The sequence below is a fragment of the Streptomyces sp. NPDC052109 genome, from assembly GCF_040680195.1.
Taxonomy (GTDB): domain Bacteria; phylum Actinomycetota; class Actinomycetes; order Streptomycetales; family Streptomycetaceae; genus Streptomyces.
In genome coordinates this window covers 1-55395 of record NZ_JBFAWF010000002.1, presented here as the reverse complement: position 1 = coordinate 55395, position 55395 = coordinate 1, and the positions used below count along the sequence as shown (strand labels likewise).

Genomic DNA, 55395 nt, shown 5'->3' with positions numbered 1-55395 from the left:
ACTCTGACGGACGGCCGCCCGCCGACGCTGGCGGGCCTCACCAGCCTAGAACCTGCCGCTGACGGCGAACCTGTGAGGTAAGGCTCAGTTCGGCACGCCGAGGTTGTCCACACCCCTAGTCGCGATCTATCGCGTTTCGGTACGCTGCTGTCGTGGACCTTCAGAAGCAGCACACCGAAGCACCTGTCGCCGAGCTGCGTGCCTCGGACGCCGACCGTGACCGCATCGCCGAGATCCTCCGCGAGGCCCTGGCCGAGGGGCGCCTGACGGCCGACGAGCACGCCGAGCGGATCGAGGGCGTTCTCGCCGCCAAGACGGTGGGGGAGCTGGAGGTCTTCATCCGGGACCTGCCCGCCGCCCACCGGCGCCCCGCCGGCCACCCGCCCGTCCCGCCCCGCCCCACCCCGGGCGAGGTCCCGCACGAGGCCGACGCCCACGTGGTCGCCGTCTTCAGCAGTGCGGTGCGCCGGGGCCGCTGGCGCGCCGGCCGCCGTATCCACGCCTACTCGGTCTTCGGCAGTGTCGAGATCGATCTCAGCGAGGCGCTCTTCGAGTACCAGCAGGTCGTGATCAAGGCCGTCTCCGTCTTCGGCGACGTCCAGATCCGCGTCCCGGAGAACGTGTCGCTGCGCGGCACCGGAGGCGGCGTCCTCGGGAACTTCGAGGTGGACACCCTGGACTCGGTCGAGTCCGACGCGCCGGTCGTCTACGTGGACGGCTGGGCCGTACTCGGCAACGTGGAGGCGCGCCCCCAGCGCGGCAGGCGTGTGGCGGACATCCTGGAGCGGGTGCAGAGCAAGGTCGACCGGAAACTGGAGCGGGTCCAGGACAAGGTCGACCGGAAGATGCGCAAACACCTCGGGCGTTGACGGTCGCGAATCCGCCGGTGAGCGGAGGGTTCCGCTCCGCCCGTGCCGCCCCGGTGGGGGCGCGAACGAGACGCACGCGCGCCCCCGGCTGGGAACGCTGTGCATAGGCGCGCGCACAGCGGGTAGGCCTTGCTGCATCGTCTCTCGCTCGCGAAGCCGTCGTCAGGAGTAGACCGTGCTGCAACCGCCGCATTCGTCCCTGCAGGTAGCTGCCGTTCCGGCCCAGCGGGTGCCAGTGCGAGACAGGGACCAAGACGCTCCCTGGCACACCGAGGCGGTGTGCCGGCGCGACGAGGCCGGCCTGTTCTTCGCCCCGTCGAAGGAACCGACCGCCGCCCGGCTGTCGCGCGAGGAGGCGGCCAAGCGCGTCTGCGCCCGCTGCCCCGTGATGGTCGAGTGCCGCGAACACGCCCTCCTCCAGCCCGAGCCGTACGGCGTCTGGGGAGGCCTCACGGCGGCCGAACGCCGGGTGGTGCTGGCGAGGCGCCGCCGCCGCGAGATGGAACTGAAGAAGGCGGCGACGACGAACCGCATGGCCGGTTAGGAGACCGCATCGGGGGCGCCCCCTCCGCACCGGGGGCGTCTCCCACCTCGAGGAGCGCGGGGAACCGCGCGACCGGCGACGGAGGACCCGCAGTCGCCGACGGACGCGCAGGCCCTCTTCGAAGAGTCGCCCCCCGGACCTACTTGGCGCGGTCGAAGTCGATCGCGCTGTAGGCCCGCAGCTTCCTCAGCCTGTGCTCGGAGTCGATCTTCCGTACCGTCCCCGACTTCGACCGCATCACGATCGACTCGGTCAGCGCCGTCTCCGAGCGGTACCGCACACCCCGCAGCAGCTCGCCGTCGGTGATACCGGTCGCGACGAAGAAGACGTTCTCCCCGGACACCAGGTCGTCCGTCGTCAGCACGCGGTCCAGATCGTGCCCGGCGTCGACGGCCCGCGCACGCTCCTCGTCGTCCTTGGGCCACAGCTTGCCCTGGATGGTCCCGCCCAGGCACTTCACGGCACAGGCCGAGATGATGCCCTCCGGCGTGCCGCCGACACCGAGCAGCAGGTCGACCCCGGTGCCCTCGCGCAGGGCGTAGACGGAGCCGGCCACATCGCCGTCGGAGATCAGCTTGATGCGTGCTCCGGCCTCCCGGACCTCCCTGATCAGGCCCTCGTGCCGGGGCCGGTCGAGGATGACGACGGTGACGTCCTCCGGGGTGGCCTTCTTCGCCTTGGCGATCCGCTTGATGTTGACGGCGACCGGCGCGTCGATGTCGACGAAGTCGGCGGCCTCGGGGCCGGTGACCAGCTTGTCCATGTAGAACACGGCCGACGGGTCGAACATGGCGCCCCGCTCGGCGGCGGCGAGCACGGCGATCGCGTTGGGCATGCCCTTGGCCGTCAGCGTGGTGCCGTCGATCGGGTCGACCGCGATGTCGACCTCGGGACCGGTGCCGTCGCCCACGTGCTCCCCGTTGAAGAGCATCGGGGCCTCGTCCTTCTCGCCCTCGCCGATGACGACGACGCCGTTCATCGACACGGTGGAGACGAGGGTCCGCATGGCGCGCACCGCGGCACCGTCGGCGCCGTTCTTGTCGCCGCGCCCCACCCAGCGGCCCGCGGCCATGGCGGCGGCTTCGGTCACCCGGACGAGTTCCAGGGCGAGGTTGCGGTCGGGAGCCTCGGAGGGAACATCGAGCTCGGACGGCAGGTGATGATTTTCGGTCATCGGAGCGCACCTTTCTGATACGACGACGGCCGGATGAGGGTGTTGGTCCCGACTCTATCGTTAGGCAGACAAAATGAGCAGGGGACCCCACGGATGAGCGCTTGGGGTACCTGCGACGATAGGGGACGTGGCAGGTTCGAACGGCAGGCAGAAGACGGCCCGGGACATGATTCTCTCCCTGGCCCTGATCGGCATCGTGGCGGTGGGCGTCTGGTTCTTCGGCATCCCGCACGACGATCACGCTCCCGACCTCAAGCGGGTCGACTACCAGGTCGAGCTGCTCACGGCCCGCCGCTCGGTGAGCTACCCGGTGGCCGCCCCCGAGGGCCTGCCGAGTACCTGGAAGGCGACTTCCGTACGCTTCCAGGGCGAGGACGGCGACCGCTGGCACCTGGGCTTCCAGACCCCGGACAGCCAGTACGTGCAGATCGAGCAGTCCACGCAGAAGCCGGCCGCCTTCATCGACGAGGCCAGCCAGGGCGGGACGGCCACGAAGCGGACCGAGACCATCGGCGGCCGCACCTGGACCCGCTACACCGGCGGCCGCTACGACGCCCTCGTCCTGAACGGCACGCCCGGTTCCACGACCGTGGTGGCCGGCACGGCGTCCTTCGCGGAGCTGACGAAGATGGCGGCGGCGCTGAAGATGCAGTGAGGCGCGCCGAGCCCCGTACGACACGCGAAAGAGGCCCCCGGCACCGGGGGCCTCTTCGTGTCCGCAGGCGTCCGCCGCGGCGCGGGTGTGGCTCAGACGGTCGTGACGACGTCGTCGTACCCAAGGCGCGGCGAGCGCGGGAACCAGGAGTCCGGGCCCGGACGGCCGATGTTGACGACCATCAGCGGGGTGTGGTCGTCGTCCAGGAACTCCTTGCGGACGCCCTCGAAGTCGAGGCCGGTCATCGGGCCGGCGGCGAGGCCCGCGGCGCGGACACCGATGATGAAGTACGCGGCCTGCAGGGCGGCGTTCAGCGCGGCGGCGCCCTCACGGGCCGAACGCTCGCCGAAGAACACGTCCTTGGCCTGCGGGAAGTGCGGGAAGAGGGTCGGCAGCTCCTCGTGGAACTCGTTGTCCGCGGAGAGGATCGCGACCAGCGGGGCGGTGGCCGTCTTCGGCTGGTTGCCCTCGGCCATGTGCTGCACCAGGCGCTCACGGGCCTCGGCGGAGCGGACCAGGGTGATGCGCAGCGGCGACTGGTTGAAGGCGGTGGGGCCGTACTTGACCAGGTCGTAGATCGCCTGGACCTGCTCGTCGGTCACCGGCTCGTCGGTGAAGGTGTTCGCGGTGCGGGCCTCGCGGAACAGCAGGTCCTGGGCGGCGGGGTCAAGAACGAGAGACATACGTGGACTTCCTAGGGGGGTGCCTTGATCCGACGTACCGGACCGTGGTCCGGATCGGCTGATGGCACGACTCTACGACAGTGAAGTTCAACCTTCAACAAAGGTCGGGGGGTGGTGATCCGCTTCACAGCCCTCGGGGGCCGGCGCCTACTCGGCGTCCTCCTCCTCGGCCTCCTCGGCCAGCGCCGCGTCCAGCCGGGCCCGCGCCCCCTCAAGCCAGCGCCGGCACACCTTGGCCAGCTCCTCACCGCGCTCCCACAGCGCCAGGGACTCCTCCAGCGTCGTACCGCCCGCCTCCAGGCGCCGTACGACCTCGATCAACTCGTCCCGCGCCTGCTCGTAGGAGAGCGCCTCGTCCACCTTGCTGGTCATTCGCCTACCTTCACTGTGAATTCGCCGTCGGCGACGCGGGCCCGGAGCGCCTCGCCCACCGTCACCTCGTCCGGACCGCGCACCACGTGCCCGTCCGTCTTCTGCAGCACCGCGTAGCCCCGCCTGAGCGTGGCCGCGGGGGAGAGGGCCACCACGCGCGCGTGCGTGTGCGTCAGCTCCGAGTCCGCGCGGTCCAGGAGATGGCCGAGGGTCCGCCGGCTCCGCTCGACGAGAGAGGACACGTGGTCGGCGCGCTCGTCGATCATCCGGTGCGGATCCTCTATCGAGGGCCGGGCCAGGGCGTGCGCCAGCCCGCGCTCCTCCCGCTCCACGAACGCCGCCATGCACCGCCGTGCCCGGTCCCGCAGCATCCGCACCCGCTCGAACTCCTCGCCCACGTCCGGCACGACCTTCTTGGCCGCGTCGGTGGGGGTGGAGGCGCGCAGGTCGGCCACGTGGTCCAGCAGCGGGTTGTCCGGCTCGTGCCCGATCGCGGACACGACGGGCGTACGGCACTCGGCCACGGCCCGCACCAGCTGCTCGTCGGAGAACGGCAGCAGGTCCTCCACGCTGCCGCCGCCCCGCGCGACGATGATGACGTCCACGTCCGCCATCCCGTCCAGCTCCTTGACGGCCTGCACGACCTGCGGAACGGCGTGCACACCCTGCACCGGGACGTTGCGCACCTCGAAGCGGACGGCGGGCCAGCGGTGCCGGGCGTTCTCCAGCACGTCGCGCTCCGCGGCGGAGGCACGGCCGCAGACCAGCCCGATCAGCTGCGGCAGGAACGGCAGCGGCTTCTTGCGCTCCGGCGCGAACAGCCCCTCGGCCGCGAGCGCCTTCTTCAGCCGCTCCAGCCGGGCCAGCAGTTCCCCGACACCGACGGGCCTTATCTCGGCGGCGCGCAACGACAGCTGCCCCCTGGGCGCATACCACTCCGGCTTCGCCAGTACGACGACGCGGGCACCCTCGCCGACGACGTCCGCGACGGCGTCGAACACCTGGCGGTAGCAGGTCACGCTCACGGAGACGTCGTACGACGGATCACGCAGCGTCAGGAACACGACACCGGCGCCGGGCCGCCGCGACAACTGCGTGATCTGCCCCTCGACCCACACCGCACCGAGCCGGTCGATCCACCCGCCGATCAGCCGGGAGACCTCGCCCACGGGAAGGGGGGCTTCGGGGGTGCTGTTCACAGGCATGTGGTCGAGCGTAACGGGGCGTGCTGACAGTCCGGCCCAGCGCGTTCGCCCCGAGGCCGTGCGCCGGGTGCGGTGCGCCGTGGCTGATCGCGCAGTGCGCCGCGCTCCTTCAGGGTGCTCGGCTGCTCGTGCGCTCGCGCCACCCCGCTCGCCGCCACCGTGACCGCCGCGCCCAGCACCGGCACCGGCACATGCCGCCACCAGCTCGGCCCGTCCCGTGGCCGCACTCCGAAATACCCCCAGCACGCTCGCGTGCAGCAGCGTGAACGCCGTCGGCGCGCCGATGTCGACCACCACAGCGACCCGCGGCACACCGGCGTCCGCGCGGGACCGGGCCCGCGGCAGCCGGCGGATCCGTCGCCGCGGCACCAGAAAACCGGCGAGCGCCGCCGCCCGTACGCCCCAGAGGTCCAGCAGGGCCGTGACGACGAGGGCCAGCGCCGTCCACACCGTCCGGAAGCCGAGACCGCGCCGCAGCCGTGGTGCTCGTCGGTCGGGGAGGCCGTCGTCCCGGTGCCGGGCATGGCAACGGGTCCTCCCCGCACGGCACCGGCACGCGATCCCTGCGCCGCCGAACGCACCCTTACGATGGGACGCATGACCGCTTCGTCTGGCCGCCGTGTCCTGCTCGCCGCCCCCCGTGGCTACTGCGCCGGTGTGGACCGCGCCGTGATCGCCGTCGAGAAGGCCCTGGAACAGTACGGGGCCCCGATCTACGTCCGGCACGAGATCGTCCACAACAAGTACGTCGTGCAGACCCTGGAGAAGAAGGGCGCCGTCTTCGTCGAGCGGACGGAGGAGGTGCCGCCCGGCAACATCGTGATGTTCTCCGCGCACGGCGTCGCCCCGGTCGTGCACGAGGAGGCCGAGCGGGGCCGCCTCGCCACCATCGACGCCACCTGCCCCCTGGTCACCAAGGTCCACAAGGAAGCCGTCCGCTACGCCAAGGAGGACTACGACATCCTCCTGATCGGCCACGAGGGCCACGAGGAGGTCATCGGCACCTCCGGCGAGGCCCCCGACCACATCCAGCTCGTCGACGGCCCCGAGGACGTCGCCAAGGTCGAGGTCCGCGACCCGTCGAAGGTCGTCTGGCTGTCGCAGACCACCCTGTCCGTCGACGAGACCATGGAGACCGTCGACGCCCTGAAGACGAAGTTCCCCGGTCTCGTCTCCCCGCCCAGCGACGACATCTGCTATGCCACGCAGAACCGCCAGCTCGCCGTGAAGCAGATGGGCGCCGAGGCCGAGCTGGTCATCGTCGTCGGCTCGCGCAACTCCTCCAACTCCAAGCGGCTGGTCGAGGTCGCCAAGCTCGCCGGCGCCCGTGAGGCCTACCTGGTGGACTTCGCCGACGAGATCGACGCGGCCTGGCTGGAGGGCGTGACCACCGTCGGCGTCACGTCCGGCGCCTCCGTCCCGGAGGTCCTGGTCGAGCAGGTGCTGGAGTGGCTCGCGGAGCGCGGCTACGGCGACGTGGAGATCGTCAAGGCCGCCGAGGAGTCGATCACCTTCTCGCTGCCCAAGGAACTGCGCCGCGACCTGCGCGACGAGGCCGCCGCCCTGGCCGCCGGACGCGGTGGCACCGGCGCCTCCGAGGAGTGACGGTCAGTCGTCCGTCGTAACGTGGTGCCATGCAGATCTTCGGCGTGGACATCGGCGGATCCGGCATCAAGGGTGCCCCTGTGGACCTCGACAGGGGCGCCCTGGCCCAGGAGCGCTGCAAGGTGCTCACCCCGCACCCGGCGACACCGGACGGCGTGGCCGAGGGGGTCAAACAGGTCGTGGACCACTTCGGCTGGACCGGCCCGGTCGGTCTGACCTTCCCCGGGGTGGTCACGGGCGGCTCCATGATCCGGACGGCGGCGAACGTCGACAGGAGCTGGATCGACACGGACGCACGCGCGCTGTTCGGCGGCAAGCTCGGCGGCCTGCCGGTGACGGTGGTCAATGACGCGGACGCGGCGGGCGTCGCCGAGATGCAGTTCGGCGCGGGCCGGGACCGCAAGGGCACCGTCATCCTGCTCACCTTCGGCACCGGCATCGGCAGCGCCGTCTTCGTGGACGGCACCCTCGTCGCGAACACGGAACTGGGCCACCTGGAGCTGCACGGCCACGACGCCGAGAAGCGGGCCTCCAGCAAGGCCAAGGAGGACCACGAGCTCACCTGGGAACAGTGGGCGCACCGTGTCCAGAAGTACCTGGCGCACGTGGAGATGCTGTTCTCGCCGGAGCTGTTCGTCATCGGCGGCGGGGTCAGCCGCAAGGCAGACAAGTTCCTGCACTTCATCGAGGGCATCAAGGCCGAGATGGTCCCGGCCCAGCTGCAGAACGACGCGGGGATCGTGGGAGCGGCGATGAGAGCGGCCCAGCTGCTGTAGGGCCGGCGGTGCTGTGGCGCCCGGGCGGCCGCCCGCGCCGGATCAGCTCCGGCGCCGCCCCCGTACCCACCGCACTCGGCGCACGAGGACGATCACCCCGGCGGCGAGCGTTCCCCCGTACAGCCAGCCGGCCTGCGTGGCGAGCCCGGTGAACAGGCCCATCAGCCGGCCGAGCAGCCCCCCGCCACCGTCGGCGACGGGGACCAGTCCCACGGCGAACGCGATCGGCACGACCACCGGGGCGGTCAGTACGTCCCCCGCCCGCACCCACAGCGCGGTCAGCACGCACACCGGCAGGAACAGCATGCCGTACATGGGCAGGGACCTGCCGAAGAGCAGGGTGTCCAGGCAGCCGAGCAGGAACATCAGGAGGGCGCAGAGCAGCCCGCTGCCGAGCCCGGTGAGCCGCGGACCCGGCGACAGCGGCCGGGGGACCCGCACCCCCCGCCCGGCCCGCTCCGGCCGCTGGGCCCCCTGCCTCGGCCTGCGCTCGCCCCCGGGCCGGCGCCGGGCCTGCGGGGGCAGCTGCGCGGACGGTGGGGTGCCGCGTCGCGGTCCGTCGTTCGGGGGTCCCGTTCTGCGTTGCTCCACTGGACCAACTTAGGTCTGTTTATGTGCCGAATCGGCCATCAGACACGCCGGGGAGAAGAGCTTGCCCAGGCGTTCGAAGCTCCCGCGAGCCGCCGGTCCCGGACGCCGTAAACTGGGGGATCGGCCAGTGTCGGTCTCTGGCCCCCGCACCCCCTGGCCCACTCATCTACGGGAAGTCGCAACGTGTCGCTCACGATCGGAATCGTCGGCCTGCCCAATGTCGGCAAGTCGACCCTGTTCAACGCCCTGACCAAGAACGACGTGCTGGCGGCCAACTACCCGTTCGCCACGATCGAGCCGAACGTCGGCGTGGTCGGCGTCCCCGACGCCCGCCTCGCCAAGCTGGCCTCGATCTTCAAGTCGGAGCGTATCCTGCCGGCCACGGTCGACTTCGTGGACATCGCGGGCATCGTGCGCGGCGCCTCCGAGGGCGAGGGCCTCGGCAACAAGTTCCTCGCGAACATCCGTGAGTCCGACGCGATCTGCCAGGTCATCCGGGCCTTCAAGGACGAGAACGTCGTGCACGTCGACGGCAAGGTCTCGCCGAAGGACGACATCGAGACGATCAACACCGAGCTGATCCTCGCCGACCTGCAGACGATCGAGAAGGTCCTCCCCCGTCTCCAGAAGGAGTCGCGGATCAAGAAGGACGTGGCCCCGAAGGTCAAGGCGGTCGAGGAGGCCAAGGAGATCCTGGAGAAGGGCGACACGCTCTTCGCGCACGGCATCGTCCAGGGCACCGAGCGCAACGAGCTCCTGCACGACCTGCACCTGCTGACCACCAAGCCCTTCCTCTACGTCTTCAACGTCGACGAGGACGAACTGGTCGACGAGGAGTTCAAGGACGAGCAGCGCGCCCTGGTCGCCCCCGCCGAGGCGATCTTCCTCAACGCCAAGCTGGAGGCCGACCTCGCGGAGCTGGACGAGGAGGAGGCCCTGGAACTCCTCCAGTCCGTCGGCCAGGACGAGCCCGGCCTCGCCACCCTCGCCCGCGTCGGCTTCGACACCCTCGGCCTGCAGACCTACCTCACGGCCGGCCCGAAGGAGTCCCGCGCCTGGACGATCAAGAAGGGCGCCACGGCCCCCGAGGCGGCCGGCGTGATCCACACCGACTTCCAGAAGGGCTTCATCAAGGCCGAGGTCATCTCCTTCGACGACCTCGTCGAAACGGGCTCGGTCGCCGACGCCCGCGCCAAGGGCAAGGCCCGCATGGAGGGCAAGGACTACGTCATGCAGGACGGGGATGTGGTGGAGTTCCGCTTCAACGTGTAGGGCGATTTCCCTTGATCGCCAAGAGGGCAGGCCAAGGGGCATAACCGCAGGTGAGAGGCCAGATCTTCGGATCTGGCCTCTCCTCGTTCATCCCCGTTGAAACCCGCTGTTACGCGTTCCCGTGGTGACTTGGTGGTGACTCCAGGATGGAGGCTGCATCGCTCTGACCTGGGCTTTCTCTCGGAGGCGGTTCAGGCGTTCATGCGGTGCCCTCTGTAGTGCCGAGGCCGCCTTCGAGGCGCCCAAGCAATGTCACGGAGAGTCACGATGTTGGGCGTTTGTCATAACGTGCTGTAAGTTCACCGCGCAAAACAAGACCCCCCAGGGACGGCAATCCCAGAGGGGCAACAGCAGGCCCGGGTGCAACCGGGCACTACCACACACCTGAAGGAATCAGCTTCAGATGCGAATTCATCGTACGCGTTTGGCGCGTGAGTACGTGCAGGTCGGGAACGTCATAGCGAGACACGGGAACCTCTCCCTTGAGGCCGTGGGCCTCCTGGTGCGTCTCCTCTCCCTCCCCGATGGTTCGGGGGCAACGGTCGAGAGGATTGCCCAGCTCGTTCCCAACGGACGCCGTTCCGTTCAGAAGGCCATGGCCGAGCTGATCGAGGCCGGTTACGTCCACACGGCCAAGCTTCAGGACCCCGAGACGGGCCGATGGGTCACCATCACCACCGTCACGGACACCCCGGAAGGCCAGGTCAAGCCGACTGACCGGTTCCCGACGGTCGGTGCCCCGAAGGCCCGTACGTCGGCGGCTATCCCTAACGGGATAAAGACAGAGAGCAAGAACACCACCCCACCCCAGGAGCTTGCCGAGGAAGAGGCCCAGGAGCCGTCTGGAGACTCCGAGAAGGGGCGGGAGGGAGAGACCGCCTTCCTCGCCAAGATCACCCAGCAGATGACCCGTGAGGCCCGCAGCATCCTTGAGTGACTGCCCGAGCGTCTGTTCCTCACCGATAGGGAGATCTCCCGCCTCGCCCCGAGCGTGGTGCCGTGGCTGCGTGAGGACTACTCCCGCAACGAGATCCTGAAGTGCCTCACTGCGGCGACTCCCAAGCAGGTCGATTCGGTGGCCGGCCTGATCTCGTGGCGGCTGAAGAACTTCACCCCGGAACGCACGCCCTCTGCTGCGGTTCCGACGCCTCGCCCTGCGGCCCCTGGGCTGGTCGAGTGCTGCGCGTGCCAGCGGCCGATCAAGAACGGCACCCCTGGCGACATCTGCTCTGACTGCCGGGCCGAGATGACCCGTGCCGCCGATCACCTCGGCGTTGAGCTTCAGCCCTCCCTCTGAGCTGAGAACCCCTTCGACTTCCCGCGATCGAGAGGACTCCCATGCCTACTTCAGCCATGCCCTGGTACATCAAGGCCGTTCTTCGGGTGGCCCTCCCCGCGGCCTGCCTCGCGGCCCTGTACCTGTCCATTCCTGGTGAGATCTCCCTGGCTTCCACTGCGGGGTGGTCGGCCAGGTACGCCCCTGCCATGCCGGTGTGCCTGAGCGTCTATGCGCTCTCGGCCGGTGCGATCGCTACGTACCGGAGGAAGGCCAAGCTCCCGGGGCAGGCAACGGCTCTCGTCGGCGCCCTGATGGCTCTCCTGCTGGCCATGTCGGCTCAGTCGATCTCTCACCTGATCGAGCAGACGTATATGGCAGGCTCGGCGCTTCTCACCGTGGCTGTCTCCCGTATCCCGCCTCTCGTCATCGGTCACCTGATCCACATGGCTGAGACGCCCTCTCAGGCCGTCTCCGCTTCCGAGGAGATAGACGAGCTGAGAGAGGCCAACTCTCACCTGCTCACGGCCTTGATCGCGCACGAGGGGAAGGCTCTCCTCTCTCGCACCGTCGCCGTTCTCGGCGTGATCAGGCACCTGGAATTGAAGGCCGGCGCGGCTGTTGAGAAGGCCGCGGTGACGATCGACAGCATCGAGCTGGACATGGCCCCGAGGAAGCGTGGGGGCACCAGGGTGACGGGCCAGGACATCGAGGAGGCCCGCGAGAGGCTGGCCCGGGACAGCGGTGAGAAGGCGACCGTGGCCCGTGTCTGTGAGTTCCTGGGCATCTCTCAGGCCACCTACTACCGTCACAAGCCCGCGGAACAGCATGCGGCCGGCGTCCTGTTCGCCACTGCCTGACAGCCCACTGACTGAGGTAGAGGGGACTACCTCGGGTTGAGAGAGCATGTAATGAATTGCCCCCGTCGCTCTCGCGGCCGGGGGCTTTTCTTCGTTTAGTGGGGTGCGTCAGGATCACCAAAGTGCCTGGGGTATGCGCACTGCACCACGATCCCATCCTTGTGCGTCACAGTGACCGCCTCACCGCTCTTCTTGACCAGATGCCAAACCAGCTTCATCGCCTCGAAGTCTTCGTTCGGCCCGAAGTTGCAGGTCACCATGACCGTGCCATCCTCGCGGGTCTCTGACTCGTACGTCGGGAGCTTGCTCACACCAGCATGCGCGTACGAAATCAGCACCCACCAACTCAAGTTGGTTTCCCGAGTCATCGCTTCTCCCCCTCAGCCCCCGGCCGCACCACGCGGGGCGTGGTTGATCCAGTTCGGATCGTACTCGCCAGTCTCATAAACGCTGATGGAGCAGTAGGAATCGTTCGGGTGCTGCTTCTGGCACCAGTTGTCGATCTTGTCGTCGCACAGTGCCAGGTCGCTCCTCGTCATCGGGGCAGACGGGTCGGCCAGCGAGCTTGCGCAGGACGGGAGACCGCTGTCATCGGTGGTGGACTTGACCACTCCGACAAGGATGATCACGGCCCAGGCGCAGCCGATGACCGTCCATACCCGCTTCTTGCCGTATCTCTGGGTGAGCGTTTGCATGTAGATGTACCCCCCACATGGTTCGTGTGATCGGTGATCATAAGTGGTTGATCAGTGAACGAGAAGAGGGGGGCCTGTGAAGGCAGCACCCCTTCCCTCGACGCGTCCCGGCCCGCTGGAGATCGCCAGAGGCTCCATGAGGCCCACGTACGGCCCTGTTCTATGCAAAGACGCGCATAGTCGCGAGAGTGCATAGGCGGCCCTGCGTGGGCCTCGTACCGTCGTACGCGACGGCCCAACCGGGGCAACCACTCAGGGGGTGCGTATGGCACGCGAGGAACTGACCCGTCTCACCGGCAATGGCAATGGGGAATGCGGAGAGAACGACTGCCCGAACGTCTATCTCACCAAAAGGGGGACTCTCGTCGTCCAGGGCGATGTCTCAGAAGCGTTCACCCCGCCTGAGGGTGAGGGCCTGGTGGAGATCCCCGAGAGTGTTCTTCGGGAGGCTATTCGTGCTCTTGGATGGTGAGGAGTGGCTGAAGACTCTCAGAGACTTTCAGGCAGAAGCATGGAGGCTTGAGACACTGCCTCAGTATCTCGTTCCCCAAGAGACCGACGAGATAGAAGCCTTTCGAGCCGGTAAACGGATTGACCCTGAGACTTACGCATCTCCGTATGTGGAAGACCTGAAGAGGCTCCGCGGAGAGAGGAAGTGCAAGGGGCGCGTTCACATCGTGCGTCGTGATCCAGAGTGCGCTTCGCCCCACTTCGCCGGTTTCCCTGGCTGTGGCTGCCTGAGTGGCAGTTCGCCAGACGGTGGTGATTCGGTGGTGACTTGGCAGCCTGAGAGAGGGCGGAACCCTTGGGATTACTGGGCTGTATGGCCCTCCTTGAAAGTTCCGGTTCAATGTGTGAGCGGTTCGTTACCCTGTGCTAAATAGTTCGTCAAACATGCAGGTCAGAGGGGGCCCGGCTCTGTGAGTCCGGCCCTCTCTGCGTTCCCGTGCTGAGTCGGTGCTGACTCCTACTTGCTCCTCGGCGGGGTGAGCTTGTCGAGATCCAGGCTGATCTCGAATGGCACAGGCCGCTTCAGGGAGCCCCGGAAGATGCCGGCGGGCGCGTAGGCGCCAGTCGGTTCGTCGAGTTCATAGACATGGACGACGGGGGCGCCGGCCTCGTCCTCGATGCACCAGTAGTGCGGGATGCCGGCCTCCGCGTACTTGCGGAGCTTGACCGTGCGGTCCCGGTGCGCGGACTCGGGTGAGACGACCTCGATGACGAGCCGCACCTCAGCGGGCGTGAACCAGGTGCGGTCGCCGTCGTAGGCGGCCGACGTCAAGAGTAGAGCGGGCTCGGGCCGGTTTCGCTCGTCGAGCTTTATGGTCATCTCGCGGCCGACGCTGACATCGCTGGGCGCCTGCTCCATGAGGGCGACAGTGAGCATGGTGACGAGGTGGCCACGCCACCACCGCTGGGGCGACATCATGAAGACGAGGGCTCCGTCGATCAGCTCGGTGTGGCGGGGTGCCTCGGGGAGGCGGTCCAGGTCCTCCGCGAACCATCCTTCCGCGCGCGGCGGGCGCATCCAGTCGGGCAGTGCGGTCATGGCTCAACCGTAGCGACTCGGCGAGGTCAGGGCCACGAGATCGTCAAGGGGCGACCGCCTTCCTGGGTCCTGAACCCCTCGGGCCTGCCGCCCCTGCTGATTTTGTGCTGACTTGGATCTCTCAGAAGCTCGTTTCCGCAGGTGAGAGCGTTGTGGTGGACGTTCCGCTGCAACGTCTGGCGGGTGACTTTCCACCACGTCGCCGATCTGGCAAAGATGCAGGTCAGAAGGGGCCCGACGCGGGAGCGTCGGGCCCCTGTGCGATGCCTTGGCGGAGCCCTCCGAGTGCGGCCCGGCGGCCTGCTGCGCCTGCGCCCGGAGTGTGCGGGTGAGCATGCGCCGGGAGACGGCGGGGATCGCCGTGTCGAGGTCCAACCGGCGGGCGTCGCCGGTCGCGAGGTCCGACCGGCGGGCGTCGCCGGCCGCCAGGGCGCCGATGACCAGCATGCTCCACTTGTCACCCACCAGGTCGGGGTCTCGCGGACGAAGTCCGCGTCCTGCCCGGCCCAGCGCGCACACACGGCCCCGACAGGGAGAGCACGTTCACCCTGCCCTCGCCGGTGGCGGCTGCCCGGCCCTCGTGCCGACGCGAGTGCCGTGGGGCCTGCGTGACCGACGCGAGTGCCGTGGGGCCTGCCCTCGTCGGTGCTACGAAGCGGTGAGCTGGACGGGCCGGCCGGCTCGCGCGGTGGCGTTGACCGAGGCCAGGACCGCGTTGGCTGTGGCCCGCCAGTCGCGTGCGGGCTGCCAGTCCGGCAGGGTCACCGATCCGTGGATGTGTCCCGGCATGGTCCGGCTGACCGCCTGGACACCGGCGTCGCGCAGCCTGACCGCGTAGGCCTCGCACTCGTCGCGGCGTGGGTCGAATTCCGCGTTCATGAAGTACGCGGGCGCGAGGCCCTCGAGGTCGGGGGCGAACAGCGGGGACGCGTACGGGTGGGTGCGCTCGGCGAGCGAGGAGAGGTAGAGGTCGACCATCGCGAGGTCCGTCTCGCGGGTGGTGTCGTGTTCGGGGCGGGGGTTGCGCCAGGCCGCCGAGGACTTGGTCAGGTCGGTCCCGGCGATCTCCAGCAGTTGCAGGGCGAGCGCGGGGCCGCCCAGGTCCCGGGTCATCAGGGCGATGGCCGCGGCGAAGTTCCCGCCGGAGGAGGAGCCGCCGACGGTGATGGCGTGGGGCGCGATGCCGTACCCCGCGGGGTCCGCGGCCAGGCCGGTGAGCGCGGTGTAGCAGTCGTCGACTCCGGCGGGGAACCGGTGTTCCGGTGCCAGCCGGTACTCGACGGACGCGACCAGGCACGCGGCGTCGAGGGCACGCCGGGAGAGCAGGCCGTCGAGGTCTCCGGACAGCGCCGAGCCGAGGACGAACCCGCCGCCGTGGAAGTAGACGTGCAGCGGCAGGCCGCCGCCGCCCGGCGGCCGGTACAGCCGGACCGGGACGTCGCCGATCACGACGTCGCTGATCTCGACGTCCTCGACCGGCCCGTCGGACAGGTCCGGCACCTGGAACATGCCGCGCATCGTCGGCAGGTCGTCGAGGCTGACGCCCCCGCCGGCCATGGACCGGTACTGGTCGAGCAGGGCACGAACGGGGGCGTCGAGCTCCATGGTCATCCATCCTCGCTATAGATGGGATGTTTGATGATGTTTGATTTATCGATGGGACCATAGGTTTGAGCCCGATGTGGCGTCAAGGGTTCGCGGGAAAGCTGTCCGCCTCCCGGGGTGACGCGGCCTCGTCGCGCCGGTTGCGCCGCTCGTTGCTCGACACGAGGTGGGCCCGCATGGCGGCGGCGGCCGACTCCGCGTCGCCGAGGAGCACGTGGTGGGCGATCAGGGCGTGCTCCTGGGCCGCCGCCTTGACGTCCGCGGGGGTGTGGTGGGCGGCGCGCATGAACCGTTCGAGCAGTTGGGCGGTGGTGTCGATGACGCTGAGGTACAGGCGGTTGTGCGCGCCCGCCGCGATCGCGCGGTGGAAGGCGACGTCTCGCGCGTAGAGGTCCTCGTTGCGGCGGACGGCGTCCTGGTAGGCGGCCAGCGTGGCGCGGATCTCCTGCAACTCGCTCTCTTCCGCACGTTCGGCCGCGCGGGCCGCCGCGTCGGCCTCGAGCAGGACGCGAAGTTCGAGGATCTCGCCCACGGCCGCGTCCTGCAGCATCGCGGCCGTGAAGCTCTGCGTGATGGCGGAGCTGCCGTCGATCATCTGAACCGTGGTCCCGGCGCCGGCGCGCACGTCCAGGACGCCCGTGGCGACCAGGCTCTGGACGGCTTCGCGCAGCGAGTTCCGGCCCACGCCGTAGCGCGTCATCAGCTCGCGTTCCGGGGGCAGCTTCGAGCCCTGCTCGAACACCCCCGAGGTGATGTCGTCGAGCAGTTGCTGGGCCACGGCCTGGCCCCGGGTCCGCGCAGCCACGGGAGACAGCCTCCTGTCAGATGGTTGACGACCAAACATCCTTCATTTTAGCTTGGCGGCCAGAAACGTCCTACCAAGAGGATGTTTCTCGGATCCGAGAGGCAAGTCAGTGAAGATCACATCCGCCGAAGTCGTCGTCACCTGCCCGGGCCGCAACTTCGTGAGTCTACGGCTGGAGACCGAGGACGGCGTGGTCGGCTGGGGCGATGCCACGCTCAACGGCCGCGAACTCGCTGTCGCCAGCTACCTGCGCGATCACGTGAACTCGGTGCTGATCGGCCGCGACGCCGGCGCGATCGAGGACACCTGGCAGTACCTGTACCGCGGTGGCTACTGGCGCCGTGGCCCCGTCACGATGGCCGCCATCGCCGCGGTGGACGTGGCGCTGTGGGACATCAAGGCCAGGTACGCCCGGATGCCGCTGTACGAGCTGCTCGGCGGTGCGAGCCGGAAGGGGCTCCTCGCCTACGGCCACGCGTCCGGAGGGGACCTGCCCCAGCTGTTCGACTCCATCGACCAGCACCTCGACGCCGGATACCGGGCCGTACGCATCCAGACGGGAGTCCCCGGTCTCGGCCAGGTCTACGGCGTGGCCGGCGGCGGCAGCGGAGAGCGCTACGACTACGAACCGGCGCGTGCCGCCGCCCGCCCGACCGAGGAGCAGTGGGACACCCGGGCCTATCTGCGCCATGTGCCGACCGTCTTCGAGGCCGTCCGGGCCAAGTACGGGCCGGAACTGCCGCTGCTGCACGACGGGCACCACCGCATGACGCCGGTCCAGGCGGCGCGGCTGGGCAGGAGCCTGGAGCCGTACGACCTGTTCTGGCTGGAGGACTGCACTCCGGCCGAGAACCCCGCCGGCCTGCGGCTGGTGCGGCAGCACACCACGACGCCGCTCGCCATCGGCGAGGTGTTCAACACGGTCTGGGACTACCAGACGCTGATCAGCGAGCAGCTCATCGACTACGTCCGTTCGGCGGTGACGCACACCGGCGGCATCACGGCCATGCGCAAGCTCCTCGACTTCGCCGCCCTGCACCAGATCAAGTCGGGCATGCACGGCCCCACCGACATCTCCCCCATCGGCATGGCCGCCGCTCTGCACCTGGGACTTGCGATCCACAACTTCGGGATCCAGGAGTACATGCACCACAGCGCGCGGACGCTGGCGGTCTTCCAGACCGGCTATCGGTTCGAGGACGGCCTCCTGCATCCCGGTGACCAGCCGGGCCTGGGTGTCGAGATGGACCTCGACGCCGCGGCGGCCTTCCCGTACCAGGGCGCGTACCTGCCGGTGAACCGGCTCGCCCTCGACGGAACGGTCCACGACTGGTGAGGGCGCGAACCCCCTACGACCGCGGCATCGTCGTGATGGGTGTCGCCGGAAGCGGCAAGACCACTCTCGCCTCCGCGCTCGGGCGCCACCTCGGACGTGGGTTCCGCGACGGTGACAGCTTCCACAGTGCCGCCAACGTGGCGAAGACGGCCCGCGGCGAACCCCTGACCAGCCAGGACCGCATCCCCTGGCTCGACGCCGTCGCGGCCTGGCTGGAGGCGACACCCCGCGGGATCGTCGCGTGCTCCGCTCTCGCCCATGGCTACCGCGACCGGCTGCGACGTTCCGGACCGCTGCTCATCCTCCACCTGGCCATCACGCCGCCGACAGCACGCCGGCGGGTGGCCGACCGCCCGGGGCACTTCATGCCCGCCTCCCTCGTCGACGATCAGTACGCCACCTTGGAGACGCCCTCCTCGGACGAACCCGACGTCGTCCGGCTCGACGGCGAACTCCCCGCCCCGGTCCTGACGGCGCACGCGCTGTCGGCCGTCGCGGGTCGGGCCGGACCCCGCACCGCCTGACCCGCCGGAAGAGCAGCGGACGAGCGGGTGCCGGCCCTGCGGGGCAGCCCGGCACCCCCACCGCCAAGCACGTTCAGGCCACCCCTACGCCCTGACCACCCCACATGAGTCGCATGGGCAAGCCGACGCATCACCCAGTCAGTTCGCACGAAGGAGTGCACATGACAGCCCAGCACGTCCCGCTGGCCCGGCGGGAAGACAGCAGCGCCCAGGTCACCCCCATACGCCGGTTCGTCCCGGCGATGCTGCTCACCCAGCTCGGCTTCTACGCCGCTCTGACGACCCCCCTGCAACTGCTGCTCGTCCTCCGTCTCGACTCCATCGCCGGCCCGGGCGCACGATCCGCGCTCGGAGTGGTCACCGGATTCGGCGCGCTCTGCGCGGTCGTGGCCACCCCGATCGGCGGTCGTCTCTCCGACCGCACCCGCGCACGCTTCGGAAGGCGCCGCACCTGGATCTTCACCGGGTCACTCGTCTTCGCCCTCGCGCTCGCGGCGATGACCGTGACGACCGCGGTCTGGCAGGTCGTCCTGCTGTGGTGCCTGGCGCAGGCGGCGGGGAACTTCCAGTTCGCCGCGAACGTCGCGATCATGGCCGACCAGGTCGCACCCGACAAGCGCGGTCTGGTGTCCGGGCTGGTCGGGCTCGTCGCGGCGATCGGCCCCATCGCGGGCATCGCCGCGGCCAACGCCTTCCCGGCGGGCGCGGCGGCCCAGTGGCTCGCCCTCGCGGTGGGCTCTTTCGGCACCACCCTCGTCGCGGTGCTGCTGTTCCGCGACCCGCCCGGCACCGAGCCGAAACCGCCGCTGAACCTGCGCACCCTGGCCGGCACCTTCTGGTTCAACCCGTACCGGTATCCCGCGTTCGGCTGGGCCTGGCTCGTGCGCTTCCTGATCATGTGCACGTACTCAGCCAGCGGCTACACCGCCTTCTTCCTCATGCAGCACCTGGACGTGAGCAAGGCCAGGGTCGGCACGGTCACCCTCGAGATCGGCCTGGTCGGCGTCGTCTGCCTGGGGATCTCCAGCGCGCTGGCCGGATACGCCTCCGACGCGCTCGGCAAGCAACGGCCCTTCGTCGTGTTCTCGGGCATCGCGGCCGCTGCCGCCCTCGTCCTGATGTCGACCGCCGCCAGCGTCACCACGGTCCTGGCCGCCTCCGGTCTGCTCGGCTTCGCCGTCGGCACCTTCCTCGCCGTCGACCTCGCCCTGTGCATGCGGGTGCTGCCCAGGGCCGAGGACACCGCGAAGGACCTGGCCATCATCAACATCGCCGTCGCGCTGCCCCAGTCGCTGGTCCCCTTCGCCGCCCCGGCGCTGATCGCCCTCGGCGGCTATCCCGCGCTGTACCTGACCCTGGCGGCGCTCGGTCTGCTCGGCGCCGCAGCGATCCTGCGCGTGCCGGAGGTGGGGCGGGAACACACACCCGGACGCGCGGCACCGATCACCCGTATCTGAGGAGGGCGTATGAACCCGGGTTCCCGGTCCGTGGGCCGGAAGCGGTGTGCCGTGGAGGAGTGCCGGGGCCGCGACGGCGGGAGCTTCCCGGCAACCGGCGCACGTCGAAGCGGCCCTCCGCCGGTGACCGAGGGGAGCGGCGGTGTCCGATGACGCGGTGCGGCGGGCCGCCGCGACCCGTGTGCTCACGGCGGCGGCCGAGCCGGGCGAGGTGGCCTGGTACGCCGCCCCGGCCGACGGCCGGCTGGTGCTCAAACAGGTGCACGGCGCGCGCACCCGGGCCCTGCCGGGGCTCGTGGTCGCGGCCGGGCGCGGACTGACGGGCATGGCCGCCGTGAACGCGCGGCCCGAGTTCGTCGACGACTACTTCGCGGCCGACACCATCACCCATGACTTCGACCGGATCGTCGCCGGTGAGTCGATCGCCCGGATGCTCGCGGTCCCGGTGCGCCGCGGGCGCCGGGTCCTCGGTGTGGTCACCGTGGGCGCGCGCTCGCCCGGACGGTTCAGCGACCGCCGGATCGACGCGGTCACCGCGCGGGCCCGGGAGTTCGAGCAGGCTCTGCGGCTGGCCGACGAGTACGACCAGGTGCTGGCGGCCGCGCTCGCCCGCCGGGACCTCGACACCACCACCTGGCTGCATGAGCAGGTGGCCTCCCGCGTCCACGGGGTCGGCGCGGCTCTGGGTGAACTGCGTGGCCTGGCCGGGGACGATCCGGCGGTGGCCGAGGTCCTGGCCCGGCTGGAACAGCGCACGGCGGACCTGGGCCGGGTGGTCGGCGGACCCGCCGGCGGCCGGCCCGCCGTACGGGATCAGGGCATGGCCGAACCGGCAAGCGGAGGACGGCAGCCGGCGTACTCACTGACGCGTCGCCAGCGGCAGATCCTGGAGCTGGTGGCCCGGGGGCGCACGAACCCGGAGATCGCCCGCGCCCTGGGCCTCGCGCGGAACACCGTGAAGACCTACTGGCAGCGGGCCCTGGCCGAGCTCGGTGCCCGCAACCGGGTCGAGGCCGTCAGCCGGGCGCGCGAGGCGGGCCTGATCTGAGCACGGGTCACCTGCCCGGCGGCGGTGCGAGGTCGCGGCGCCTGATCGTGCCGCCGGCCGTCGTGAGCAGGGCTGCCACGACATGGACCGCCTTGGGAATCTCGTAGGGGGCGAGCCGGATACCTCGCCGAGCCTCGCGTCGAGCACCCGGCCACCGGTGCTCGGCGTCCCATGGGTACCGCCAGGTGCCGGGCCTGCGGGACAGGTGCTTCCCCGGGGTGGGGCACCGGGCGTCCGGCGTCCTCCTGGGGGTAGGCGGTGTCGCCCGCGAGCAGGAGGCGGGTGCCGGACGCAGCCGACGGGGCCGCCGGGTCACCGCACGGCCGTCAGCGCGCTCTCGGCGGCTGCCACGACCGTGCGTGCCTGGTGTTCCACCTGGCGGCGCACCGGTACCCAGCGCAGCCGCAGGGCCTTCTCGAAGTCCGTGCACCAGGTGGTGAAGAGTTCGTCCAGTTCGCGGTGCAGCAGGGGGGCGGCGGTGTCGTCCGACGCCTTCAGCAGCCGTAGCAGCAGGCCTGCGGCGCGGAGGGGCTGGCGGCGGGCCACGATGTCCAGGGCACAGATCTGGGCCGTAGTCAGGCGCCGGGAACCGCCGGCCGTCTGCCGGGCGAGCGGTGCCCAGGAGTCGGCGACCAGGTCGTACAGGCCGTCGGCCATCCACTCCAGGACACGTCTGGGCGGGCTGTCCTGGGCCGGGGGCAGGAAGGGGCGCGCCCTGTCGAGCACGGCGGTCACCCGGCGTCCGCCGTCCCGTACGAGAGCGGCCAGATCGCGCAGTACGGCATCGGCTTCCGGGTGCGGCGACAGGTCGTCGGCCAGGTCGCTCGCCCACATGGGCACTTCCACGATCGCCGTGACGCCGCCGTACCGGGAAGGTGCGCACCAGGTGGACGACGCGATGTTCGCGGACCCGGCCGCCAGGCGGTGGGTGCTGTCCGGCGCAGGCAGGACGTAGATCCCGGGGCCGGGGTTCTCCCAGTACAGGGCGTCGAACGTGCCGCGCTGGACCGGGATGCCGAGCTCCGTGGCGGACGTCAGGAACGGTACGGCGAGTGCGGGGAGGTCGAGGGTCGACTGGACCCAGCTGCCGCCCGCCTCGACGCCGTGCAGGGAGCACTGGAGGAACGGCCGCAGTTCGTCGATGACATCGAACAACGCCTGGCTCTCGGGGAGTTGCCGCGACTCGATCGGTGCCCACTCCGGCTGTTCCGCCGCGACCGGCCGGTAGGCGGTGCGGTAGTAGTGGTCCAGGGTGTGGTCGGGGCCGGCCGTCGCCTCTTCGATTCCCCGGCTCAGCGCGGCGCCGTCCGGGTCCAGGCACAGAATGATGTCCCAGGTGGCGAGCGCGGGGTCGGTCGCCGGGGACAGCCGGTCGCCGCGTGCCACCTGCTCCGCCAGCGCCAGCGCCGTCGCGCCGCCGACCGGCTCGTCAGGGTGCGGTCGGGCCACCACCAGGACGTGACGCGGCCCGTGTCCGACGGACAGCATCAGGATCGGACGGCCCGCGCGGGACGCCCCGATCCGGCGCAGGCGGCCGGTCCCGGGGTATCGGGAGACCAACTGCCGCGCCGAGTCGGCGACTTCAGCGACCGTGAGGTAACGGCCCATCATCCGCGTCCGATCAGGCGCCGCCGTTGCCACCGCTGTCGCTGGTGGTCTCCTTCTTGTCCAGCGGACGGATTTCGATCTTGTTCGGCATGTCGCGTCCTCCCGGTGGTTGCCGTGGCGTGCAGTGGTTGATGTGCTCTTGCCAGCGTTCGCTCCGCCGGTGACCCTTGTCAATGTCCGTTCTGTTCGAGGGAGTTGGGGCTGACGAGATTGGCGCGAAGATGACGGTGCCCGCGATGAGGCGTCCTCGGATCAAGCCGGAGCACCGGGCCTACCGGACCGTGGACGGCCACGTGCGGATCGGCAGCGTCGTGCACGGCATCGGTGCCGAGGTCAGGGATCCCGACGGCTGGGTGTGGACGCTGGTCGAGGCCATGGACGGTACGCGGAGCGCCGCGGACATCGTCGCCGAGGTGTCCCGTCGCCACCCGGGACCGCGGCTGCCGGATGCGGACATCGTCCAGGCGATGACGGACCTGACCCTGGCCGGGTACGTGGAGGATGCCGGCGCCGCGCCACCGGCGGAGCTGTCCGAGCGGGAACGCGAGCGGTACAGCAGGGGCATGCCCCTGCTGCGCTGGATGGACCTCCGGCCGAGGGAGAGCGCCTGGGAGCCCCAGCTGCGGTTGCGCCGTGCCCGGATCCTGCTGGTCGGCGTCGGCGGTACCGGCGGCGCCGCCGCACGGGACCTGGTGGCCTCCGGCGTGGGGCGGTTGCACTGCGTCGAACCGGACGTCGTCGAACTGTCCAACCTCAACCGGCAGACCCTCTTCCGCGAGCAGGACCTCGGGACACCCAAGATCGACGCGGCGCTGACGGCGTTGCGCGCCCTGAACTCGGACGCGACGGTGACCGGCGAGCGCCGCGAGGTACGCGGGCCGGCGGACCTCGAAGAGCTGCTGACCCGCGCCCCCGGCGGCCCGGGCGGCGATCCCGGGTACGACGTACTGCTGCTGGCCGCGGACCGTCCGGCCGTGATCCGCCGCTGGGCCAACCAGGTCTGCCTGGCCCTGGGCACCTCGTGGGCCGAAGCCGGGTATCGCGGCCCCCTGGTGAGCGTCGGGGTCTTCACGCCCGGCCGGGGCGCGTGCTGGGAGTGCCTGCGCGACGCCGAGATCGAGCGACGCGATCTGCGGCTCCCGTCCGGCCAGGACGAGGAGGTCGCCTCGCCCCGCATGCCGTGGAACCCGGTCAACGCCGTGACCGCGGGCCTGTCCGGCAGTCTGCTGGCCCACGCCGCTCTCATGCTGCTGTGCGGGATCCCGCCGGTCGACCCCGGGTGCCGGTTCGGCCTCAACCTCATGACGCCCGGCGAACCGATCATGCAACGCACGGACCGGCGCCCGGACTGCCCCGCCTGCGGAGCCGAACACGCGGCGATCCCGGGACCGCGGGACCTCTCATGACGGATGCGGACACGCCCACGCACACCGCGGCGGAGGACCGTCCCCGGATCGAGCCGTCGACCCGCGTACTCCTGCACGACCTGGCGGTGCGGCGTGACGGGGACGAGTGGATCGTGGGCCGTATGGCCACCCGGACCTTCGTCGCCCTGCCGGCTGCCGGAGCACGTGCGGTGGAACTCCTGGGGCGGGGGCTGAGCGTGGCCGGCACGGCCCGGATGCTGCGTACCGAGACCGGTGAGGAGTTCGAGATCGCGGACTTCGTCGGGGATCTGACCGCTCTGGGGTTCGTGGCGCGGATCGGGGACCACCCGGTTCCGGACGCGGCACCGCCGCCCCCGTCACTGCCGTGGCTGCGTCCCCGCCATGTGCGGTTCGTCCTGCATCCGGCGCTCCCCGTGCTCGTCGGAGCGCTGCTGCTGGCCGCCGTCGTCGTCCTGATCCGCCGTCCCGACCTGCTGCCGGGCTATCGCGACCTGCTGTGGAGCCCGCACGGCAGCCTGATCCTGCTCAGCGGGGCGGCGGCGGGGTGGGCGCTGGTGCTGGCCCATGAGCTGGCGCACCTGGTCGTCGCCCGGGCCGTGGGCGTGCCGGGGAGGATGCGGCTGGGCACCCGGCTCCAGTTCCTCGTCATGCAGACCGACATCAGCGGCATCGAACTCGCGCCCCGCCGCCACCGGTTGACGGCCTACCTGGCCGGTATCGCCCTCAACCTGTCCGTCGCGTCGTCCCTGGTCCTGGCCCTCGCCCTGACGGACACCGGGACGACGGCGCACCGGCTGCTGGCCGCGGCCCTGCTGGTGGCCCTGATGCCGTTGCCCTTCCAGCTCATGGTGTTCACGCGCACGGACCTCTACTTCGTCCTCCAGGACGTCACCGGCTGCCGGAACCTGTACGGCGACGGACTCGCCTACGCCCGGTACGCGTTCCGGCGGGTGGTGCGTTCGCGGCGCCCCGGCGGGGCCACCGGGGCCGGTGACCCGAGCACCCGGTTGCCCCCGCACGAACGCCGGGCCGTGCGTCTCTACAGCGTCGTCCTCGTGGTCGGCACGGTGGCCTGTCTGACATTCGTGGCCGCCGTCACCCTTCCCGTCGACATCACCTTGCTGGTCGGCGCGGCGCGGGGCCTGGGGCCGGGGCACGGCCTCGCGGGCACCGCCGACTCGGCGGCCGTGCTGGTCACCCTGGGTGGCGTCAACCTCCTGTGGCTGCTCACCCGGTGGCGTGACCGCCGCTCGGGTGGGTCCGCCGGGTGACACGAGAGGCGACCGTTCCGCGGCGGAGGGAGATCACATCCCCGTCACCCGTGCCACGGTGAACGGCGGCGTCGGCGTCCCCGGCCCCATCGGCCCGCCCTTGTCGAACTGGGAGCGGACGACGAGGAGACCGTGGCGGGCGCGGGCCAGGGTGGTGGGGATCTGGAGGGCGGGGTCGGTCAGGGTGCGGCCCAGGCGGGCCTCGGTGCCGTCCGGGGAGAGGTGCCAGCGGGTCAGGGTGTTGGTCCGGTTGTGGGCGGCCCACAGGGTGCGCCGGGACAGCTCCAGCCCGTCACCGTTCACCAAGTCGCCGCCGTGCAGGGTGACGTGGCGTACCGAGCCGTCGGTCACGTCGACCCGGTAGAGGCCGCCGCCGGTCATGTCGACCACGAACAGCAGGCGTCCGGTGGGGTCGGCGACGATGCCGTTGAGGGCGTAGGCGTCCGGCGAGCGCGGCGGTACGGCACCGCTCAGGTCGTAGTGCGCGGTGAGGGAAGCGCGGCCACCGCGGGCCACCTCTGCCGGCGTGATCCGGTAGAGCACCGGACGCACGCTGTCGGTGACGTACGCCGTGCCGTCCGCGGCGATCACCAGGTCGTTCAGGAAGCGCGGGTCGCCCGCCGGCACCTCGAAGCGGGCCAGCAGGGAGCGGTCGCGCAGGTCGTAGACGTCGATCCCGGTGGTGTGGTCGATGACCCACAGGCGGCCGGCCCGGTCGGCCTTCAGGCCGTTGGCCGTGGTGCGGCCGTCCGCACCGGCCGGCAGGAAGACATCGGCGGTGCGGCTGCCGGTGGCGGCCCGGTAGATCGCGCCGGTCGTGAAGGAGCCGACGTACGCGTCGCCCGTACGCGGGTCCAGGGCGATGCCCTCGGGGTAGGCGCGGTCGTCGGGGAGGGTGAAGGCCGTGGTGACGCGGGGGCCGGCGGCGGCGGTCGCTCGGGGCGCGGCGAGGGCAACGGCCGCGGCGGCGGCGCCGGTCAGGACGGTACGGCGGTGGATCGAACGGGACACGCCAGTGCCTCTCGGTTCGGCTACTCACTGCGGGACGGGTGCAAACATATATTAGAGCTCTAATGTATGCCAGTGTATTAATGGTCGCTCAGGGGGCCCGTCCTCGCCCAGGCATTAATGTGGCCGCGTGACCTCCATGCCCGCGTCCGAGCGTCTCGGCTCCCACCTCAAGCAGGCCGAGCAGGCCCTCAACGCGACCAAGACGGCGGTGCTGAAGCCGGCGGGACTGACCGTCGCCCAGTACGCCGCGCTGCTCCACCTCGCCGAGCACCCCGGCATCTCCGCCGCCGCCCTGGCGCGGCTGTGCGGGGTCACCCCGCCCACCATGAACACGGTCCTGAAGAACCTCCAGGACCGCGACCTGATCACCCGCAGCCCGCACGAATGGCACCGGAACGTCCTGGAGACCCGGCTGACGGACGAGGGGCGTGCCGTCCTCGCCGGCGCCGACACCGCCGCCGTACGCGTCGAGCGGGCCCTCGCCGCGGAGTTCACCGAGGCGGAGCGGGACGCCCTGACCGGGCTGCTCGCCCGCTGTGTCAGAGTCCTCGAGGAGCAGCGCCCGGGAAGTGCGTGACGGGCTCCGGCGCCGGGTCCGTCACCCAGCCCGCCACCAGCACCAGCCGGGACTCGCGGTCGACGGCGAGGAAGCCGAAGGGGCGGTCGAAGACGGCCCGGACGACGGTGGACTCGTAGCGGTACTGGGGCGGTGCGCTGCCCGGCGCCGCCATCACGGCCGTCACCGCCGCCGCGCGGAAGCCCAGCGACCCGAACTGAGCCAGCGCAGACTGGCGGGCCTGGCCGATCGCGAGCGGAAAGTCGCTGATGCCGGGGAAGTGGGCGCGGTGGGCGTCCGCCGCCGCCGTCAGGCCGAACAGCCCTGCCAGGGCGAGCAGATCGTGATCGGCGCGCACCTCGTACGCCACCGTCCGCACGTCCAGCGTCAGCGGCACCGGCTCGACGGCGGGCTCCTGCGCCACGTGCAGGCCCGGTCCCACGTGTCCCTGCGGCAGCGAGCCGCCCCCGGTGAGCGGCAGCGCCCGCTCCACGATCCCCACGCCGGCCGTGAGCACCTGGCCCGGCGTCATCCGCTCCTCGCCGAGCACCAGATGGACGTCGATGCCGTTGTCGCCCGGCACCGTCAGCGCCGTGACGAAGCCGTCCGGGGTGCCCGCCACGCCCACCCGGTCCGGTCGTACGCTCCGCCGGTGCAGTCCGCGCAGCGTGCGGCCCTGCCACGGGCCGGCGTCCGGCCTCAGGGGCACTTCGGCGAAGGGCTGCCGCCAGGTCGTGCGCAGCGCGAGGGCGCCGGCCAGCACCATCCGCGCGTCCCGGGTCAGCGTCACCGGCATCCGCTCGACCAGCCCGCCGGTCCGCTCGGCCGCCCAGGCGTCCAGCCGCTCCTGCGCGGTGACGAGGTCGTCCCCGAACGTCCCGTAGGTGCCGGCCGGCAGCCCGGACCGCCACTCCTCCCGGAGGGCGAGCGCGTGATGCGTCCACAGCCCGAGCGCCGCGTCCAGCCCGGACACCGAGCCGAGCGCCGCCAGCAACTCCCGTGCGGCACCGGCCGCCTGGTCGGCGGGCACCCCGAGCGCCTCGGCCAGCTCCGCCCGCGCCGGGCCGGACGCGCCGTCGGCCAGGAAGGCCAGCAGGGGCCAGACCCCGGTCGCCGAGAGGACCGTGCCGCCCCGCACGGTCGCCGCCCACCGCCGCGTCTGCCCGTTCACCGCCCGGACGACCTCGCCGCCCACCCGGCCCCCGGTCAGGGTGCCCACGCTCATTCCGCCCCCGTTCGTGCCCCGTTCACCTTGCGCCCGGTCGTACGTCGGCCCGCCCACCGGCCGTTCGCCGGTCCCGCGCCGGCGCCGCCCGACCCAGGAGCACGGTACCCGTGTCCGTGCCCCCGCCTCCCGGCCCCCACCAGCCACAAGGGCCGTATCGGCCACCTCGGTCGTGTCCGGGGGGATGTACCTTCCGTCGTCCGGAGCCCAACCGCCGGGCGGGCCGCGGGGATTGCCGGCGTGCCGGACGGACGTGTGAAGGCGGCTCGGCGCGCGCATCTATAAGGGGAAAGTGCCTGGGTAAAGCCCCCGCGCACCCCATGTCATCACATCGAGTGATTCTCTGGCCTTTGCTTGCATGGCACAACCCACGGTTGCCAGGCTGTTGCTGTCTGTACAACCTGATGGGAGCGGCCAGTGACTTTCGGTGAGCAGCCGGCGTACCTGCGTGTCGCGGGTGATCTCCGCAAGAAGATCGTCAACGGTTCGCTGCCGCCCCACACCCGCCTGCCCTCCCAGGCCCGCATCCGCGAGGAGTACGGCGTCTCGGACACGGTCGCGCTGGAGGCCCGCAAGGTGCTGATGGCCGAGGGGCTGGTCGAGGGCCGCTCCGGGTCGGGGACGTATGTCCGCGAGCGTCCGGTGCCGCGCCTGGTGGCCCGCTCCGGATACCGCCCGGCCGCCGGTGCCACGCCCTTCCGGCAGGAGCAGGCCGACGCCTCGGTGCGCGGCACCTGGGAGTCGAGCAGCGAGCAGGCCGAGGCCGGGGCCGCCATCGCCGAGCGGCTCGGCCTCCAGACCGGCGACCGGGTCATGCGCACCAGGTACCTGTTCCGGGAGGCCGGTGAACCGATGATGCTCTCCACCTCCTGGGAGCCCCTCGCCGTCACCGGCCGCACGCCCGTGATGCTGCCGGAGGAGGGGCCGCTCGGCGGCATGGGCGTGGTCGAGCGCATGCGCGCCATCGACGTCGTCGTGGACAACGTCACCGAGGAGGTCGGCGCCCGCCCCGGCCTCGCCGAGGAACTGCACGTCCTCGGTGGCGTCCCCGGTCACGTGGTCCTCGTCATCCAGCGCACGTACTACGCCTCCGGCCGCCCGGTGGAAACCGCCGACGTGGTGATCCCGGCCGACCGGTACCGGGTGGCGTACCACCTGCCGGTGAAATGAGGGCGGTCCTGTGAGGGCGGAAAGGCCCTCGGGCGGCGGAGAGCGCGAACGAATGCGCGCCCCCCAGTGAGGTAGCGCACACCCTCGGCGTGGTCCGGTGGGGGAGGGCCCGTCGCGCGCCCCTTCGCCGGGGGTGGCCTGCCGCCGCAATTCGGCCGTTTTCGCAGGTGACCAGGGGCCACTCGGATATGCCCCCGACGCGGGACGGTGGCGCTCACGACGGCGCGTTCGCTTCCGTGCGCCCCCTGTGTTCTGGCTGGTTGCGTACCTCTTTGTGAAAAGACGTATTCGCTGCGTGAAGGTTGGGCGTACGCTCGGGCATATGCGGATTGCGGTTTCCTCAGGCGGGGCTCGGCGGGGGCCCGGGACGGGACGGGGGTGCCTCCGTGGCGGGGGCCCCTCTCGCGCGAGCGCAGACGAGCGTGGGGGAGCGGCCGAGCGTGGGGGAGGGTGGGGCGGTGCGAGAAGGAACGGCGGGGGCGGTGGGGGGTATGAGTGAGGGGACGGTCTCCCTGCCCTGGATCGTGATACGGCAGGACGACAACGGCAATCGCTACCGTGTCGGCCGGTACGCGACCCGCGCCGAGGCCCAGAAGATCGCCGACAGCCTCGACGACCGAGGCCACAAACAGCTCTACTGGGTCGAGCGCGTCGGGCAGAACGGCGACGGCGCCCGCAACTGACCTGCCGCGCCCTCCCGTAGGCTCCGCCCCATGACACCGATGACCGACCGGACCGTGGTGGTGGGGGCCGCCCTGCTCGACGGCGGCCGGCTGCTCGCCGCACGCCGCAGCGCCCCTGCCGACCTGGCGGGACGGTGGGAACTGCCCGGCGGCAAGGTCGAGTCGGGCGAGCGAGCCGAGGACGCCCTGGTGCGCGAACTGCGCGAGGAACTCGGCATCGAGGCCGAGCCGGTCGAACGCGTGCCCGGCCAGTGGCCGCTGCGGGCGCCGTATGTCCTGCAGGTGTGGACCGCCCGGCTGCGCCCCGGCTCACCCGCGCCGAGGCCTCTGCAGGACCATGACGAGCTGCGCTGGCTCACCGAGGCCGAGCTCTGGGACGTGCCCTGGCTGGACCAGGACGTCCCCGCCGTTCGCGAAGTCGCCCCCCGGCTCACGGCCGGCATCCGCTGAGCTCCCCGTACGCCGTTCGTGCCACAGTGCGCCCTCCTGCACGGTACTGCCCCCTGTATATCGGGTATGTGCCCATTAACCCCACGAAACCGGACATGGGTGGGCTTGCTGGCCTGGGAAGTGATCGGCGTGATCGACACCGATGGCGACTGCGCCGAGTGGACCTTTCCCGCGGAACCGGGCGCCGTGCGCACCGCCCGCGCCGCGGTCCGCGGCCAGTTGCACGGCTGGGAGCTCGACTGCGTCGCCGACCTGGCCGCGTTGCTGGTCAGCGAGCTGGTCACCAACTCGCTGCGGCATGCCACCGGCCCCATCGGCGTACGGCTCGTACGCCCCGTGGGACTGGGCGACGCGCTGCTGGTGGAGGTCTCCGACCCGCTCCCCGACCCGCCGCGCGAGCGCGTCGCCCGCGACGAGGACGAGAGCGGCCGCGGACTGCAACTGCTCGCCGGCTCCTCGCGCCGCTGGGGCACCCGGCCCGGCGTGAGCGGAAAGACCGTCTGGTTCGAACTGGCGGTGCCGGGGTGAGCCGGAAGCATCCGGGGGGCACGGGGGTGTACGGCGGGCGGTGATCCGTCGAGCGTGCGCTCCAGGCACGCGATCGGCCACGGGGTGCGTGATTCGCGGGCGTGTTCCCTGGTTAGAAGAGTGGGAGTGTTGTCGCGCACGGTCCGAAAAACATCTGGACCGAGCTGTGATCGTGAACACCGTGTCGTGCGGCGCCGTAGTGCTGGATACTGCGGGCAGCCGCCCCCGGTGACCGGTGCCGGACGCGGTGAGCTGGAGGGGACGGTTCGCGTGAGCGGGATACCAGCGAAGGCCACGGAGTCCGAGGACCCGTCGGACGGTGCGAGGGGCCGGGCCGCGGAAGCTGCCGCGGCACCCGGCGACGCCATGTGGCAGAGCAGTCCGCCCGGTTCCATCTACGACTACATCCGGGTCGCGTCCTTCTCCATCAGTGCCGGCGGGTTGGTCGACCAGTGGAGCCTGCGCGCCGAGCAGCTCTTCGGCGTCCCCGCCGCCCGCGCCGTCGGCATGGACCCCATAGAGGCCTTCGTCGACCCCGATCTGCGCGAGCGGGGCCAGCGCAAGATGGCCGAGATTCTCGACGGGCGGGAGTGGACCGGCGTCGTGCCCTTCCGCATGCCGGACAAGGAGGACGGCGCGCGCGGCGAGGAGGGCCTCGCCGAGGTCTATGTCATGCCCACCCGGACCACCGAGGGCGACCACGCCGCCGTGTGCATCGTCGTGGACGTCCGCACCCTGCGCAGCATCGAGACCGACCTGGCCGCCTCGCAGGCCATATTCGGCCAGTCCCCGTTCGGATTCCTGCTGATCGACACGGATCTGAGAGTCCGTCGGGCCAACGAGCGGTTCGCCTCCATCTTCGGCGGAACGCCGGACGACCACCGGGGCAAGGGAGTTCACGACTACCTGCCGCGCGGTGAGGCCGAGCGGGTTTCGGCCACCCTGCGCCGGGTGCTGGAAACCGGCCAGTCCATCACCGACATGCACGTCACGGGTCACGTCCCCGACTCCGAGGAACGCCGGCACTGGTCCGTCAACCTCTACCGCGTGCACGGCGGCAGCGGCCGGCCCATGGGCATCGCCTGGCTGGGCACCGACATCACCGCCCGCCGGGCCGCCGCCCGCGAGGCCGCCGCCGCCCGGCGCAACCTCGCCCTGCTCAACGAGGCCGGCGCCCGCATAGGGAACTCCCTCGACCTGGAGACCACGGCCCGGGAGCTCCTCGACGTGGTCGTCCCCGGTTTCTGCGACCTCGCCACCGTCGACCTCTACCAGGGCCTGCTCACCGGCGACGAGACCCCGCCCGGCCTCGCCGACGGCAGTGCCGAGCTGCGCCGCGTCGCCTTCGCCAGCGCCGTCGCCGGCGCCCCCTTCGCCGGCTCCGGCGAGCCCGTCGAGGTCGGCGCGGTCCACCACTTCCCCTTCAACTCACCCTGCGCGGACGCCCTGCGCACCGCCCGGCCGCGGGCCGTGCCCCCCGAGGAGGGGGGCCTCGTGCAGTCCACGCTGGCCGTGCCGATGGTCGCCCACGACACGGTGGTCGGGCTCGCCCAGTTCGCCCGTGCCAAGGGCAGCGAGCCGTTCGGCGACCGCGACCGCGACCTGGCGGTGGAGCTGGCCGCGCGCGCGGCGGTCTGCATCGACAACGCGCGTCTGTACCGCCGGGAGCACGAGCGGGCGCTGATACTGCAACGGTCCCTGCTCCCGCCCGGCGACCCCGAGGCCTCGGGGCTGGACATCGCCTGCCGCTATCTGCCGGGCAACGCGGCGACCGAGGTGGGCGGTGACTGGTTCGACGTGATCGAACTGCCGGGTCACCGTACGGCGTTGGTCGTGGGCGATGTAATGGGACGCGGCCTGCGGGCGGCCGTCGCCATGGGCGAACTCCGGACGGCGGTCAGGACGTTGGCGCTGCTGGATCTCGAACCGGCCGAGGTGCTCTCCGCACTCGACGAGATCGCGCGGGGGCTCGGCACGCCGGGGGGTGTCCAGCAGGCCACCCGAACGGCACGCCAGCCACGGGACGCCGACCTGTCCGAGGTCTACCTCGCGACCTGCGTGTACGCGGTGTACGACTCCGTCACCAGACGCTGTACGTTCGCCAACGCCGGCCATCTGCCGCCGGTTCTGGTCGAGCCGGGTGAGCCCGCCCTGATGCTGGACGTGCCGCCCGGCATGCCGCTCGGCGTCGGCGGTGAGCCCTTCGAGGAGGTCGAGGTCGAGCTGCCGGAAGGCGCGTTGCTGGCCCTCTACACGGACGGCCTGGTCGAGTCCCGCGACCATCCGCTGGACGAGGGGCTGCAGGCGTTCGTGGGCGCGCTCACCGATCCGTCCCGCCCGCTGGAGGACGTCTGCGACCACGTCCTCAACACGTTGGACACCCATCACGGTGAGGACGACATCGCGCTGCTGATGGCCCGGGTGCAGGGGCTGCCGGCCGAGTCCGTCGGCGACTGGACGCTGCCGCGCGAGCCACGGAGTGTGGGGCGGGCGCGGGAGTACGCGCGGGCGCAGCTGCTGAGCTGGGATCTGGAGCCCTTGGTCGACACCACGGAACTGCTCGTCAGCGAGCTGGTCACCAACGCGCTGCGGTACGGCGAGGGCGAGATACGGCTCCGGCTGCTGCTGGACCGCACGCTGGTGTGCGAGGTGTGGGACAGCGGGTTGGTGCAACCTCGCCGGCGGCGTGCCCGGGACACGGACGAGGGCGGCCGGGGGCTGCAGCTGGTGGGGTTGCTCAGCGCGGCGTGGGGTTCGCGGCGGACGCCTCGCGGCAAGACGGTGTGGTTCGAGTTGCCGTTGCCCGGCGGAGAGGCGGGGCTCACCGACCCGGCGGAGGCGCTGCTGAGCCTCTTCTGAGGCCGGCCCCGCCAGGAGGCGCGGACCGGGCGGAGCGGCTCGACGGCCTAGGCAGGTGCCGAGAAGCTGTGGCGGCCGCGCGTTTCCGGGCCGCCGTAGCTTGCCGGTGGGCCGCCGTCCGGGGTCTCTGCCAGGAGGATTCCGCCCTGGACCGCGCCGGCCAGGCCCGGGGCGTCTCCGTCGGCGCTCGTGTGCGGGTTGCCGTGGGTCCGTACGTCCCGTTCCGCCAGGTCCCGGGCCTGGCGGGCCGTGGTGTCGGCCCGGGCGGCGACGCCCGCGCCCAGTTCACGTGTCGCCTCCGCCAGGCGGACCCGGGCTTCCGGGCCCACCGCGCCCCGGTGCACCGTGACGAAGTCCTCCGCTCCGGCGACGGCGCTCCTCGCCACGAGCAGCGCGGCCGCGGCCGGCGCACCGGCGTGGCCCGTCTCCAGCCGTTCCACGGCGCGGGCGATCCGGCGCAGGGCGTCCAGCGGGTCGTACGGACCCGCCGTCAGCTCCTCCCGCACGGCCGCCAGCACACCGTCCGCATGGGCCAGCCGTGCGTGCAGTTCACCGCTGGTCAGGGGCTTGCCGACACCCCCTTGGCGGGCCGCCGCGATCTCCGCCTCCGCTCCGGTCAGCGCGGCCGGCACCAGTTCGGCCGCCTCCCGCAGCTGCGCCGCGAGCCGTTCCACCCCGGTCACCAGGACGCCGGCCTGGGCCACCGCGCCCTCGGCGGCGCGCAGGCGCCCGGCGGCTCGCTCGGCGTCGCCCGCGTCGGCTGTCTGCCGGGCCTCGTTGAGTCGTATGGTGGCGAACACCAGCCGGTCCTTGGCCTGTTCGAGGTGCCCGGTGACGGGCGCGAGGGCCGAGGGCGGGCAACGGCCGTGCAGGGCGGTCAGCGTCTCCTCGGCGGTCAGTGTGCGTCCCGTCAGTTCCCGGAACCGTCCCTCGGCGACCTCCAGCGCCCCGGCGAGCCCCGGGCCGGCCAAGTCCCGCAGCCGGTCCAGCGCGGGCGCCGCCGCGTCGAGCCGGCGTCCCGCCTCCGCGCACCGGCCGACCACGCCCACCAGCGCCTGCCGCCGTGCGGTGTGGTCCTCCGGCACCCCCTGCTCGTACCGCCACCGGATCGCGCACGCGGCCGCCAGCTCGGTCTCGGCGGCCCGCAGGGCGTGGACGAAGGGCTCGGTGTCCGCCTCCGTGAACCGCGCCTGGACGAAGGCGAGTTCCTCCCGGCTCGTGCGCACACAGTCGTCGGCCAGGACCAGCGCGGCGCGGGCCTGGCGCTCGGAGTCGGCCGTGGTGGGGGCCGGAGGGGCCACGGAGACGGTTCCGGGGGTCGTGCGGGTGCGGGCGCGGCGGGTGCGGCGCAGGTATCCGTATCCGGCCAGCACCACGGCCGCGACCCCCGCGACGAGGGGCAGCACGAGGTCGGCCGTGGACGTCCCGTCCTGCTGCGGTGCTGCGGCGCCGGCGACGGTGCCGTCGGACGCCGCGGGAACCGGAGCCCGCGCACCGACCGTCATCACCGGCAACACCAGCCACCCGGCCCCGACCACGGCACCCAGCACGGCATGCGCCAACCGCACCCATATGTGCGCCTTGGCGCGCCGGGGTCGGCCCCGGATCAGGGAGGACGTCACATTTTGGAGCGTATGGGCAGGTAGGCGCCTTCGCGAGCGGGATGGATACGGGTGGGGGACGGGGTGGGCAGGGGGTCAGGAATGGACGGCAGGGGCATGAACGGGGAAGCGGACGCTCCCGTTCTGCGACGCCTCGACGCGGCCGGCGAGCCCGTGCGGCGCCGGCCCGACGCGGCCGGCGAGCGCGCGCCGCAAGGGTCCGAGACCGCCGCCGACGGTGAGGACGCCCCGCAGGCACCGCCCGTGCCCGGTCCCGAGGGCCGCACCGGCGGTGCCCGCGGGAGACACGCCTGGCGTCGCCGACTGAGACGCACCGCCCTCGCCCTCGCACTCCTCCTGCTCCTCCCCACGCTCGCCGCGGAGAGCGCCCTCCGCCTCGACTACACCGGCACCCCCGGACCCGGCACGTACACCCGCGACCGCGACGCCGTCTGGCTCGGTCATGCCTGGATCGACGGCCGCAAGACCGACGCCGACGTCGACGCCCTGGTCAGCCGGCTGCGCGCCACCGGCATCCGCGACCTGTACGTGCACGCGGGCCCCCTGGAACACGACGGCACGCTCCCCGAGTCGGCGTACCCCAGGGCCCGTTGGCTCACGGAAACCCTGCGTCGCCGGGCACCGCACCTGCGCGTACAGGCCTGGCTCGGCGACGAGCTGGCCCCCGAGAAGCCGTACGCCATGCACCTGGAGCGGCCCGCGACCCGCTCCGCCGTGGTCGAGTCCGCCCGCCGCGTCCTGGCCGCCGGCTTCCAGGGCGCCCACTTCGACCTGGAGCCCCTGCACTCCGGCGACCGGAACTACCTGGCCCTGCTGGACGCCCTGCACCGCGTCACCCGCGCCCACCACGCCGTGCTCTCGGTCGCCGCCCACCAGATCGATCCCCTCCCGGCCCTCCACTCCGTCTGGGGTACCGTCACCGGCCACCCCAAGTGGTGGTCGCAGGCCTACTTCGGGCAGGTCGCGCGCCGCGTCGACCAGATCGCGGTGATGTCGTACGACACCATGCAGCCGTTGCAGAGCCTGTACGGCGGATACGTCGCCCAGCAGACCTCGCTCGCCCTGGAGGTCACCCCCGAGACCACCGACCTCCTCATGGGCCTGCCCTTCTACCACGAGAACCGCTTCGGCCACTGGGCCCACGCCGAGACCGTCCCGGCCGCCGTGCGCGGCGTGCGCCTCGGCCTGTCCCGCACCGACAAGGCCAGGACCCGCTTCGGCGTCGCCCTCTACGTCGATTTCGCGGCCACCGAAGCGGACTGGACGGCGTACCGGGAAGGCTGGGTCCGGTGACCGGAACACGACAGCACAGGACCGTCGCCGACCTCGCCCGCTCGCCCGCGCAGCCCTCGGCCGCCACCGCCCCCTCGAGAGCGTGACCCGGCTGCGCGGCGGCTCCGAGAAGGGCGTCTACCGGATCCGCCTCGAGGACGGGGGCACGGTGATCGCCTACGTGTGGTCGGCCGACGAGGACTACGGGGACCGGCCGGACGCCGACCCCCGCGACCCCTTCTCGCACGCGGGCGGGCTCGACCTGTTCACCGCCGCCCACGAGAGCCTCGCGGCCGACGGCGTGCGTACCCCGCGCCTGCTCCACGCGGACCGCGCGCCCGCCGCCGCCGTGGTCGAGGACCTGCCCGGCGGCAGCCTGGAGGAGGCCATGCGCCGGGACCCGGACGCGGCCGGTCCGGCGCTGCGGGAGCTCGCCGAGACCCTGCGCGCCCTGCACGGCTGCCGCTCCGCCGGGTACGGCAAGGCCGCCCTGGCCGACGGCGGCGGCACCTCGGACGGCGCGTCCTGTGACGGGGCCTTTCCCCGGGCCGGGTTCATGCGGGGCATCGCGGAGTACAACCTGGCCGAGGCCCTGGCTCTGGTGGGAGCATGACCGGCATGCACATGTTCTTGGTGGTGACGGCCGTAGTGGCGGTGGGGTTCATGGGGGTGCTCGGCGCCCTGGCCACCGTGGCCGAGTGGGTGGCGCCGATGTCCCGTGGCCGGGTGGCGCGGCCCCGGCTGTGGGGGTGCGGGGCGCTGGCGAGCGCAGTCGGGCTGGGCCTGTACATCTTCCTCGGGCCACTCGCCGACGCGGGGCTGGACGTGCTTCCGGTCCTTGGATGGTGCCTGTGGATGGGCGGGATGGTGGTCCAGTTCCTCGCCCAGCGCCCCGGTCGGACCGTTCCTACGAAGGCCGCCTCCTGATCTTCGAGCCGAGCCACACCAGCGGGTCGTACTTGCGGTCGACCGCGCGCTCCTTCATCGGGATCAGGGCGTTGTCGGTGATCCTGATGCCCTCGGGGCAGACCTCCGTGCAGCACTTGGTGATGTTGCAGTAGCCGAGGCCGTGTTCGTCCTGGGCCGTGCGCCCCCGGTCCAGGCCGGTCTCGGCGGCCGCGTCCAGGGGATGCATGTCGAGTTCGGCGATCCGCATCAGGAAGCGCGGGCCCGCGAACGCCGTCTTGTTCTCCTCGTGGTCGCGCACCACATGGCAGGTGTCCTGGCACAGGAAGCACTCGATGCACTTGCGGAACTCCTGCGAGCGGTCCACGTCCTCCTGCATCATCCGGTACTCGCCGGGGCCCACGCCGGCCGGTGGGACGAACGCCGGGACCTCCCTGGCCTTCTGATAGTTGAAGCCCACGTCCGTCACCAGGTCGCGGATCACCGGGAAGGCGCGCAGAGGCGTGACGGTGACCGTCTCCGCCCGGTCGAAGACCGACATGCGGGTCATGCACATCAGCCGGGGACGGCCGTTGATCTCCGCCGAGCACGAACCGCACTTGCCGGCCTTGCAGTTCCAGCGCACGGCCAGATCGGACGCCTGGGTGGCCTGGAGGCGGTGGATGATGTCGAGGACCACCTCGCCGTCGTTGACCTCGACGGTGAAGTCCTCCAGGCCGCCGCCCTGCTCATCACCCCGCCACACCTTGAAGCGGGCCTCGTAGCTGCTCACTCGTACAGCTCCTCTTCGGCGAGGTACTTGACCAGCTCCTCCTTCTCGAAGAGGGCGAGCAGGTCCGGGCGGATGGGTTCGGTGGTCTCGCGGGTGAGGCGGATCTGGCCGCGGGTGGGGTCGGTCGCCGCGAGGCCGCCGGTCGGGTCGGCGAGGGCGCACAGCAGGTTCACGTTCCGCCAGGCGCGGTCCATCGTCGGATGGTCCTCGCGGGTGTGCCCGCCGCGCGACTCGGTGCGCTCCAGGGCCGCTCGGGCCACGCATTCGCTGACCAGGAGCATGTTGCGCAGGTCGAGGGCGAGGTGCCAGCCCGGGTTGAACTGGCGGTGGCCCTCGACTCCGGCCCGGCGGGCCCGTACCCGCAGCTCGCCGAGCTTGTGCAGGGCCTCCTCCATCTCGCCCTCACGGCGGATGATCCCGACCAGGTCGTTCATGGTCTGCTGGAGCTCCTGGTGCAGGCCGTACGGGTTCTCCGACGGGCCCGCCTCCCCCTCCCGCTCCGCCTCCGCCGAGAACGGGCGCAGCGCCTCGGCCGCGGCCGTGTTGACCTGGGCGTCGTCCACCGGCGGGCGCCGGTGCGCCAGCCCCTGCGCGTACTCCGCCGCGTGCCAGCCCGCCCGGCGCCCGAAGACCAGCAGGTCGGAGAGCGAGTTGCCGCCGAGCCGGTTGGAGCCGTGCATACCGCCGGCCACCTCACCGGCCGCGAACAGGCCCGGCACCCCGCGCGCCGCCGCCGTGTCCGAGTCGACGGCGACACCGCCCATCACGTAGTGACAGGTCGGCCCGACCTCCATCGCCTCCGCGGTGATGTCGACGTCCGCCAGCTCCTTGAACTGGTGGTACATGGAGGGCAGCCGGCGCCGGATCACCTCGGCCGGCATCCGGGTGGACACGTCCAGGAAGACCCCGCCGTGCGGCGAGCCGCGGCCCGCCTTCACCTCGGAGTTGATGGCGCGGGCCACCTCGTCGCGGGGGAGGAGTTCCGGTGGGCGCCGGTTGTTGTCCGGGTCGTCGTACCACCGGTCGGCCTCCTCCTCCGACTCGGCGTACTTCTCCTTGAAGACGTCCGGGATGTAGTCGAACATGAACCGTTTGTCCTCGGAGTTCCGCAGGACCCCGCCGTCGCCGCGCACCGACTCGGTGACGAGGATGCCCTTCACCGACGGCGGCCAGACCATGCCCGTCGGGTGGAACTGCACGAACTCCATGTTCAGCAGCGGCGCACCGGCCAGCAGTGCCAGCGCGTGGCCGTCGCCCGTGTACTCCCAGGAGTTCGAGGTGACCTTGAAGGACTTGCCGATGCCGCCGGTCGCGACCACGACCGAGGGCGCCTCCAGGACGAAGAAACGGCCGCTCTCGCGCTCGTAGGCGAAGACTCCCGAGACCCGGTCCCCGTCCTTGAGGATCCTGGTGACCGTGCACTCCTGGAAGACCTTCAGCCGGGACTCGTAGTCCCCGGTCTCCCTGAAGTCCTCCTGCTGCAGCGACACGATCTTCTGCTGGAGGGTGCGGATCAGCTCCAGCCCCGTACGGTCGCCGACGTGGGCGAGTCGCGGGTACTCGTGGCCGCCGAAGTTGCGCTGGGAGATCCGGCCGTCCTTCGTACGGTCGAACAGCGCGCCCCAGGTCTCCAGTTCCCACACCCGGTCCGGGGCCTCCTGCGCGTGCAGCTCGGCCATCCGCCACTGGTTGAGGAACTTGCCGCCGCGCAGGGTGTCGCGGAAGTGCACCTGCCAGTTGTCGTGCTCATTGGCGTTGGCCATGGCCGCCGCGATACCGCCCTCGGCCATGACCGTGTGCGCCTTGCCGAACAGCGACTTGCAGATCACCGCCGTACGGGCGCCCCGCTCGCGCGCCTCGATCGCGGCCCGCAGCCCGGCGCCGCCGGCACCGACCACGACGACGTCCCACTCCTGGCGGTCGACCACGGACATCAGCTGGGTTCCTCACTGCTCTCTAGAAGAAGCGCGGGTCGGCGAAGACCCCGGACGCGACGAGATAGACGTAGAAGTCGGCGAGCGCCACGCTCAGCAGCGACGCCCACGCCAGCTGCATGTGACGGGCGTTGAGCCTGCCGACGAACTGCCACGCCCTGTAGCGCACCGGGTGTTTCGAGAAGTGCCTGAGCTTGCCGCCGACGATGTGCCGGCAGGAGTGGCAGGAGAGCGTGTACGCCCAGATCAGCACGATGTTGACCAGGAAGACCAGGGTGCCGAGCCCCATGTGGCCCCACCGGTAGTGCGTGTCCCGGAAGGACAGCACGGTGTCGTACGACAGCACGCACGCGACCAGCAGGGCCGCGTAGAAGAAGTACCGGTGGACGTTCTGCAGGATCAGCGGGAAGCGGGTCTCGCCGGTGTACGTGCGGTGCGGCTCCGCCACCGCGCAGGCCGGCGGGGACGCCCAGAAGCTGCGGTAGTACGCCTTCCGGTAGTAGTAGCACGTCAGCCGGAAGCCGAGCGGGAAGATCAGGATGATGACGGCGGGGGAGATGCCCCACCAGCTCCCGAAGAGCTGCCAGTTCGGCCCGGCGTGCATGACCTCGCAGTTCTGCGCCAGGCATGGCGAGTAGAACGGCGAGACGTACGGCGCCGCGTAGTAGTGCGCGTTGGCGAACGCCCGCCAGGTCGAGTAGACGACGAAGGCCAGCAGACCGGCCGCGGTGACGGCCGGAGCCAGCCACCAGCGGTCGGTCCGCAGATGCGGGGCGGCGATCGCGGCGCGCGCAGTGCTCCGTACGCCGCCGCTGTTCTGTTGGGGTTCCGTACCAGTGGCCAAGGCAGGACTCCGGTGGGTCGGGGATCAGGGGGCGCGGCGGTCGCGGGCTCCCAGGCCCTCGTCGTCCGAGTCCGTCCATAGGCTGAAGTCGTACGGCGCGTCGGAGATGGTGACGAGGTCGGGACGGCGGGGGGCGTCCGGGGTGTCGGCAGCCTCGCGCAGCAGCGCGACGCTTTCCCGCAGGTGGTCGGCGTCCAGCCGGACGCGGCGCATCTCCAGGCCGCCGCTGCCGAGCTGGTGCTCCAGACGTCCCAGCGACCGGTACAGGTCGTCGAGGGAGCGCTGGACCGAGGTGATGTCGTCGTGCACGGACATGACTTGCCCTCACTTCCGCGGGTCCGGCGGGCCCTGGGCGGCAACGTTCATGCGCCTTGGAGTGTTGCGCGTCACACGTGCCGATGTGAAGGCATGTGCAGCGATTGGCGGAGGCGCACCGGTGCATCTCGGGTGGTGTTGCGCCGCACGGGTGGGGTTGCCGCCCGTCGTCGCCGTGTCGCCCGCTGTGGCCGGATCCTTTCCTTTTCAGTGGGCCGCATAGATCTGATCAGCTCCATATACCGCCAAAGGTGATCAGCTCCATATTCCGACAAATGTGAGCATAAAGCCCGCGGCTTCCCGGAGGTAGCAGAGATGTCCTACGACGGAGTCGGAACGCGCGCCGTCATGCGATCGGTCGCGTACCTGACCGCGAGCGCGCTCGCGGTGCCGTTCCTCGCCGGTTGCGGCTCCGACGAAGAGGTGAGCAAGCCCCTCGCCGGGCAGGACATCGTCCCCGTCGCCCGGGATCACGTCGCGGACGGCGGCACCCTGAAATGGGCCGTCGACGCCCTCCCGGAGACCCTCAACACCTTCCAGGCCGACGCCGACGCCGGCACCAGCCGCATCGCCCAGGCGGTGCTGCCGTCGATGTTCCGCCTCGACGCCAGTGGCCGGCCGGTGCCCAACCCCGCCTATCTGGAGTCGGCCAAGGTCATCGAGACCGAGCCGCGCCAGGTCGTGCTGTACAAGCTGAACCAGCAGGCCGTGTGGAGCGACGGACGGGAGATCGGCGCCGCCGACTTCCTCGCCCAGTGGCGTGCCCTGTCCGGCAGGAACAGCGCCTACTGGACGGCCCGCAACGCCGGCTACGACCGCATCCAGAAGATCGAGCGCGGCGCCAACGACCTCCAGGTCCGGGTGACCTTCTCCCGCCCCTACGCCGACTGGAAGTCGCTGTTCTCCCCGCTGTACCCGAAGGACGTCATGGGCACCCCGGACGCCTTCAACGACGGCGCCCGCCGCAAGCTGAAGGTCACCGCCGGACCCTTCGGGCTGGACAAGGTCGACACCGCCAAGAAGGACGTCGTCCTCACCCGCAACCCGCGCTGGTGGGGCAAGGCCGCCAAGCTGAACGAGATCGTGCTGCACGCCGTACCCCTCGACAAGCGGGCCGCCGCGCTGGCCGACGGCAGCGTGGACCTCGCCGACGTGGACCCCGCCGACGCCCAGCGGATCGGCCTCGCGGCCCACGGCATGGTGAACCCGCTCCAGGGCGCCGGCAAGACCTCGGTGAAGAAGCTGCGCTCCTGGGCGCTCGCGCACGGCTTCGACCACGACCAGGCCATGGCCGGGAAGAAGAAGCTCAGCAAGGCCATCGGCAAGTACCTGGACGAGCAGCAGGCCCTGCGCGACGTCGAGGTCCGCAAGTCGCTGGAGCCGGCCTTCACCCAGCTCGCCCTCAACGGCTCCGAGGGCCCCCTGGCCGACGAGCGCGTCCGCCGCGCCGTCGCCCGCGCCCTGGACCGCCGGGCGCTGGCCAAGCTCGTGCTCACCCCGCTGGGCCTGCCCGCGGTCCCCGTCGGCAGCCACCTCGCCCTGTCCGGGCAGGTCGCCTACGCCGACAGCAGCGGCGCGATCGGCGACCTGGACACCAAGGAGGCGCAGGCGCTGCTCGCGGACGCCGGCTGGGTGCCGGGCGCGCCGATCAAGGAGCAGAAGGAGAAGAAGAAAGGCGACAAGGCGGCCGGCCCCGAGAGTGACAAGAAGCACAAGGGCGACAAGAGCGAGGACGAGGACAAGTCGGACGGCGGCGAGGACGGCCAGTACATCGTCGGCGAGGACGACAAGAACGGCGGACGGGGGGACGGCGGGGACCGGCATCTCGCGAAGGAGAGCAGGCACGGCGGAGCGCCCGGCGCCTACGCCCCCCAGGGCACGGCCGCGCCCGCCGCCGCGCCGGCGGCACCGCTCGCCAAGGACGGCAAGCCCCTCCAGCTCCGCTTCGTACTCCCCTCCGGTTCCGGCTCGCGGGCGCTGACCTCGGTCGCCCAGCGGATCTCGGCCATGCTGGAGCGGGTCGGCATCCGGACGACGATCAGCAAGGTGCCGGACGAGAGCTACTTCAAGGACCACATCGCCTCCGGCGACTACGACCTCGCGCTGTACTCGTGGCCGTCCTCCGCTTTCCCGGCGACGGACGACCGGCCGGTCTACGCGAAGCCGGTGCCGGCGGCGGACGGCTCGGTGAACGTCGAGCAGAACTACACGCGGGTGGGGACCGACCAGGTCGACCAGCTCTTCGACGAGGCGGCGGCGACGCTGGACGAGGGCGAGGCGGTCTCGCTGATCCGCAAGGCGGACTCCAGGATCTGGGCGGCGGCGGGGTCGATCCCGCTGTACCAGCGGCCCCAGCTGGTGGCGACGCGGAAGAACATCGTCAACGCCGGGGCGTTCGGGTTCCAGACGCCGGTGTACGAGGACATGGGCTTCTTGAAGAAGGGCGCGAAGATCGCCCCCAGCCCCACGCAGTGAGCTGCGCGGAGACCACTGAAAGGCCCTGAGAGGGCCGACTCCCTCGGGGCCACGTACCATGGGGTGAGGCCGTGGCGTGTCCAGCCCGGCAGGGCCCGCGTGACACAGACGTACGCGCAGGGCAATCCTCATACTCCGGGAGTTCGTCGCACTATGGCCACGCGCCACGACATCCGCAACGTCGCCATCGTCGCCCACGTCGACCACGGCAAGACCACCATCGTCGACGGCATGCTGAAGCAGGCCGGCGCGTTCGCCGCCCACCAGCTCGACCAGGTCGACGACCGGGTCATGGACTCGAACGACCTGGAGCGTGAGAAGGGCATCACGATCCTCGCCAAGAACACGGCGGTCAAGTACCACCCGAAGGACGGCGGGGAACCGATCACCATCAACATCATCGACACCCCCGGCCACGCCGACTTCGGTGGCGAGGTCGAGCGCGGCCTGTCGATGGTCGACGGTGTAGTGCTGCTGGTGGACGCCTCCGAGGGCCCGCTGCCGCAGACCCGGTTCGTGCTGCGCAAGGCCCTTCAGCAGCGCCTGCCCGTCATCCTGTGCATCAACAAGACGGACCGCCCCGACTCCCGGATCGACGAGGTCGTCAACGAGACCTACGACCTCTTCCTCGACCTGGACGCCGACGAGGAGCAGATCGAGTTCCCGATCGTCTACGCCTGCGGCCGGGACGGCATCGCCTCGCTGACCAAGCCGGAGAACGGCACGGTCCCGGCCGACAGCGACAGCCTGGAGCCGTTCTTCTCCACGATCCTGGAGCACATCCCGGCCCCGACGTACGAGGAGGACGCGCCGCTCCAGGCCCACGTCACCAACCTCGACGCCGACAACTTCCTCGGCCGTATCGCGCTGCTCCGCGTCGAGCAGGGCGAGCTGCGCAAGGGCCAGACCGTCGCCTGGATCAAGCGCGACGGCTCCATCAGCAACGTCCGCATCTCCGAGCTGATGATGACCGAGGCGCTCACCCGCAAGCCTGCCGAGAAGGCCGGCCCCGGTGACATCTGCGCCGTCGCGGGCATCCCCGACATCATGATCGGCGAGACCCTCGCGGACACCGAGAACCCCGTACCGCTCCCGCTGATCACGGTCGACGAGCCGGCGATCTCCATGGTGATCGGCACGAACACCTCGCCGCTGGTCGGCCGGGGCGGCACCGGCAAGGGCGCCGACGCGAAGTCGGCGGTGAAGGACCGCAAGGTCACCGCCCGCCAGGTCAAGGACCGCCTGGACCGCGAGCTGATCGGTAACGTCTCGCTGCGAGTGCTCGAGACCGAGCGCCCGGACGCCTGGGAGGTGCAGGGCCGTGGTGAGCTGGCGCTGGCCATCCTGGTCGAGACCATGCGCCGGGAGGGCTACGAGCTCACCGTCGGCAAGCCGCAGGTCGTCACCAAGGACGTCGACGGCAAGGTCTACGAGCCGGTCGAGCGCATGACGATCGACGTGCCCGAGGAGCACATGGGCGCCGTCACGCAGCTCATGGGTGTCCGCAAGGGCCGGATGGACAACATGTCCAACCACGGCTCCGGCTGGGTGCGGATGGAGTTCGTCGTGCCCTCCCGCGGTCTCATCGGCTTCCGGACCGAGTTCCTGACCCAGACCCGCGGCACCGGTATCGGGCACTCCATCCACGAGGGCCACGAGCCCTGGTTCGGCGCGCTGCAGACCCGTAACAACGGCTCGCTGGTCGCCGACCGGTCGGGCGCCGTCACCGCGTTCGCGATGACGAACCTGCAGGAGCGCGGCGTGCTGTTCGTGGAGCCGGGCACCGAGGTGTACGAGGGCATGATCGTCGGTGAGAACTCCCGCTCCGACGACATGGACGTCAACATCACCAAGGAGAAGAAGCTCACCAACATGCGGTCCTCGACGGCCGACGTGGCGGAGTCGATCGTGCCGCCGCGCAAGCTGTCGCTGGAGCAGTCGCTGGAGTTCTGCCGTGACGACGAGTGCGTCGAGGTGACCCCGGAGGCCGTTCGCATCCGCAAGGTGAACCTCGACCAGCGCGAGCGCGCCCGCGCCGCGAGCCGCGCCAAGCACGGCTGATCCACCGGCCCTTGAGCCCGGGTGCCCCCATTGATGGGGGAACCCGGGCTTTTTGCAACCTGTTTTCGGGGGCCCTTTGTCCGACATGCGGAGATCGCTGCCCGATAGCCATGTAACAAGTCCGTTTCGCGCCTTCTTCGGTCGAACAGTTTGTCCAGATTTTGGAAGGTCCGGCCACGAGCTGTGACTGAATTGAGATCTACGGGCAGTGGTCGGTGGTCGACCCATGGCAGATAGTTAGCCGCGTAGCGCTCGGGTCAATGGGTCTCGCACTGTGGGGACAGTGCGCCGACTCACGAGCACCAGGGGGTGCCTGATCCTCCGTCAGGGGTGTCGGAGGCAAGGCGGAAACCCTCTCCTGTCGGTGAACGCGTGCAGTCATGAGGAGGGAACACCCATGCGCGGTGTCACGAGCACCAGGCGGATCGGTTCGTCACTTCCAGCGGTGTGACCAGGTCGTAGAACTACGCGCGTCCGACTGCGGTTTCGCGCGTTCTCGGAGTACCCGGGTACCACTCACACTCATACCTGTGAAACGGACGAACCGTGACAAGTCCTATCGACATTGAGGGCGGCGGGCCTTCGGTCGTCGTCGACGGCGAACCAGGGCCGAAGACGAACGACGAAGCCGTCCAGCTCGAGGGCCGGTCCCCCGGCCAGCTGATGTGGCTGCGCTTCAAGCGCGACCGCACGGGCGTGATCTCGGCCTACGTCGTGGGCTTCTTCTTCCTGATCGGCCTGCTCGCGCCGCTGATCTCCAAGCTGTACGGCAAGAACCCGTACACGGTGTACGCGGACGAGCGCCCGGAGCTCTTCGACAGCGCCGGCGTGCCGGTGCAGCCCAACGGCGGCATCAGCAGCCAGTTCTGGTTCGGCCTGGAACCCGGCAACGGCTACGACGTCTTCACCAAGCTGATCTACGGCATACGCACCTCGCTGATGATCTCGGTGGCCGTCACCCTCGCCGTCGTCGTGACGGGCGTCCTCCTCGGCGTCGCCGCCGGCTATCTCGGCGGCAGGACCGACTACTTCCTCGGCCGGGTCATCGACTTCCTGCTCGCCTTCCCGGCCCAGCTGTTCTTCATCGCGAGCATGCCGGTCGTGGTGTCCCTGTTCGTCAGCCCCCGCGACGAGACGCCCACCTATGTCCGCGTGGTGGCCCTGATCATCGTCCAGTGGTTCCTGGGCTGGATGGGTCTCGGCCGTATCCTGCGCGGCACCGCACTCGCCCTGCGCGAACGGGAGTTCATCGAGGCGGCCAAGGTCAGCGGAGCCTCGCCGTGGCGGATCATCCGCAAGGAGATCCTGCCGAACATCGTCACCCCCCTGCTGGTGCAGTCGACGTATCTGCTGCCCAACTTCGTGACGGCCGAGGCCGGTCTGTCGTACCTGGGCGTCGGGATCGTCGAACCGACCCCGGACTGGGGACAGATGTTCTCCAAGGCGTCCACCGAACTGGTGATGCAGAACGACATCACCTACATGTTCTTCCCCGGCGTTTCGATGATCATCTTCGTCGTCGCGTTCAACCTGCTCGGGGACTCGGTCAGAGACGCCTTCGATCCCAAGACCGCGCGCTGACCTTTCACTGCACCAAATCCACTGCACCGCACGGCACTTCCAGCAGTCCTTTTCGCACTGGTGAGACACAGAACGCACTGGTGACACACAGATGGGTGGGAATCTTCGTGATGAGTAGGGGCGGACGCCACGTATACGGCGCACTCTCCGTGCTCGCGGCCGGAGCTCTTGTGCTCACCGGTTGCAGCAAGGGCGGCAGCGACTCGGGCACCAACGACAAGAAGGACCAGCAGGACGCCAAGGCGCAGCAGGCGTCCATCAAGTTCGGCAACGCGGCGGAGTCCACCGGTCCCGCGGCCGACGTGCCCGGCGCCAAGCCCGGCGGCACCATGGAGGTGCTGCAGCGTGACAGCTTCGCGCACCTCGACCCGGGACAGATCTACGTCTCCGACCAGATGGCGCTCGCCCAGCTGATACACAGAGGCCTCACCGGCTACAAGGCCACCAGCAACGACGGCAAGCAGCACGAGGTCGTCGGCGACCTCGCCACCGACTCCGGCACCACCACGGACGGCGGAAAGACCTGGAAGTACACGCTCAAGGACGGCATCAAGTTCCAGGACGGCACCCCGATCACGTCCAAGGACGTCCGCCAGTCCATCGAGCGGCTCTTCGCGCCCTTCATCACCCAGGGCCCGACCTACCTCCAGCAGTGGCTGGCCAACGCCTCGGGCGCCAACTACCGCAAGCTGCTCCCGGACGGCCCCTACAAGGGCAAGCACCTGCCGAACAGCGTCCTGGAGACACCCGACGCGAAGACGATCATCTTCCACTTCGCCAAGCCGCACCCGGACCTGCCGTACACGCTCGCCATGGCGGGCTACTCCGTGGTGTCCGCCAAGGGCGACACCAAGGAGAAGTACGACAAGACGCCGTTGGCGACAGGCCCGTACGAGATCCAGTCGTTCAAGTCCGGCAAGTCGATGGTGCTGGTCAAGAACCCCAACTGGGACCCGAAGACGGACCCGATCCGCCACCAGTACGTCGACCAGTTCAACTTCACGTTCAACCAGCAGTTCGAGACCTCCACCAAGGCCCTGCTGGCGGACAGCGGCCCCGACCAGACCGGCGTCAGCTTCAGCAACCAGGTGGACGCGGGCAACCTCTCCCAGGTGCTCCGCGACCCCAAGCTCAAGTCCCGTACGGTCTCCGGCTACCAGCCGTACGTCGGCCAGATGAACATCAACATGAGCAAGCCGGAGATGAAGGACATCCGCGTCCGCCAGGCCATCGCCTACGCCCTGCCGGTCACGCCGTTCGTGCGTGCCTACGGCGGCACCGACGCGATGGAGGTTGCCGGCGGCGTCATCAGCCCGACCGTCAGCGGCTACGACGCCTCCTTCGACCCGTGGGGCAAGAAGAAGAGCCCGGCCGGTGACCCGGCGAAGGCCAGGGAGCTGCTGAAGCAGGCCGGCAAGCTCAACATGAAGCTGACCTTCGGCTACACCAACACCCCCGAGGGACAGCAGTACTCCACCGCCATGGCGGCGGGCCTGAAGAAGGCCGGCTTCAACGTCCAGCGCCAGGAGATTCCGTCCGAGACCTACTACGACCAGGTCTCCAAGCTGAACAACTCCTACGACATCTTCCACACCGCGTGGGGCGCCGACTGGCCGTCCGCCTCGACCGTGATCCCGCCGCTGTTCGACGGCCGCGGAATCGCCGACGGCGCGCAGAACTACCCGCAGCTCAACGACCCGAAGGTCAACAGCGAGATCGACCGGATCAGCACGATCACCGACCCGGTCAAGGCCGCGGCCGAGTGGGAGAAGCTCGACCAGTACATCGTCAAGGACGCCGTCGCCGTCGTCCCGACCGCGTACTACAAGCAGACCCAGATCGCCGGTTCCAAGGTCGGCGGCCTCGTCTACGACGACGTGATCGGCGGCGTCGACCCGCGTCGCCTCTACATCAAGTAACCGTCCCCTGCCGGTACCCGGCGCGCCCCCACCGTACGGGCGCGCCGGGTACCGCCTAGGCCGCCGACGTCTGAGAGCTGCCCTGTCATGCTGCGCTTCCTCGTCCGCCGGATCATCGGTGCCGTCGTCATTCTGTTCCTGCTGAGCATCGTCACGTTCGTGCTGTTCTTCGGGGTCCCCCGGGACCCGGCGCTGATGATGTGCGGCAAGACCTGCAATCCGACAAGCATCGCGAACATCCACCATGTGCTCGGCCTGGACAAACCCATCACCGAGCAGTACTGGATCTTCCTGCACAACCTGTTCCTGGGCAGCAACCAGTTCGACCAGGGACCGTGCCCAGCCCCCTGCTTCGGCTACTCGTACCACACCAACGAGCTGGTCTGGGGCACCCTGATGGACCGGCTGCCCACCACGATCTCGCTCACCCTGGGCGCGGCCGTGTGCTTCCTGGTCATCGGGCTCGGCACCGGGCTGCTCGCCGCCTGGCGGCGCGGCACACTCATCGACAAGACGGCCACCGCCGCCGCCATGGTCATCAGCTCGCTGCAGATCTACTTCCTCGGCCCGCTCGCCCTGGCGATCCTCGTCTACCAGACCCACTGGTTCGACAAGCCCGCCTACGCCAACTTCACCCAGGACCCAGTCTCCTGGTTCACCGGTCTGATCATCCCCTGGGTGATCCTCTCCACGATCTTCGCCGCGCAGTACACCCGTATGGCCCGGTCCTCGATGATCGAACAGCTCCAGGAGGAGCACGTCCGCACCGCCCGGGCCAAGGGCATGTCCCGTGCCTACGTCTTCTTCCGCTACGCCTGGCGAGGTTCGCTGATCCCGATCGTCACCATCTTCGGCATCGACCTCGGCTCGCTGTTCGGCGGCGCCATCATCACCGAGTACACCTTCGGCCTGCCCGGCCTCGGCAACCTCGCCGTCCAGTCCGTCTTCTTCAGCGACCTGCCGCTGCTGCTCGGCGTGATGCTCTTCTCCGCCAGCATGATCCTGCTGTTCAACATCATCGTCGACGCCGCGTACGCCTTCATCGACCCGCGCGTGCGGCTGTCCTAGGAGCACTGTCGTGACCACTCTGACCAAGGAGGCCGGTGCTCCGACCCCGGCCGGTGCCGGCCCCCTGCTCTCGGTGCGGGACCTGCACGTCAGCTTCAAGACCGAGGACGGCGTCGTACGGGCCGTGGACGGGCTCTCCTTCGACCTGGAACGCGGCAGGACGCTCGGCATCGTGGGGGAGTCGGGGTCGGGCAAGTCGGTGACCAACCTGACCATCCTCGGCCTGCACAATCCCATGTTCACGACGGTCGAGGGCGAGATCCTGCTGGACGGGCGGGAGCTGACCACGGCCCGCGAGTCGGAACTGGAGAGGCTGCGCGGCAACAAGGTCGCCATGATCTTCCAGGATCCGCTCACCGCGCTCTCCCCGTACTACACGGTCGGCCGGCAGATCGCCGAGCCGTACATGAAGCACAACGGCGCCTCCAAGAAGGAGGCGTGGGAGCGTGCCGTGGAGATGCTCGGCAAGGTCGGCATCCCGAACCCCAAGGAGCGGGCGAAGGACTACCCGCACCAGTTCTCCGGCGGTATGCGCCAGCGCGCGATGATCGCCATGGCGCTGGTCTGCGACCCCGACCTGCTGATCGCCGACGAACCGACGACGGCCCTGGACGTGACGGTCCAGGCGCAGATCCTCGATCTGCTCAAGGACCTGCAACAGGAGTTCGGATCCGGCATCATCTTCATCACCCACGACCTGGGGGTGATCGCCGACATGGCCGACGACATCATGGTGATGTACGCGGGCGGCGCGGTGGAGCGGGGCACCACCGACGAGGTGCTGCGCGCGCCCCGGCACCCTTACACCTGGGGCCTGCTGAACTCCATGCCGCGTCTGGACTCCGACCTCGGCGCCCAGCTGTCCCCGATCCCCGGCTCCCCGCCCTCGCTGCTCAACCCGCCCGCCGGCTGCCGCTTCCACCCCCGCTGCGGCTATCAGGACCGGGTGGCGGGCACGGGCCGCTGTGTGGCCGAGCGCCCGCTGCTGGCGCCGGACCGGGCCTCCGCGTGCCATCTCACGGAGGAGCAGAAGCGGACCATCTTCATCGAAGAGATCAAGCCCGGTCTGGGCTAGGAGGACATTGTCATGGCAGAGGACATGGTCCTTGCGGCCCCACGCGAGAAGGGCGCCGGCGCGGACGGGGAGCCGCTGCTGGAGGTCTCCGGACTGACCAAGCACTTCCCCGTCAAGGGCGGCTTCCCGATCCGCCGGACGATCGGCGCGGTGCAGGCCGTGGACGGCGTGGACATCACCGTGCACGCGGGGGAGAGCTTCGGCCTGGTCGGTGAGTCGGGCTGCGGCAAGTCGACCACGGGCCGGCTGATCACCCGCCTGCTGGAGCCGACCGACGGCACGATCACCTACCGCGGCCGGGACATCAGCCACGCGACGCGCAAGGAACTCGCGCCGATCCGCTCCGAGATCCAGATGATCTTCCAGGACCCCTACTCGTCGCTGAACCCGCGGCAGACGGTCGGCAAGATCATCTCGGGTCCGATGGAGATCAACGGCATCGAGCCGGAGGGCGGCCGCGAGAAGCGGGTCCGTGAACTGCTGGAGATCGTCGGTCTCAACCCGGAGCACTTCAACCGCTTCCCGCACGAGTTCTCCGGCGGCCAGCGCCAGCGCATCGGCGTGGCCCGCGCGCTGGCCCTGGAGCCGAAGCTGATCGTCGCCGACGAGCCGGTCTCGGCCCTGGACGTCTCCATCCAGGCCCAGGTCGTCAACCTGCTGCAGAAGGTGCAGAAGGAACTGGGCATCGCGTTCGTCTTCATCGCCCACGACCTGGCCGTCGTCCGGCACTTCTCGCAGCGCGTCGCGGTGATGTACCTCGGCAAGATCATCGAGGTGGGCGACCGGGACTCCATCTACACCCGGCCGCGCCACCCGTACACCCACGCCCTGCTCTCCGCCGTCCCCGAGGTGAACCTCAGCCAGGACGACGCCGCCCGGCGCGAGCGCATCCGGCTGGCCGGTGACGTCCCCTCGCCCATCTCCCCGCCCTCCGGCTGCCGCTTCCGCACGCGCTGCTGGAAGGCGCAGGACAAGTGCGCGACGGAGGAGCCGCCGCTGATCCAGATCTCCGGAAACCGCGGCGGCCATCTGACGGCCTGCCACTTCCCGGAGGAGCCCACGATCGAGGGCCGCGACGAGGACATCGTGCTGGACCCGGCACTGGCGGCGCTGGAGGAGGGGCAGGCGGAGTAGCGGAACAACGGGCCCGGGCCGGGGGAGCGTCGGCGACCGCGGGCCGGGATCGGCCGGGACCGGGCCGCGATCCGCGCGGCCCGGCTCATCCGCGTTCAGCGGGAACCGGTTCACTTGGCCACGGTGAAGTGGTGGTACCCGGGGGAGTCCGGGCCGCCGAGGGTGAAGCTCAGGAGCCTGCCGCAGCGGGCCCGCGCGGTCGCCGGACCCATCGGTTTCCCGGGGGTGAGCGAGCGGCGCGCGTAGAGCCCGATGGACCTGGCCGGAGGACATGACGACAGGGCCTAGGCGCGTCGTGCCACGGTGATGATCTCCGGAGCCTTGGGGGTGACCGGCCCCCGGTCCCAGTCCCCGTACCGCTCCACGACGGCCAGGCCGGCCTCGCCGAGGAAGCCGTCCAGCGTCTCCCGGTCCAGGAACCGCAGGACGCTGTGGCTGACCCGGGGCTCCGGCCAGCCCTCACCCTCGTACGTCTCGGTGAACCGCACCCGGCCCCTGTGGAGCGGCTGCCGCACCTCGTGCCATACCCGCACGGGCGCGCCGTCGGGGTCGGTGATCTCGTACACCCGGTCCGGGCTCCACCGTTCCCAGGCGCGGGCGTCCGGGTTGCGGGTCTCGAAGACGAACCGTCCGTCGGCGCCTAGAGCCGCCCGGACCGCGCGCAGGCAGCTCCGGATCTCCTCGTCCCCGACCAGCTCCTGGAAGGCGTGCCCGGTCATCACGGCCAGGTCGAACTCCCGCTCCCAGCACCGCACTCGGGTGTCCCCGAGGACCCACTCCACGTCCGGCCGGGCCCGCCGCGCCTGTACGAGCATCGCGGCCGCCGGATCGAGCCCCATCAGCCGCCCCTGGTGCCCCTCGGCCCGGGCCTTCCGCAGCAACCGCCCGGTTCCGCATCCGATGTCCAGCACCGAGCGGGCCTGACGCACCAGACCGAGGTAGAAGTCGTCACCTGGTCCCCAGGGATTGAGGTTGTCGTAGAGCGCGGCGAGCGTGAGATCGGTGAACACGTGATCTACCACCGCGGCAGTCTGACACACGATGTTGAACGGTGTGTCAGGTTCCGGTGCACTTCTTGAGTGTCTCTCAACGTTGCTGTTCAGAGCTCTGATGAAGGAGGTGGGGCGGGAAGGTGAGGGTGGCTCTTGCGGGGGCCTTTGAGCCGCGGATGGCCATGTGGGTTTCCAGATCCGCGACTTCGACGCATGCGTCGCCCTGGCCGCCACCGGAGAAGGAGGAGCTCTGCCAGGTGTCCGGGGTCGGTATGCTCACAGCTCCTTCGACAGCCGGTGGATGAAGTCACGCGGAGGGTCGGGGGCGAGTGAGGCTTTCTCCACCCGAAGGAAGAGCGTTCGACATCGGGTGAGCTGGGCTTCGGCATCGATGAACACAGGCCCTTTGGGCCTGTCGCGGACGACGGTGTCCGGCTTGGGGACGGGGCCGCCTGCGTACACAGCTCACCCGCGTGCTGGAACTCTCCGAGCCGACCACGTCACCGTACGCCTCATCCCGTTCGACCGGGACGACTTCGGCGGCGCGGGCAGCGCGATGGTGGGTTCTCGTACGAATAGAGAGACCGAGCGTATTCCGAAAGAAGGCCGGGAACGTGCAGGAACTCCACGTCCCAGCGGAAGCGGGCGTGATGCTCCAGCTCGGGCAGGTCCATGCACGGCGTGGGCAGTTGGCCCCGGTACTCCTCCCACCAGCCCTGCGTTCAGTCGCCGGCGATCGCTGCCAGGCCGGGAGCGGTGACCGTCGGCCGCGGCACGCTGCTCCGATCCTGACCCTGCACGGTCTGATCGGCCTGGTGGACACGGCCGAACTCCTGGCGACGGAGCTGGTGTCGAATTCCGTACGGCATGCCAAGGGGCCGGCGGCGCTGAGGGTGCGGCGTACGGCGGAGGGTGTGGACCGGGGCGTGGGACACCGACCCCGCGCCGCCGGATCCGCCGCGTCCGCTGGAGCGGGTGGGGGAGCTGCAGGACGGGCGGGGCTGGGGTTGGTGAAGGCCTTTGCGGAGCACATGGGGTCGGAGCCGACGGTCCGGTTCGCGGACCGGGAGGTTCGTGTGGTGTGAGCCCGGGGTGGCGTGAGGAGTGAGCAAGTGGCCGGCTCGTCACACCCGCCGCACCAGCCCCCCAGCAGGTAATTGGACGATCTGAGTCGTCTGGCAGGGAAAAGAATCAGGTCAGCGTGGTTGGGATGGTGGGAGAGTCGGCCCAAGTCTGCCAGTCACCGTCGATATGTGACTTGAAGGGCGGATGGGGCACCGCAGCCACCCGCAGAGCGACGCCGACCGTCCACCGAAGGTCCCCCTGCCCCGATCGCCTGAAACCCTGTCCGTCGGTCACGTCCGCGGGAGCGGTGTATCGACGGCCACTCGGTGATCCCGTTTTGAGGCGATGCGGTGAGTTCGGTGGGCAGGGCGGTTTTGTTGCTTTCTGACTCGATCGGGTTGAGGCGGGTCTTGGCGGGGAGGTCGAGTCCCAGGTGGCGGCTGGCCTCGGTCCATTCGTCGTTCTGCTCGGCCAGCACCGCGCCGACCCGCCGGATCAGGGCGGTGCGGCCGGGAAAGACACCGACCACGTCGGTGTTCCAGGGGCTGCCCGCCCATCTGACAGCGAGGCTCCAACGAAAACACCAACGGCCTGCTGCGGCAGTACTTCCCGACTTGTATTGGGGGTAGCGGTTTTCGTGATCGGGTTGGCCGCCCGTAACGTGCCGCAGGACGCCGGGCGGGCTGACTCGAGTACTTCCTGCCGCCCGC

Annotated in this window: 54 protein-coding genes and 4 pseudogenes; 34 read left to right on the top strand and 24 right to left on the bottom strand. The window is 70.5% G+C overall.

Annotated elements, in window-relative coordinates; translation table 11 throughout:
- Positions 1-152 precede the first annotated feature (152 nt).
- Together AB0L59_RS05750 and AB0L59_RS05745 are read left to right on the top strand one after the other, a co-directional pair.
- The gene (locus AB0L59_RS05750) at positions 153-869 is read left to right on the top strand and encodes a DUF1707 domain-containing protein (RefSeq protein ID WP_365579641.1); all 717 of its coding nucleotides are present in this window, start codon (positions 153-155) and stop codon (positions 867-869) included.
- Between the two features lie 175 nt (positions 870-1044).
- Complete coding sequence (locus AB0L59_RS05745; protein ID WP_365579639.1) at positions 1045-1413, top strand: WhiB family transcriptional regulator; 369 nt, start codon at positions 1045-1047, stop codon at positions 1411-1413.
- 139 nt (positions 1414-1552) lie between these two features.
- Here AB0L59_RS05745 and glpX read toward each other — a convergent pair whose 3' ends face one another.
- A complete protein-coding gene (gene glpX, locus AB0L59_RS05740; RefSeq protein ID WP_365579637.1) occupies positions 1553-2587 on the bottom strand; it encodes a class II fructose-bisphosphatase in 1035 nt (344 codons plus the stop codon).
- Between the two features lie 127 nt (positions 2588-2714).
- Between glpX and AB0L59_RS05735 the strand changes: the two genes are divergently transcribed.
- A complete protein-coding gene (locus AB0L59_RS05735; protein ID WP_365579635.1) occupies positions 2715-3242 on the top strand; it encodes a DUF4245 domain-containing protein in 528 nt (175 codons plus the stop codon).
- A gap of 92 nt (positions 3243-3334) precedes the next feature.
- On the opposite strand, the gene AB0L59_RS05730 is transcribed toward AB0L59_RS05735, so the two are convergent.
- From AB0L59_RS05730 to AB0L59_RS05715, 4 genes and pseudogenes are all read right to left on the bottom strand, one after another.
- The gene (locus AB0L59_RS05730; protein WP_365579633.1) at positions 3335-3925 is read right to left on the bottom strand and encodes a malonic semialdehyde reductase; all 591 of its coding nucleotides are present in this window, start codon (positions 3923-3925) and stop codon (positions 3335-3337) included.
- A 147-nt stretch (positions 3926-4072) separates the two neighbouring features.
- Complete coding sequence (locus AB0L59_RS05725) at positions 4073-4297, bottom strand: exodeoxyribonuclease VII small subunit (RefSeq protein ID WP_365579631.1); 225 nt, start codon at positions 4295-4297, stop codon at positions 4073-4075.
- Positions 4294-5502 (bottom strand): exodeoxyribonuclease VII large subunit, encoded by a 1209-nt coding sequence (gene xseA / locus AB0L59_RS05720; protein WP_365579629.1) that lies wholly within the window; start codon positions 5500-5502, stop codon positions 4294-4296. Before xseA ends, AB0L59_RS05725 begins: the two co-directional genes overlap by 4 nt.
- A 152-nt stretch (positions 5503-5654) precedes the next feature.
- Positions 5655-5859, bottom strand: a pseudogene (locus AB0L59_RS05715) (amino acid permease); the annotation flags it as partial.
- Positions 5860-6099: 240 nt separating this feature from the next.
- On the opposite strand from AB0L59_RS05715, the gene AB0L59_RS05710 reads away from it, so the two are divergent.
- Both AB0L59_RS05710 and ppgK read left to right on the top strand, forming a co-directional pair.
- Positions 6100-7107 carry a 4-hydroxy-3-methylbut-2-enyl diphosphate reductase gene (locus AB0L59_RS05710; RefSeq protein WP_365579627.1) on the top strand — a complete coding sequence of 336 codons (1008 nt, stop codon included), beginning with the start codon at positions 6100-6102 and terminating at the stop codon, positions 7105-7107.
- A 29-nt stretch (positions 7108-7136) separates the two neighbouring features.
- Complete coding sequence (ppgK, locus tag AB0L59_RS05705) at positions 7137-7883, top strand: polyphosphate--glucose phosphotransferase (protein WP_365579625.1); 747 nt, start codon at positions 7137-7139, stop codon at positions 7881-7883.
- A gap of 42 nt (positions 7884-7925) precedes the next feature.
- Here the strand turns inward: ppgK and AB0L59_RS05700 are convergent, their stop codons facing one another.
- Complete coding sequence (locus tag AB0L59_RS05700; RefSeq protein ID WP_365579623.1) at positions 7926-8474, bottom strand: DUF6542 domain-containing protein; 549 nt, start codon at positions 8472-8474, stop codon at positions 7926-7928.
- 183 nt (positions 8475-8657) lie between these two features.
- On the opposite strand from AB0L59_RS05700, the gene ychF reads away from it, so the two are divergent.
- The 4 genes from ychF (at position 8658) to AB0L59_RS05680 (ending at position 11882) form a co-directional block, all read left to right on the top strand.
- Positions 8658-9746, top strand: a complete 1089-nt coding sequence (ychF, locus tag AB0L59_RS05695; protein WP_365579621.1) for a redox-regulated ATPase YchF — start codon at positions 8658-8660, stop codon at positions 9744-9746.
- A gap of 424 nt (positions 9747-10170) precedes the next feature.
- Positions 10171-10683, top strand: a complete 513-nt coding sequence (locus AB0L59_RS05690; RefSeq protein ID WP_365579619.1) for a helix-turn-helix domain-containing protein — start codon at positions 10171-10173, stop codon at positions 10681-10683.
- A gap of 54 nt (positions 10684-10737) precedes the next feature.
- Entirely contained in the window at positions 10738-11043 is a 306-nt protein-coding gene (locus AB0L59_RS05685; RefSeq protein WP_365579617.1) for a hypothetical protein, read from the top strand.
- A 56-nt stretch (positions 11044-11099) separates the two neighbouring features.
- Complete coding sequence (locus AB0L59_RS05680) at positions 11100-11882, top strand: hypothetical protein (RefSeq protein ID WP_365579615.1); 783 nt, start codon at positions 11100-11102, stop codon at positions 11880-11882.
- 95 nt (positions 11883-11977) lie between these two features.
- On the opposite strand, the gene AB0L59_RS05675 is transcribed toward AB0L59_RS05680, so the two are convergent.
- Complete coding sequence (locus AB0L59_RS05675) at positions 11978-12250, bottom strand: hypothetical protein (RefSeq protein WP_365579613.1); 273 nt, start codon at positions 12248-12250, stop codon at positions 11978-11980.
- Positions 12251-12262: 12 nt separating this feature from the next.
- Positions 12263-12577: a hypothetical protein gene (locus AB0L59_RS05670; RefSeq protein ID WP_365579611.1), complete on the bottom strand. Its 315-nt coding sequence runs from the start codon at positions 12575-12577 to the stop codon at positions 12263-12265.
- Between the two features lie 265 nt (positions 12578-12842).
- Here AB0L59_RS05670 and AB0L59_RS05665 point away from each other — a divergent pair, with 265 nt between their 5' ends.
- Both AB0L59_RS05665 and AB0L59_RS05660 read left to right on the top strand, forming a co-directional pair.
- Positions 12843-13049 carry a hypothetical protein gene (locus tag AB0L59_RS05665; protein ID WP_365579609.1) on the top strand — a complete coding sequence of 69 codons (207 nt, stop codon included), beginning with the start codon at positions 12843-12845 and terminating at the stop codon, positions 13047-13049.
- On the top strand, positions 12955-13461 hold the full coding sequence (locus AB0L59_RS05660) for a DUF6879 family protein (protein WP_365579607.1): 507 nt from the start codon (positions 12955-12957) through the stop codon (positions 13459-13461). Before AB0L59_RS05665 ends, AB0L59_RS05660 begins: the two co-directional genes overlap by 95 nt.
- A gap of 83 nt (positions 13462-13544) precedes the next feature.
- On the opposite strand, the gene AB0L59_RS05655 is transcribed toward AB0L59_RS05660, so the two are convergent.
- The 4 genes from AB0L59_RS05655 to AB0L59_RS05640 form a co-directional block, all read right to left on the bottom strand.
- On the bottom strand, positions 13545-14126 hold the full coding sequence (locus AB0L59_RS05655) for a Uma2 family endonuclease (protein ID WP_365579605.1): 582 nt from the start codon (positions 14124-14126) through the stop codon (positions 13545-13547).
- A gap of 3 nt (positions 14127-14129) precedes the next feature.
- The gene (locus tag AB0L59_RS05650) at positions 14130-14591 is read right to left on the bottom strand and encodes a winged helix-turn-helix transcriptional regulator (protein WP_365579603.1); all 462 of its coding nucleotides are present in this window, start codon (positions 14589-14591) and stop codon (positions 14130-14132) included.
- Between the two features lie 183 nt (positions 14592-14774).
- Positions 14775-15737, bottom strand: a complete 963-nt coding sequence (locus AB0L59_RS05645) for an alpha/beta hydrolase (RefSeq protein WP_365579601.1) — start codon at positions 15735-15737, stop codon at positions 14775-14777.
- 76 nt (positions 15738-15813) lie between these two features.
- Entirely contained in the window at positions 15814-16536 is a 723-nt protein-coding gene (locus AB0L59_RS05640; RefSeq protein ID WP_365579599.1) for an FCD domain-containing protein, read from the bottom strand.
- 109 nt (positions 16537-16645) lie between these two features.
- On the opposite strand from AB0L59_RS05640, the gene manD reads away from it, so the two are divergent.
- From manD to AB0L59_RS05620, 4 genes are all read left to right on the top strand, one after another.
- Positions 16646-17872, top strand: coding sequence for a D-mannonate dehydratase ManD (gene manD / locus AB0L59_RS05635; RefSeq protein WP_365579597.1), 1227 nt, complete (start codon positions 16646-16648; stop codon positions 17870-17872).
- A complete protein-coding gene (locus AB0L59_RS05630; RefSeq protein WP_365579595.1) occupies positions 17869-18396 on the top strand; it encodes a gluconokinase, GntK/IdnK-type in 528 nt (175 codons plus the stop codon). The genes manD and AB0L59_RS05630 overlap by 4 nt, the downstream gene beginning before the upstream one ends.
- Positions 18397-18557: 161 nt before the next feature.
- The gene (locus tag AB0L59_RS05625; RefSeq protein WP_365579593.1) at positions 18558-19853 is read left to right on the top strand and encodes an MFS transporter; all 1296 of its coding nucleotides are present in this window, start codon (positions 18558-18560) and stop codon (positions 19851-19853) included.
- A 142-nt stretch (positions 19854-19995) separates the two neighbouring features.
- Complete coding sequence (locus AB0L59_RS05620) at positions 19996-20901, top strand: LuxR C-terminal-related transcriptional regulator (protein WP_365579591.1); 906 nt, start codon at positions 19996-19998, stop codon at positions 20899-20901.
- A 312-nt stretch (positions 20902-21213) separates the two neighbouring features.
- Here AB0L59_RS05620 and AB0L59_RS05615 read toward each other — a convergent pair whose 3' ends face one another.
- Positions 21214-22509, bottom strand: a complete 1296-nt coding sequence (locus AB0L59_RS05615) for a M14 family zinc carboxypeptidase (RefSeq protein ID WP_365580927.1) — start codon at positions 22507-22509, stop codon at positions 21214-21216.
- Positions 22510-22730: 221 nt separating this feature from the next.
- On the opposite strand from AB0L59_RS05615, the gene AB0L59_RS05610 reads away from it, so the two are divergent.
- Both AB0L59_RS05610 and AB0L59_RS05605 read left to right on the top strand, forming a co-directional pair.
- The gene (locus AB0L59_RS05610) at positions 22731-23915 is read left to right on the top strand and encodes a ThiF family adenylyltransferase (RefSeq protein WP_365579589.1); all 1185 of its coding nucleotides are present in this window, start codon (positions 22731-22733) and stop codon (positions 23913-23915) included.
- Positions 23912-25168: a hypothetical protein gene (locus AB0L59_RS05605; protein WP_365579587.1), complete on the top strand. Its 1257-nt coding sequence runs from the start codon at positions 23912-23914 to the stop codon at positions 25166-25168. Before AB0L59_RS05610 ends, AB0L59_RS05605 begins: the two co-directional genes overlap by 4 nt.
- 33 nt (positions 25169-25201) lie before the next feature.
- On the opposite strand, the gene AB0L59_RS05600 is transcribed toward AB0L59_RS05605, so the two are convergent.
- A complete protein-coding gene (locus AB0L59_RS05600) occupies positions 25202-26179 on the bottom strand; it encodes a superoxide dismutase (RefSeq protein WP_365579585.1) in 978 nt (325 codons plus the stop codon).
- Positions 26180-26315: 136 nt separating this feature from the next.
- On the opposite strand from AB0L59_RS05600, the gene AB0L59_RS05595 reads away from it, so the two are divergent.
- On the top strand, positions 26316-26756 hold the full coding sequence (locus AB0L59_RS05595) for a MarR family transcriptional regulator (RefSeq protein ID WP_365580926.1): 441 nt from the start codon (positions 26316-26318) through the stop codon (positions 26754-26756).
- Here the strand turns inward: AB0L59_RS05595 and AB0L59_RS05590 are convergent.
- The gene (locus AB0L59_RS05590) at positions 26719-27960 is read right to left on the bottom strand and encodes a serpin family protein (RefSeq protein ID WP_365579583.1); all 1242 of its coding nucleotides are present in this window, start codon (positions 27958-27960) and stop codon (positions 26719-26721) included. The genes AB0L59_RS05595 and AB0L59_RS05590 overlap by 38 nt on opposite strands.
- Before the next feature lie 417 nt (positions 27961-28377).
- On the opposite strand from AB0L59_RS05590, the gene AB0L59_RS05585 reads away from it, so the two are divergent.
- The 5 genes from AB0L59_RS05585 to AB0L59_RS05565 all read left to right on the top strand — a co-directional run bounded on the left by AB0L59_RS05585 (position 28378) and on the right by AB0L59_RS05565 (position 33650).
- Positions 28378-29130, top strand: coding sequence for a GntR family transcriptional regulator (locus AB0L59_RS05585; protein ID WP_365579581.1), 753 nt, complete (start codon positions 28378-28380; stop codon positions 29128-29130).
- A gap of 491 nt (positions 29131-29621) precedes the next feature.
- A complete protein-coding gene (locus AB0L59_RS05580; RefSeq protein ID WP_365579579.1) occupies positions 29622-29813 on the top strand; it encodes an SPOR domain-containing protein in 192 nt (63 codons plus the stop codon).
- 39 nt (positions 29814-29852) lie between these two features.
- The gene (locus AB0L59_RS05575; RefSeq protein WP_365580925.1) at positions 29853-30263 is read left to right on the top strand and encodes a (deoxy)nucleoside triphosphate pyrophosphohydrolase; all 411 of its coding nucleotides are present in this window, start codon (positions 29853-29855) and stop codon (positions 30261-30263) included.
- Positions 30264-30362: 99 nt separating this feature from the next.
- A complete protein-coding gene (locus AB0L59_RS05570; RefSeq protein ID WP_365579577.1) occupies positions 30363-30791 on the top strand; it encodes an ATP-binding protein in 429 nt (142 codons plus the stop codon).
- Between the two features lie 270 nt (positions 30792-31061).
- Positions 31062-33650 (top strand): SpoIIE family protein phosphatase, encoded by a 2589-nt coding sequence (locus tag AB0L59_RS05565; RefSeq protein ID WP_365579575.1) that lies wholly within the window; start codon positions 31062-31064, stop codon positions 33648-33650.
- 47 nt (positions 33651-33697) lie between these two features.
- Here AB0L59_RS05565 and AB0L59_RS05560 read toward each other — a convergent pair whose 3' ends face one another.
- Positions 33698-35272, bottom strand: a complete 1575-nt coding sequence (locus tag AB0L59_RS05560; RefSeq protein WP_365579573.1) for a hypothetical protein — start codon at positions 35270-35272, stop codon at positions 33698-33700.
- 96 nt (positions 35273-35368) lie between these two features.
- Between AB0L59_RS05560 and AB0L59_RS05555 the strand changes: the two genes are divergently transcribed.
- The 3 genes from AB0L59_RS05555 (at position 35369) to AB0L59_RS05545 (ending at position 37471) form a co-directional block, all read left to right on the top strand.
- Complete coding sequence (locus tag AB0L59_RS05555) at positions 35369-36565, top strand: glycosyl hydrolase family 18 protein (protein WP_365579571.1); 1197 nt, start codon at positions 35369-35371, stop codon at positions 36563-36565.
- An 82-nt stretch (positions 36566-36647) separates the two neighbouring features.
- The gene (locus AB0L59_RS05550; protein WP_365579569.1) at positions 36648-37157 is read left to right on the top strand and encodes a phosphotransferase; all 510 of its coding nucleotides are present in this window, start codon (positions 36648-36650) and stop codon (positions 37155-37157) included.
- Between the two features lie 5 nt (positions 37158-37162).
- On the top strand, positions 37163-37471 hold the full coding sequence (locus AB0L59_RS05545; protein WP_365579567.1) for a hypothetical protein: 309 nt from the start codon (positions 37163-37165) through the stop codon (positions 37469-37471).
- Here AB0L59_RS05545 and AB0L59_RS05540 read toward each other — a convergent pair.
- Genes AB0L59_RS05540 through AB0L59_RS05525 form a run of 4 tightly spaced genes read right to left on the bottom strand, consistent with a single transcriptional unit; the run spans position 37452 to position 41315 of the window.
- Positions 37452-38222: a succinate dehydrogenase/fumarate reductase iron-sulfur subunit gene (locus AB0L59_RS05540; RefSeq protein ID WP_365579565.1), complete on the bottom strand. Its 771-nt coding sequence runs from the start codon at positions 38220-38222 to the stop codon at positions 37452-37454. The genes AB0L59_RS05545 and AB0L59_RS05540 overlap by 20 nt on opposite strands.
- Positions 38219-40156, bottom strand: a complete 1938-nt coding sequence (locus tag AB0L59_RS05535) for a fumarate reductase/succinate dehydrogenase flavoprotein subunit (protein WP_365579563.1) — start codon at positions 40154-40156, stop codon at positions 38219-38221. Before AB0L59_RS05535 ends, AB0L59_RS05540 begins: the two co-directional genes overlap by 4 nt.
- A gap of 22 nt (positions 40157-40178) precedes the next feature.
- On the bottom strand, positions 40179-41000 hold the full coding sequence (locus tag AB0L59_RS05530) for a hypothetical protein (RefSeq protein WP_365579561.1): 822 nt from the start codon (positions 40998-41000) through the stop codon (positions 40179-40181).
- A 24-nt stretch (positions 41001-41024) separates the two neighbouring features.
- A complete protein-coding gene (locus AB0L59_RS05525) occupies positions 41025-41315 on the bottom strand; it encodes a hypothetical protein (RefSeq protein ID WP_365579559.1) in 291 nt (96 codons plus the stop codon).
- Between the two features lie 315 nt (positions 41316-41630).
- Here AB0L59_RS05525 and AB0L59_RS05520 point away from each other — a divergent pair, with 315 nt between their 5' ends.
- The 7 genes from AB0L59_RS05520 (at position 41631) to AB0L59_RS05490 (ending at position 52628) form a co-directional block, all read left to right on the top strand.
- On the top strand, positions 41631-43790 hold the full coding sequence (locus tag AB0L59_RS05520) for an ABC transporter family substrate-binding protein (protein WP_365579557.1): 2160 nt from the start codon (positions 41631-41633) through the stop codon (positions 43788-43790).
- A 153-nt stretch (positions 43791-43943) separates the two neighbouring features.
- Complete coding sequence (gene typA / locus AB0L59_RS05515) at positions 43944-45851, top strand: translational GTPase TypA (RefSeq protein WP_365579555.1); 1908 nt, start codon at positions 43944-43946, stop codon at positions 45849-45851.
- A gap of 546 nt (positions 45852-46397) precedes the next feature.
- On the top strand, positions 46398-47432 hold the full coding sequence (locus tag AB0L59_RS05510) for an ABC transporter permease (protein WP_365579553.1): 1035 nt from the start codon (positions 46398-46400) through the stop codon (positions 47430-47432).
- 110 nt (positions 47433-47542) lie between these two features.
- A complete protein-coding gene (locus AB0L59_RS05505) occupies positions 47543-49351 on the top strand; it encodes an ABC transporter substrate-binding protein (RefSeq protein WP_365579551.1) in 1809 nt (602 codons plus the stop codon).
- A gap of 87 nt (positions 49352-49438) precedes the next feature.
- Positions 49439-50419: an ABC transporter permease gene (locus AB0L59_RS05500; RefSeq protein ID WP_365579549.1), complete on the top strand. Its 981-nt coding sequence runs from the start codon at positions 49439-49441 to the stop codon at positions 50417-50419.
- Between the two features lie 10 nt (positions 50420-50429).
- Positions 50430-51494 carry an ABC transporter ATP-binding protein gene (locus tag AB0L59_RS05495; protein WP_365579547.1) on the top strand — a complete coding sequence of 355 codons (1065 nt, stop codon included), beginning with the start codon at positions 50430-50432 and terminating at the stop codon, positions 51492-51494.
- 12 nt (positions 51495-51506) lie between these two features.
- Complete coding sequence (locus tag AB0L59_RS05490; RefSeq protein WP_365579545.1) at positions 51507-52628, top strand: dipeptide ABC transporter ATP-binding protein; 1122 nt, start codon at positions 51507-51509, stop codon at positions 52626-52628.
- Positions 52629-52912: 284 nt separating this feature from the next.
- Here AB0L59_RS05490 and AB0L59_RS05485 read toward each other — a convergent pair whose 3' ends face one another.
- The 3 genes and pseudogenes from AB0L59_RS05485 to AB0L59_RS05475 all read right to left on the bottom strand — a co-directional run.
- On the bottom strand, positions 52913-53650 hold the full coding sequence (locus AB0L59_RS05485; RefSeq protein WP_365579544.1) for a class I SAM-dependent methyltransferase: 738 nt from the start codon (positions 53648-53650) through the stop codon (positions 52913-52915).
- Positions 53651-53714: 64 nt separating this feature from the next.
- On the bottom strand, positions 53715-53900 hold the full coding sequence (locus AB0L59_RS05480; protein WP_365579542.1) for a DUF397 domain-containing protein: 186 nt from the start codon (positions 53898-53900) through the stop codon (positions 53715-53717).
- A pseudogene (locus AB0L59_RS05475) lies at positions 53897-54366 on the bottom strand (transcriptional regulator); the annotation flags it as partial. The pseudogene AB0L59_RS05475 and the gene AB0L59_RS05480, both read right to left, overlap by 4 nt.
- Here AB0L59_RS05475 and AB0L59_RS05470 point away from each other — a divergent pair.
- Positions 54356-54622 (top strand): annotated as a pseudogene (locus AB0L59_RS05470) (ATP-binding protein); the annotation flags it as partial. The pseudogenes AB0L59_RS05475 and AB0L59_RS05470 overlap by 11 nt on opposite strands.
- A 514-nt stretch (positions 54623-55136) precedes the next feature.
- Here the strand turns inward: AB0L59_RS05470 and AB0L59_RS05465 are convergent.
- Positions 55137-55220, bottom strand: a pseudogene (locus tag AB0L59_RS05465) (transposase); the annotation flags it as partial.
- Positions 55221-55395 lie beyond the last annotated feature (175 nt).

Excerpts from the sequence above, each read along its gene's own strand:
- glpX (WP_365579637.1), bottom strand. The coding sequence starts at position 2,587 with ATGACCGAAAATCATCACCTGCCGTCCGAGCTCGATGTTCCCTCCGAG.
- AB0L59_RS05730 (WP_365579633.1), bottom strand. The coding sequence starts at position 3,925 with ATGTCTCTCGTTCTTGACCCCGCCGCCCAGGACCTGCTGTTCCGCGAG.
- AB0L59_RS05725 (WP_365579631.1), bottom strand. The coding sequence starts at position 4,297 with ATGACCAGCAAGGTGGACGAGGCGCTCTCCTACGAGCAGGCGCGGGAC.
- xseA (WP_365579629.1), bottom strand. The coding sequence starts at position 5,502 with ATGCCTGTGAACAGCACCCCCGAAGCCCCCCTTCCCGTGGGCGAGGTC.
- AB0L59_RS05710 (WP_365579627.1), top strand. The coding sequence starts at position 6,100 with ATGACCGCTTCGTCTGGCCGCCGTGTCCTGCTCGCCGCCCCCCGTGGC.
- ppgK (WP_365579625.1), top strand. The coding sequence starts at position 7,137 with ATGCAGATCTTCGGCGTGGACATCGGCGGATCCGGCATCAAGGGTGCC.
- AB0L59_RS05680 (WP_365579615.1), top strand. The coding sequence starts at position 11,100 with ATGCCCTGGTACATCAAGGCCGTTCTTCGGGTGGCCCTCCCCGCGGCC.
- AB0L59_RS05675 (WP_365579613.1), bottom strand. The coding sequence starts at position 12,250 with ATGACTCGGGAAACCAACTTGAGTTGGTGGGTGCTGATTTCGTACGCG.
- AB0L59_RS05670 (WP_365579611.1), bottom strand. The coding sequence starts at position 12,577 with ATGCAAACGCTCACCCAGAGATACGGCAAGAAGCGGGTATGGACGGTC.
- AB0L59_RS05665 (WP_365579609.1), top strand. The coding sequence starts at position 12,843 with ATGGCACGCGAGGAACTGACCCGTCTCACCGGCAATGGCAATGGGGAA.
- AB0L59_RS05660 (WP_365579607.1), top strand. The coding sequence starts at position 12,955 with ATGTCTCAGAAGCGTTCACCCCGCCTGAGGGTGAGGGCCTGGTGGAGA.
- AB0L59_RS05655 (WP_365579605.1), bottom strand. The coding sequence starts at position 14,126 with ATGACCGCACTGCCCGACTGGATGCGCCCGCCGCGCGCGGAAGGATGG.
- AB0L59_RS05645 (WP_365579601.1), bottom strand. The coding sequence starts at position 15,737 with ATGACCATGGAGCTCGACGCCCCCGTTCGTGCCCTGCTCGACCAGTAC.
- AB0L59_RS05625 (WP_365579593.1), top strand. The coding sequence starts at position 18,558 with ATGACAGCCCAGCACGTCCCGCTGGCCCGGCGGGAAGACAGCAGCGCC.
- AB0L59_RS05615 (WP_365580927.1), bottom strand. The coding sequence starts at position 22,509 with ATGGGCCGTTACCTCACGGTCGCTGAAGTCGCCGACTCGGCGCGGCAG.
- AB0L59_RS05610 (WP_365579589.1), top strand. The coding sequence starts at position 22,731 with ATGACGGTGCCCGCGATGAGGCGTCCTCGGATCAAGCCGGAGCACCGG.
- AB0L59_RS05605 (WP_365579587.1), top strand. The coding sequence starts at position 23,912 with ATGACGGATGCGGACACGCCCACGCACACCGCGGCGGAGGACCGTCCC.
- AB0L59_RS05595 (WP_365580926.1), top strand. The coding sequence starts at position 26,316 with ATGCCCGCGTCCGAGCGTCTCGGCTCCCACCTCAAGCAGGCCGAGCAG.
- AB0L59_RS05590 (WP_365579583.1), bottom strand. The coding sequence starts at position 27,960 with ATGAGCGTGGGCACCCTGACCGGGGGCCGGGTGGGCGGCGAGGTCGTC.
- AB0L59_RS05580 (WP_365579579.1), top strand. The coding sequence starts at position 29,622 with ATGAGTGAGGGGACGGTCTCCCTGCCCTGGATCGTGATACGGCAGGAC.
- AB0L59_RS05575 (WP_365580925.1), top strand. The coding sequence starts at position 29,853 with ATGACCGACCGGACCGTGGTGGTGGGGGCCGCCCTGCTCGACGGCGGC.
- AB0L59_RS05555 (WP_365579571.1), top strand. The coding sequence starts at position 35,369 with ATGAACGGGGAAGCGGACGCTCCCGTTCTGCGACGCCTCGACGCGGCC.
- AB0L59_RS05545 (WP_365579567.1), top strand. The coding sequence starts at position 37,163 with ATGCACATGTTCTTGGTGGTGACGGCCGTAGTGGCGGTGGGGTTCATG.
- AB0L59_RS05535 (WP_365579563.1), bottom strand. The coding sequence starts at position 40,156 with ATGTCCGTGGTCGACCGCCAGGAGTGGGACGTCGTCGTGGTCGGTGCC.
- AB0L59_RS05525 (WP_365579559.1), bottom strand. The coding sequence starts at position 41,315 with ATGTCCGTGCACGACGACATCACCTCGGTCCAGCGCTCCCTCGACGAC.
- AB0L59_RS05520 (WP_365579557.1), top strand. The coding sequence starts at position 41,631 with ATGTCCTACGACGGAGTCGGAACGCGCGCCGTCATGCGATCGGTCGCG.
- typA (WP_365579555.1), top strand. The coding sequence starts at position 43,944 with ATGGCCACGCGCCACGACATCCGCAACGTCGCCATCGTCGCCCACGTC.
- AB0L59_RS05505 (WP_365579551.1), top strand. The coding sequence starts at position 47,543 with ATGAGTAGGGGCGGACGCCACGTATACGGCGCACTCTCCGTGCTCGCG.
- AB0L59_RS05500 (WP_365579549.1), top strand. The coding sequence starts at position 49,439 with ATGCTGCGCTTCCTCGTCCGCCGGATCATCGGTGCCGTCGTCATTCTG.
- AB0L59_RS05490 (WP_365579545.1), top strand. The coding sequence starts at position 51,507 with ATGGCAGAGGACATGGTCCTTGCGGCCCCACGCGAGAAGGGCGCCGGC.